At 64.1% G+C, this 57,671-nt stretch carries 41 protein-coding genes (2 of these 41 cut by a window edge); 11 read left to right on the top strand and 30 right to left on the bottom strand.

Annotated elements, in window-relative coordinates; all coding sequences use genetic code 11:
- On the bottom strand, nucleotides 1-312 hold the 5' portion of the coding sequence (locus tag EGJ22_RS05935) for a PaaI family thioesterase (protein ID WP_029887684.1). The gene continues 165 nt to the left of window position 1, outside the view; 312 of the gene's 477 nt are visible here — the first part of the coding sequence; its start codon is at nucleotides 310-312; its stop codon lies beyond the left edge, outside the window.
- A 152-nt stretch (nucleotides 313-464) separates the two neighbouring features.
- On the opposite strand from EGJ22_RS05935, the gene EGJ22_RS05930 reads away from it, so the two are divergent.
- Complete coding sequence (locus EGJ22_RS05930) at nucleotides 465-728, top strand: hypothetical protein (RefSeq protein ID WP_009684700.1); 264 nt, start codon at nucleotides 465-467, stop codon at nucleotides 726-728.
- Nucleotides 729-794: 66 nt separating this feature from the next.
- Here EGJ22_RS05930 and EGJ22_RS05925 read toward each other — a convergent pair whose 3' ends face one another.
- From EGJ22_RS05925 to sdhC, 11 genes are all read right to left on the bottom strand, one after another.
- Nucleotides 795-1,544 (bottom strand): DUF599 domain-containing protein, encoded by a 750-nt coding sequence (locus EGJ22_RS05925; protein WP_009684701.1) that lies wholly within the window; start codon nucleotides 1,542-1,544, stop codon nucleotides 795-797.
- Nucleotides 1,545-1,761: 217 nt separating this feature from the next.
- Complete coding sequence (brnQ, locus tag EGJ22_RS05920; protein WP_029887683.1) at nucleotides 1,762-3,075, bottom strand: branched-chain amino acid transport system II carrier protein; 1,314 nt, start codon at nucleotides 3,073-3,075, stop codon at nucleotides 1,762-1,764.
- Between the two features lie 421 nt (nucleotides 3,076-3,496).
- Complete coding sequence (gene sucD / locus EGJ22_RS05915; protein ID WP_003254203.1) at nucleotides 3,497-4,381, bottom strand: succinate--CoA ligase subunit alpha; 885 nt, start codon at nucleotides 4,379-4,381, stop codon at nucleotides 3,497-3,499.
- On the bottom strand, nucleotides 4,381-5,547 hold the full coding sequence (gene sucC, locus EGJ22_RS05910; RefSeq protein WP_003254205.1) for an ADP-forming succinate--CoA ligase subunit beta: 1,167 nt from the start codon (nucleotides 5,545-5,547) through the stop codon (nucleotides 4,381-4,383). Before sucC ends, sucD begins: the two co-directional genes overlap by 1 nt.
- Before the next feature lie 172 nt (nucleotides 5,548-5,719).
- Entirely contained in the window at nucleotides 5,720-7,156 is a 1,437-nt protein-coding gene (gene lpdA, locus EGJ22_RS05905; RefSeq protein ID WP_029886711.1) for a dihydrolipoyl dehydrogenase, read from the bottom strand.
- Between the two features lie 96 nt (nucleotides 7,157-7,252).
- The gene (gene odhB / locus EGJ22_RS05900) at nucleotides 7,253-8,476 is read right to left on the bottom strand and encodes a 2-oxoglutarate dehydrogenase complex dihydrolipoyllysine-residue succinyltransferase (RefSeq protein WP_029886712.1); all 1,224 of its coding nucleotides are present in this window, start codon (nucleotides 8,474-8,476) and stop codon (nucleotides 7,253-7,255) included.
- 42 nt (nucleotides 8,477-8,518) lie between these two features.
- The gene (locus tag EGJ22_RS05895) at nucleotides 8,519-11,350 is read right to left on the bottom strand and encodes a 2-oxoglutarate dehydrogenase E1 component (RefSeq protein WP_029886713.1); all 2,832 of its coding nucleotides are present in this window, start codon (nucleotides 11,348-11,350) and stop codon (nucleotides 8,519-8,521) included.
- Nucleotides 11,351-11,596: 246 nt separating this feature from the next.
- On the bottom strand, nucleotides 11,597-12,301 hold the full coding sequence (locus EGJ22_RS05890; protein ID WP_009684708.1) for a succinate dehydrogenase iron-sulfur subunit: 705 nt from the start codon (nucleotides 12,299-12,301) through the stop codon (nucleotides 11,597-11,599).
- A gap of 11 nt (nucleotides 12,302-12,312) precedes the next feature.
- Nucleotides 12,313-14,085, bottom strand: coding sequence for a succinate dehydrogenase flavoprotein subunit (gene sdhA / locus EGJ22_RS05885; RefSeq protein ID WP_009684709.1), 1,773 nt, complete (start codon nucleotides 14,083-14,085; stop codon nucleotides 12,313-12,315).
- 3 nt (nucleotides 14,086-14,088) lie between these two features.
- Nucleotides 14,089-14,457 (bottom strand): succinate dehydrogenase, hydrophobic membrane anchor protein, encoded by a 369-nt coding sequence (sdhD, locus tag EGJ22_RS05880; protein ID WP_008091903.1) that lies wholly within the window; start codon nucleotides 14,455-14,457, stop codon nucleotides 14,089-14,091.
- A complete protein-coding gene (gene sdhC, locus EGJ22_RS05875; RefSeq protein ID WP_008091902.1) occupies nucleotides 14,451-14,837 on the bottom strand; it encodes a succinate dehydrogenase, cytochrome b556 subunit in 387 nt (128 codons plus the stop codon). Before sdhC ends, sdhD begins: the two co-directional genes overlap by 7 nt.
- A 352-nt stretch (nucleotides 14,838-15,189) precedes the next feature.
- Between sdhC and gltA the strand changes: the two genes are divergently transcribed.
- On the top strand, nucleotides 15,190-16,479 hold the full coding sequence (gene gltA / locus EGJ22_RS05870) for a citrate synthase (protein ID WP_029886714.1): 1,290 nt from the start codon (nucleotides 15,190-15,192) through the stop codon (nucleotides 16,477-16,479).
- A 124-nt stretch (nucleotides 16,480-16,603) separates the two neighbouring features.
- On the opposite strand, the gene EGJ22_RS05865 is transcribed toward gltA, so the two are convergent.
- The 13 genes from EGJ22_RS05865 to EGJ22_RS05805 all read right to left on the bottom strand — a co-directional run bounded on the left by EGJ22_RS05865 (nucleotide 16,604) and on the right by EGJ22_RS05805 (nucleotide 29,924).
- The gene (locus tag EGJ22_RS05865; RefSeq protein ID WP_064314297.1) at nucleotides 16,604-18,064 is read right to left on the bottom strand and encodes an efflux transporter outer membrane subunit; all 1,461 of its coding nucleotides are present in this window, start codon (nucleotides 18,062-18,064) and stop codon (nucleotides 16,604-16,606) included.
- Between the two features lie 11 nt (nucleotides 18,065-18,075).
- The gene (locus EGJ22_RS05860) at nucleotides 18,076-20,208 is read right to left on the bottom strand and encodes a glycosyltransferase family 2 protein (RefSeq protein WP_104148346.1); all 2,133 of its coding nucleotides are present in this window, start codon (nucleotides 20,206-20,208) and stop codon (nucleotides 18,076-18,078) included.
- A 1-nt stretch (nucleotide 20,209) separates the two neighbouring features.
- The gene (locus tag EGJ22_RS05855) at nucleotides 20,210-21,451 is read right to left on the bottom strand and encodes a hypothetical protein (RefSeq protein ID WP_029886534.1); all 1,242 of its coding nucleotides are present in this window, start codon (nucleotides 21,449-21,451) and stop codon (nucleotides 20,210-20,212) included.
- On the bottom strand, nucleotides 21,448-22,551 hold the full coding sequence (locus EGJ22_RS05850; protein ID WP_256671753.1) for an HlyD family efflux transporter periplasmic adaptor subunit: 1,104 nt from the start codon (nucleotides 22,549-22,551) through the stop codon (nucleotides 21,448-21,450). Before EGJ22_RS05850 ends, EGJ22_RS05855 begins: the two co-directional genes overlap by 4 nt.
- 419 nt (nucleotides 22,552-22,970) lie before the next feature.
- On the bottom strand, nucleotides 22,971-23,576 hold the full coding sequence (locus EGJ22_RS05845) for an START domain-containing protein (protein WP_009684717.1): 606 nt from the start codon (nucleotides 23,574-23,576) through the stop codon (nucleotides 22,971-22,973).
- A 33-nt stretch (nucleotides 23,577-23,609) separates the two neighbouring features.
- Nucleotides 23,610-23,864, bottom strand: a complete 255-nt coding sequence (locus EGJ22_RS05840; protein ID WP_029886531.1) for a YkgJ family cysteine cluster protein — start codon at nucleotides 23,862-23,864, stop codon at nucleotides 23,610-23,612.
- A 132-nt stretch (nucleotides 23,865-23,996) separates the two neighbouring features.
- A complete protein-coding gene (locus EGJ22_RS05835; RefSeq protein ID WP_029886530.1) occupies nucleotides 23,997-24,452 on the bottom strand; it encodes a hypothetical protein in 456 nt (151 codons plus the stop codon).
- Between the two features lie 64 nt (nucleotides 24,453-24,516).
- Nucleotides 24,517-25,959 carry a PLP-dependent aminotransferase family protein gene (locus EGJ22_RS05830; RefSeq protein ID WP_009684720.1) on the bottom strand — a complete coding sequence of 481 codons (1,443 nt, stop codon included), beginning with the start codon at nucleotides 25,957-25,959 and terminating at the stop codon, nucleotides 24,517-24,519.
- A gap of 196 nt (nucleotides 25,960-26,155) precedes the next feature.
- Nucleotides 26,156-26,968 (bottom strand): OmpA family protein, encoded by an 813-nt coding sequence (locus EGJ22_RS05825; protein WP_029886529.1) that lies wholly within the window; start codon nucleotides 26,966-26,968, stop codon nucleotides 26,156-26,158.
- Nucleotides 26,965-27,318 carry a DUF4398 domain-containing protein gene (locus EGJ22_RS05820; RefSeq protein ID WP_029886528.1) on the bottom strand — a complete coding sequence of 118 codons (354 nt, stop codon included), beginning with the start codon at nucleotides 27,316-27,318 and terminating at the stop codon, nucleotides 26,965-26,967. Before EGJ22_RS05820 ends, EGJ22_RS05825 begins: the two co-directional genes overlap by 4 nt.
- Before the next feature lie 9 nt (nucleotides 27,319-27,327).
- Complete coding sequence (locus tag EGJ22_RS05815) at nucleotides 27,328-28,149, bottom strand: ABC transporter substrate-binding protein (protein WP_029886527.1); 822 nt, start codon at nucleotides 28,147-28,149, stop codon at nucleotides 27,328-27,330.
- Nucleotides 28,150-28,244: 95 nt separating this feature from the next.
- A complete protein-coding gene (locus tag EGJ22_RS05810; protein WP_009684724.1) occupies nucleotides 28,245-29,174 on the bottom strand; it encodes an electron transfer flavoprotein subunit alpha/FixB family protein in 930 nt (309 codons plus the stop codon).
- Entirely contained in the window at nucleotides 29,175-29,924 is a 750-nt protein-coding gene (locus EGJ22_RS05805) for an electron transfer flavoprotein subunit beta/FixA family protein (protein WP_029886526.1), read from the bottom strand.
- Nucleotides 29,925-30,456: 532 nt separating this feature from the next.
- Here EGJ22_RS05805 and EGJ22_RS05800 point away from each other — a divergent pair.
- A complete protein-coding gene (locus EGJ22_RS05800) occupies nucleotides 30,457-32,139 on the top strand; it encodes an electron transfer flavoprotein-ubiquinone oxidoreductase (protein WP_080709229.1) in 1,683 nt (560 codons plus the stop codon).
- Between the two features lie 58 nt (nucleotides 32,140-32,197).
- Here EGJ22_RS05800 and EGJ22_RS05795 read toward each other — a convergent pair whose 3' ends face one another.
- Together EGJ22_RS05795 and EGJ22_RS05790 are read right to left on the bottom strand one after the other, a co-directional pair.
- Entirely contained in the window at nucleotides 32,198-33,523 is a 1,326-nt protein-coding gene (locus EGJ22_RS05795) for an MFS transporter (RefSeq protein ID WP_009684727.1), read from the bottom strand.
- A gap of 58 nt (nucleotides 33,524-33,581) precedes the next feature.
- Nucleotides 33,582-34,061: a response regulator gene (locus tag EGJ22_RS05790; RefSeq protein WP_029886525.1), complete on the bottom strand. Its 480-nt coding sequence runs from the start codon at nucleotides 34,059-34,061 to the stop codon at nucleotides 33,582-33,584.
- 296 nt (nucleotides 34,062-34,357) lie between these two features.
- Between EGJ22_RS05790 and azu the strand changes: the two genes are divergently transcribed.
- From azu to EGJ22_RS05770, 4 genes are all read left to right on the top strand, one after another.
- Nucleotides 34,358-34,807 carry an azurin gene (gene azu, locus EGJ22_RS05785; protein ID WP_029886524.1) on the top strand — a complete coding sequence of 150 codons (450 nt, stop codon included), beginning with the start codon at nucleotides 34,358-34,360 and terminating at the stop codon, nucleotides 34,805-34,807.
- A gap of 135 nt (nucleotides 34,808-34,942) precedes the next feature.
- On the top strand, nucleotides 34,943-36,145 hold the full coding sequence (locus tag EGJ22_RS05780; protein WP_050492216.1) for an efflux RND transporter periplasmic adaptor subunit: 1,203 nt from the start codon (nucleotides 34,943-34,945) through the stop codon (nucleotides 36,143-36,145).
- A 2-nt stretch (nucleotides 36,146-36,147) separates the two neighbouring features.
- The gene (locus EGJ22_RS05775) at nucleotides 36,148-38,115 is read left to right on the top strand and encodes a MacB family efflux pump subunit (protein WP_029886522.1); all 1,968 of its coding nucleotides are present in this window, start codon (nucleotides 36,148-36,150) and stop codon (nucleotides 38,113-38,115) included.
- Nucleotides 38,116-38,119: 4 nt separating this feature from the next.
- Nucleotides 38,120-39,523: an efflux transporter outer membrane subunit gene (locus tag EGJ22_RS05770; RefSeq protein WP_029886521.1), complete on the top strand. Its 1,404-nt coding sequence runs from the start codon at nucleotides 38,120-38,122 to the stop codon at nucleotides 39,521-39,523.
- A 29-nt stretch (nucleotides 39,524-39,552) separates the two neighbouring features.
- On the opposite strand, the gene EGJ22_RS05765 is transcribed toward EGJ22_RS05770, so the two are convergent.
- On the bottom strand, nucleotides 39,553-41,160 hold the full coding sequence (locus tag EGJ22_RS05765; RefSeq protein ID WP_029886520.1) for a hypothetical protein: 1,608 nt from the start codon (nucleotides 41,158-41,160) through the stop codon (nucleotides 39,553-39,555).
- 147 nt (nucleotides 41,161-41,307) lie between these two features.
- Between EGJ22_RS05765 and EGJ22_RS05760 the strand changes: the two genes are divergently transcribed.
- Genes EGJ22_RS05760 through EGJ22_RS05745 form a run of 4 tightly spaced genes read left to right on the top strand, consistent with a single transcriptional unit; the run spans nucleotide 41,308 to nucleotide 46,394 of the window.
- Entirely contained in the window at nucleotides 41,308-42,684 is a 1,377-nt protein-coding gene (locus EGJ22_RS05760; protein WP_029886519.1) for a dipeptidase, read from the top strand.
- Nucleotides 42,681-43,559 carry a formylglycine-generating enzyme family protein gene (locus EGJ22_RS05755; RefSeq protein ID WP_009684738.1) on the top strand — a complete coding sequence of 293 codons (879 nt, stop codon included), beginning with the start codon at nucleotides 42,681-42,683 and terminating at the stop codon, nucleotides 43,557-43,559. Before EGJ22_RS05760 ends, EGJ22_RS05755 begins: the two co-directional genes overlap by 4 nt.
- Before the next feature lie 16 nt (nucleotides 43,560-43,575).
- Nucleotides 43,576-44,685: a pyridoxal phosphate-dependent aminotransferase gene (locus tag EGJ22_RS05750; protein ID WP_029886518.1), complete on the top strand. Its 1,110-nt coding sequence runs from the start codon at nucleotides 43,576-43,578 to the stop codon at nucleotides 44,683-44,685.
- 59 nt (nucleotides 44,686-44,744) lie between these two features.
- Entirely contained in the window at nucleotides 44,745-46,394 is a 1,650-nt protein-coding gene (locus EGJ22_RS05745; protein WP_029886517.1) for a cyclic peptide export ABC transporter, read from the top strand.
- 47 nt (nucleotides 46,395-46,441) lie between these two features.
- Here the strand turns inward: EGJ22_RS05745 and EGJ22_RS05740 are convergent, their stop codons facing one another.
- Nucleotides 46,442-47,401, bottom strand: a complete 960-nt coding sequence (locus EGJ22_RS05740; RefSeq protein WP_029886516.1) for an alpha/beta hydrolase — start codon at nucleotides 47,399-47,401, stop codon at nucleotides 46,442-46,444.
- Between the two features lie 140 nt (nucleotides 47,402-47,541).
- A protein-coding gene (locus EGJ22_RS05735; RefSeq protein WP_125920154.1) for a non-ribosomal peptide synthetase crosses the window boundary here: on the bottom strand, nucleotides 47,542-57,671 show its 3' portion. 1,687 nt of this gene lie beyond the right edge of the window; only the last 10,130 of its 11,817 coding nucleotides appear in the window; the start codon falls outside the window, past its right edge; the stop codon is at nucleotides 47,542-47,544.

The following is a 57,671-nucleotide window of genomic DNA, read 5'->3' as shown; positions in this document are numbered from 1 at the left end:
GGCATGCCCATGGATGTCCTTGCCCGGTACCGACGGGTGCATGTAGTCGATGCGCAGATCCAGGGTCGGGCATACCTCGAAGTGCGGCAGTACGCATAGCGTGGCCATGCCGCAGGTGGTGTCCATCAGCGTTGTCAGCGCCCCACCGTGTACGGCACCGGTTTGCGGGTTGCCGACAATGGCCGGCGACCAGGGCAGGACCAGCGTCATGCCAGTTTCATCAGCCTGTGCCACACGCATCTGCAACAACTGGCAGTGTTTCAATGCCGAAAGAAAACGCTCGGCCATGGACATCAAGGTCGCATCACTCATAGGCTGTTACCACGTCCCTTCCAAACGGCATAGGTGGGTTCAAAAGTCCATGTAGAACGGGGCGTTATATATCTGAAACCTTCGTTGAACTTATTCCAAGTGGCTGCACTCGAAGGAACAAGTCACTTATCACACCAAGGAGAAACACCCCCATGCGTAAACCATTTGCTTTTGCTCTGATGCTGGCTGCTGCCATGGGCCTGGCTGCTTGCGATAAAGCGAGCGAAGACAAAGCCCAAGATGCGCAGGAACATGCCGAGCAAGCCCAGGAAAAGATGGGCGAAGCTCAGGATAAAATGAACGACGCCGCCAAGGAAAACGCCGAAGCTGCCAAAGATCAGGCTGAAGCCGAGCAAAAGGCTGCCGAAGAAGCCGCCCCGGCTACTCCGGCGCCGGCAGAACCTGCCAAGCAGTAATCAGCCCGATAAAAAAAACCCGACGTTGTCGGGTTTTTTTTTGCGTTGAATTCACGGTTAATCGTTTCAGTTCACTGCTACACCACCCTCTTTCAATGGCTCGCTGCTGACACTATCCGTGGGGGTAAAGACCATCACCTCCAGCACATCGGAATGGAACTCCCGCCGGTACAAGATCAATACAACACCCACACTCATGCCCATGAACAACCACGGGCTGATGAACCAGCTCAACATGGCCATGCCGAAGTAATAGGAACGTAAACCAAGGTTGAACTGGTTGGCCGCCAGCGACAACACCCGTGCTGCCCGCGAGGCGAACGCCTTGCGCTCCAGTTCGTTGACCTGCCGTTCGCCAATCATCGGTGCCGAGCCAACCAGTACGGCAGCAAAGTTGTATTGGCGCATGCACCAGCTGAAGGTGAAGAAGGCATACACGAAGACCATGGCCAGGCACAACAACTTGATCTCCGACATGCCCTGTGAAGTCTGCTGCACCAGCGGCAGGTCGGCCAGCAGCGACAGCGCCCTGTCGGAGGCCCCCAGCACGGTGAGGATACCGGCCAGGATGATCAAGGTGCTGGAGGCGAAGAACGACGCGTTGCGCTCCAGGTTGCCGATCACGCTGGCATCGGCAATACGGTTATCGCGCAGCAACATGCGCCGCATCCAGTCTTCACGGTACAGGTGCAGCACGCTGGCCAGGCACGCGGTGTCGCGCCCTTTCCAGATCGCATACCGGGTATAGCCACCCCAGCACAGGGCGAACCAGGCGACGGCCAGCAGGTTGTTGAGGTTGCTTTGGATGAAATTCATGCAGGATTCCCGAAAAGGCCAGGTGCCTCAAGGATAGGGACCGGGTTTCGACGCTGGCAAGCGGCAAAAGGCACACATTCCTGCTGAAATTCGTACTGCCGGTTTGGGCCAGAAAAAAGCCCCGCATCGTTGCCGATACGGGGCTCTGCAGCTTGCACCTTGGGCGGGCACCCTTCGGCTTGTGGCCGGTGCCGCCCCCAAGGCTTGGCCCGGCGCGTCAGGCCAGCGCTTCGCGCGGCTTGCCCAGCATGCGGTCGCAGGCGACGGCGCCCATCAGGGTCACCACCGATGGCACCAGCCAGGCCATGCCGGCATCGCTCAACGGCAGGTGCGCCATGAAGTCCGGGAGCATGTGGGCAAGGCTGCTGCCCTTGATCGCATCGACCATGCCGAACACCAGCGACACCAGCATGACCGGCGCCAGGATACGGGTCGGCGAATGCCACAGCTCTTTCACGAAACTCAGGCCGACTACCACGATGCAGGGCGGGTAGATGGCGGTAAGTACCGGGATCGAGAACATGATCAACTTGGTCAGGCCAAGGTTGGAAATCAACAGCGAGAAGCCAGCCAGGATCACCACCAGGGCGCGGTACGACAGCGGCAGGATCTGGCTGAAGTACTCGGCGCATGCGCAGGTCAGGCCCACCGCAGTCACCAGGCAGGCCAGCGCGATCAGCACCGCAAGGAAGCCGCTGCCCAACGAACCGAAGGTGTGCTGTACGTAGGCATGCAGAACGGCCGCGCCATTGGTGGCATCCGCCGCGATATCGTGGCTGGTGGCGCCCAGACGGAACAGGCTGATGTAGACCAGGGCCAGGCCGACACCGGCGATCAGGCCGGCGATGATGGCATAACGGGTAATCAGCTTCGGCGACTCGACACCGCGCGAGCGGATGGCGTTGACGATGACGATACCGAACACCAGGGCCCCCAGGGTATCCATGGTCAGGTAGCCATCGGAGAAGCCTTTGGAGAAGGCCGCGGCCGCATAAGCCGGCTGCGCGTCACCCATGCCCCCTGCCGGCAGGGCAAAGGCGGCAATGCCCAGTACGGCCAGGGCGATGATCTTCAGCGGCGCCAGGAAGCGGCCCACGGTATCGAGCAACTTGCCGGGGTACATCGACACGGCCAGCACCACAGCGAAATACACCAGGCTGTAGATGAACAGCGCCAGCGGGCTTTCCCCGGTCAGCGGAGCAACACCCACTTCGAACGAAACGGTCGCCGTACGCGGGGTAGCGAACAGCGGGCCGACCGACAGGTAGCAGACAGCCGCCAGCAAGCCGCCGAAGAATTTGCCGATCGGGCTGCTCAGGGCATCCATGCCACCACCGACCTTGGCCAGGGCGACCACGGTGATAACCGGCAGGCCTACGGCCGTGACCAGGAAGCCCAGCGCCGCCATCCACACATGGGGGCCGGACTGCAGGCCGACGATAGGCGGGAAGATGATGTTGCCTGCACCCACAAAAAGCGCAAACGTCATAAAGCCAAGCGCCAGGATATCCTGGCCTTTGAGAACTTTCATTTTAAGGTAGTACCACACTGCTGAAATCGGGATTCGAGAGGGGATTTCCCTTTGGATGAGGGGAAATGCTGCCCGGCTTGATAGGCCAGACCCGTTTAGCGTGTCGTTCCCTTTTGGGGTACGGGCACAGAGTGAGCGCGTAATGTAACCGTTTTGTCAGTCAAACGCACTGGAACAGTGCTGCTTGTCCGATGTGCGTACATGTTTGTCGTCTGTGTGACCGAAGACAGAAGGAATTATCCTCGGTTTAAACGCTGCGTCTGTGTGAAAATTCCTATCAAACCCATCGAAAAATCTACAGTGCCTGATCTGGCCTCTTCGCAGGCTTGCCCGCGAAGAGTTCGGCACAGGAATACAGAACCCCACAAACGACAAAGGCCACCCGAAGGTGGCCTCTGTGCGCGTGGGGGGTGTAGCGGTATTACTTCTTGGCTTCCCAACCGGTCAGCTCGGCCAGGGCCTTGCCGATGTCGGCCAGGGAACGCACGGTTTTCACACCCGCGTCCTGCAGGGCTGCAAACTTCTCGTCTGCAGTGCCTTTGCCGCCAGAAATGATGGCGCCAGCGTGGCCCATGCGCTTGCCCGCAGGTGCGGTAACACCAGCGATGTAGGAAACGACAGGCTTGGTCACGTGGGCCTTGATGTAGGCCGCTGCTTCTTCTTCAGCCGAACCGCCGATCTCGCCGATCATGACGATCGCTTCGGTCTTCGGGTCTTCCTGGAACAGCTTCAGGATATCGATGAAGTTGGAGCCCGGGATCGGGTCACCACCGATACCGACACAGGTCGACTGGCCGAAGCCGGCGTCGGTGGTCTGCTTCACAGCTTCGTAGGTCAGGGTGCCGGAGCGCGACACGATACCGACCTTGCCTGGCAGGTGGATGTGGCCTGGCATGATGCCGATCTTGCACTCGCCCGGGGTGATGACACCTGGGCAGTTAGGGCCGATCAGGGTCACGCCCAGCTCGTCGCACTTGACCTTGGCATCCAGCATGTCCAGGGTCGGAATGCCTTCGGTGATGCAGACGATCAGCTTGATGCCGCCGAAGGCTGCTTCCAGGATCGAGTCCTTGCAGAAAGGAGCCGGTACGTAGATGACCGAAGCATCAGCGCCGGTAGCTTCCACGGCTTCCTTGACGGTGTTGAACACCGGCAGGCCCAGGTGGGTGGTGCCACCCTTGCCTGGGGTTACGCCGCCGACCATCTTGGTGCCGTAGGCGATGGCCTGTTCGGAGTGGAAAGTACCCTGCGAGCCGGTGAAGCCCTGGCAGATGACTTTGGTGTCTTTATTGATCAGGACGCTCATTACTTGCCCTCCGCAGCTTTGACAACTTGTTGAGCAGCGTCGGTCAGGCTGGTTGCCGCAATGATGTTCAAACCGCTTTCTGCCAGTACTTTAGCGCCCAGTTCGGCGTTGTTGCCTTCAAGGCGAACGACGACCGGAACCTTGACGCCGACTTCTTTCACTGCACCGATGATGCCTTCGGCAATCATGTCGCAGCGAACGATGCCGCCGAAGATGTTGACCAGAACGGCCGCGACATTGCTGTCGGACAGAATGATCTTGAACGCTTCGGTAACGCGCTCTTTGGTAGCACCGCCGCCAACGTCGAGGAAGTTGGCCGGCTTGCCGCCGTGCAGGTTGACGATGTCCATGGTACCCATGGCCAGGCCGGCACCGTTGACCATGCAGCCGATGTTGCCTTCGAGGGCAACGTAGTTCAGTTCGAACTTGGCAGCGTGGGCTTCACGGGCGTCGTCCTGCGACGGGTCGTGGAAGGTTTTCAGCTTAGGCTGACGGTACATGGCGTTGGCGTCGATGTTGATCTTGGCATCGAGGCAGTGCAGGTCGCCATCGGCCTTGATCACCAGCGGGTTCACTTCCAGCAGTGCCAGGTCGTGATCCTTGAACAGCTTGGCCAGGCCTACGAAGATCTTGGCGAACTGTTGAACTTGCTTGCCTTCCAGGCCCAGCTGGAATGCCAGCTCGCGACCCTGGAACGGCTGTGCGCCGACCAGTGGGTCGATGGTGGCCTTGAGGATTTTCTCAGGCGTTTCGTGAGCGACTTTCTCGATGTCCACGCCACCTTCGGTGGAGGCCATGAACACGATGCGGCGGCTCGAACGATCGACTACAGCGCCCAGGTACAGCTCTTTGGCGATGTCAGTGCAGGATTCGACCAGAATCTTGGAGACGGGTTGACCGTTGGCATCGGTCTGGTAGGTAACCAGATTCTTGCCCAACCACTGTGCAGCGAACGCCTTGGCGTCTTCCTTGCTGCGAACCAGCTTGACGCCGCCCGCTTTACCGCGACCACCCGCGTGAACCTGGGCTTTGACTACCCACTCGTTCCCGCCGATCTTGTCGCAGGCTTCTGCAGCTTGCTCAGGGGTATCGACTGCGAAACCCTTGGAAACTGGCAGGCCGTACTCAGCGAACAGCTGCTTACCCTGATACTCGTGAAGATTCATGCTTTTTACCGTCTTCGTTAGGTACTGCGCTTCGGCGCTGCGCCATTACTGGCGCCGCGCCACCTGTGACCGTTGACCCCGGGTTATCCCATGTGATCCGGTCCGGCGGACGTTCCGCGGTGAGTCATGCACGCAAGACTCACGACGGGCTGCCCGCCGTGGTTTCTTATGATTAACGCTTCTTACGGTTGGACACGTGAATGGCGCCGCCATTCACAGCCAGCGCTGCTTCATGCAGCGCTTCGGACAGGGTTGGATGGCTGAAGACCATCATGCCCAGGTCCTCGGCACTGGTGCCGAATTCCATTGCGATTGCGCCCTGCTGCACCAGTTCGGCAGCCGATGGGCCAATCACGTGTACACCCAGCACGCGGTCGGTCTTGGCGTCGGCGATGACCTTGACGAAACCACCGGTGTCGTTGGCCGCCATCGCACGGCCGCTGGCCGCGAACGGGAAGGTGCCTACGTTAACCTCAACACCCTCGGCCTTCAAGGATTGTTCGGTCTTGCCGACCCACGCGATTTCCGGGTGGGTGTAGATCACCGAAGGGATCAGGTCGTAGTTCATCTGGGCCTTGTGGCCCTTGATGCGCTCAACCACCATGATGCCCTCTTCCGAGGCCTTGTGCGCCAGCATCAGGCCACGCACCACGTCACCGATGGCATAGACGCCCGGCACGCTGGTCGCGCAGTGGTCGTCGACGTAGATGTAGCCGCGCTCGTCGATGGTCACGCCGCTGTCGGAAGCCAGCAGGTCGGTGGTCACCGGACGGCGGCCGACCGCAACGATCAGCTTGTCGAAGGTGATCTTCTGCTCGCCTTCGGCGTTGGTGTAGGTAACTTCGACTTCGTCGCCGTTGACTTTCGAGCCGGTGACGCGCGCGCCCAGCTTGATGTCCAGGCCTTGTTTGGTCAGGGTCTTCTGGGCTTCTTTCGACACGGCAGTGTCGGCAGCCATCAGGAAGGTGTCCAGGGCTTCCAGCACGGTGACTTCAGCACCCAGGCGAGCCCATACCGAGCCCAGCTCCAGGCCGATGACGCCAGCACCGATCACGCCCAGGCGCTTGGGTACGGCCTGGAATTCCAGGGCGCCGGTGGAGTCGACGATGACGTTCTGGTCGACAGGCGCTGGCGGAATGTCGATGGGGCGCGAGCCGGAGGCCAGGATCACGTTCTCGGCTTCGATCACTTCGGTGGTGCCGTCAGCCTTGGTGACTTCGACCTTTTTGCCCGCCAGCAGCTTGCCGTGGCCCTGGATCGAAGTAACACCGTTGGCCTTGAACAGGGTGGCCACGCCACCGGTCAGGTTCTTGACGATGCCAGCCTTGCGGCCAACCATCGCGGCAACGTCCATCTTCACTTCACCAGTGGAGATGCCATGCACGTTGAAGCTTTCTTTGGCTTCCTTGTACTTCCAGGAGCTGTCCAGCAGGGCCTTGGAAGGAATGCAACCGACGTTCAGGCAGGTGCCGCCCAGGGCCAGCTTGCCCTCGGCGTCGGTGTACTTCTCGATACAGGCAGTCTTCAGACCGAGTTGTGCGGCCTTGATGGCAGCGACATAACCGCCAGGACCTGCACCGATTACCACTACGTCGAATTTCTGGGTCATAAAAGATTCCTTTTGAGCTTCAAGCAGCAAGCTGCAAGCTGCGAGACAGACAGGCTTCGACTTGAAGCTTGCCGCTCGCAGCTTACAGCCGCGCGATTAGATGTCCAGCAGCAGGCGAGACGGATCTTCCAGCAGGTTCTTGATGGTGACCAGGAAGGTTACCGCTTCCTTGCCATCGATCAGGCGGTGATCGTAGGACAGCGCCAGGTACATCATCGGGCGAATCACCACTTGGCCATTAACGGCCATCGGGCGCTGGATGATGTTGTGCATGCCGAGGATCGCGGCCTGCGGCGGGTTGACGATCGGGGTCGACATCATCGAACCGAAAGTACCGCCGTTGGTGATGGTGAAGGTGCCACCGGTCATCTCTTCGATCGACAGCTTGCCGTCACGGGCCTTCTTGCCGAAGGTGGCGATGCCGTTTTCGATTTCGGCCAGGCTCATCGATTCGGCGTTACGCAGTACCGGTACCACCAGGCCACGGTCGCTGGACACCGCGACGCCGACGTCGGCATAGCCGTGGTAGACGATGTCGTTGCCGTCGATCGAGGCGTTGACCGCCGGGAAGCGCTTCAGCGCCTCGGTGGCAGCCTTGACGAAGAACGACATGAAGCCCAGGCGCACGCCGTTGTGGGTCTTCTCGAACAGGTCCTTGTACTTCGAACGCAGGGCCATGACTTCGGTCATGTCCACTTCGTTGAAGGTGGTCAGCATGGCCATGCTCGACTGGGCTTCTACCAGGCGCTCGGCGATCTTGGCACGCAGGCGGGTCATCGGTACGCGCTTCTCGGTGCGGTCGCCAGCAGCGGTGACCACCGGGGCAGCAGCAGCGGCAGCAGGCTTGGCAGCCGGCGCAGCGGCAGGTGCCGACTTCTTGTTGGCAACCGCTGCAACCACGTCTTCCTTGGTGACGCGACCACCTTTGCCGGTACCGGCAACGCTGGCCAGGTCGATGCCGTTTTCTTCGGCCAGCTTGCGCGCAGCCGGGGCGGCGACCGGGTCGTCTTCGCCAGCATCGGCAGCTGCCGCAGCGGGTGCAGCGGCAGGTGCAGCGGCGGCGGCAGGTGCGGCAGCAGCGCCACCTTCAACGATCGAACCCAGCACCTCGTCGGACAGGACGGTGTCGCCCTCGCCCTTGAGGATGTCGCCCAGCACGCCGTCAGCGGTAGCCAGCACTTCCAGGACGACCTTGTCGGTCTCGATGTCGACGATCAGCTCGTCACGCTTGACGGCTTCGCCCGGCTTCTTGTGCCAGGTGGCAACGGTGCCATCGGCAACCGATTCCGGGAAGGTTGGGGCTTTGATCTCGATAGCCATTATCTGTATTTCCTTAAATTCGGTTTCAGGTGCGCGAAGGCGTTAGACAGTGAAGGCGTCTTGCAGCAGTTTTTCCTGCTGTTCGGCGTGCTTCGAAGCGTAACCACAAGCTGGCGCGGCGGAAGCGTCGCGGCCGGCGTATTCCAGGACCAGCGCCTTGTTGTGGCGGCCCAGGATACGGCGCATGTGGTGCTGGCTGCTGTACCAGGCACCCTGGTTCATCGGCTCTTCCTGACACCACACGGCATGCTTGAGGTTGGTGTACGGCGCCAGGATTTCGACCAGGTCGTCCTCCGGGAACGGATACAGCTGCTCGATACGCACGATGGCGATGTCTTCGCGGCCCTCGGCACGGCGTTTCTCCAGCAGGTCGTAGTAGACCTTGCCGCCGCACAGGACCAGGCGTTCGACCTTGGCCGGATCGAGGTTGTCGATTTCCGGGATCACGGTCTGGAACGAGCCTTCTGCCAGGTCTTCCAGGGTCGAAACGGCCAGTTTGTGACGCAGCAGCGACTTCGGTGTCAGCACGATCAGCGGCTTGCGCAGCGGGCGAATGACCTGACGACGCAGCAGGTGGTAGATCTGCGCCGGCGTGGTTGGCACGCAGACCTGGATGTTGTGCTCGGCACACAGCTGCAGGTAACGCTCCAGGCGCGCGGAGGAGTGCTCCGGGCCCTGCCCTTCATAGCCGTGCGGCAGCAGCATGGTCAGGCCACACAGGCGACCCCACTTGTGCTCGCCGCTGGTGATGAACTGGTCGATGACCACTTGCGCACCGTTGGCGAAGTCGCCGAACTGGGCTTCCCAGATCACCAGCGCGTTCGGCGTGGTGGTCGAGTAGCCATATTCGAAAGCCAGCACGGCTTCTTCCGACAGGAAGGAGTCGTACAGCTCGAACATCGGCTGGCCCGGGAACAGGTTCTTCAGCGGTACGTAGGTGCCGGCATCCTTCTGGTTGTGCAGCACTGCATGGCGGTGCGAGAAGGTGCCACGGCCGATGTCCTGGCCGGTCATGCGGATCGGGTGACCTTCGAACTGCAGGGTGGCGTAGGCCATGGTTTCTGCATAACCCCAGTTGATCGGCAAGCCACCGGCCTGCATCTTCTGGCGGTCTTCGTAGATCTTCGCCACCTGGCGCTGGACGACGAAGCCTTCCGGGATTTCCAGCAGCTTGGCCGACAGGTCCTGCAAGGTCTTGAGGTCGAAGCGGGTGTCGTGACGCGCAGTCCAGGCATGGCCCAGGTAGGGGCGCCAGTCGACGAACAGCTCGCGGTTCGGCTCCTTGACCAGGCTTTTCACCACGTGCAGGCCGTTGTCCAGCGCGTTGCGGTACTCGTCGATCTTCGCCTGGGCACGCTCGGCATCGATACGGCCAGCCTGGATCAGCGACTCGGCGTACAGCTCGCGGGTGGTACGCTGCTTGGTGATCTGCTGGTACATCAGCGGCTGGGTGCCGCTCGGCTCGTCGGCCTCGTTGTGGCCGCGACGGCGGTAGCAGACCAGGTCGATGACCACGTCACGCTTGAACTGCATGCGGTAGTCGATGGCCAGCTGGGTGACGAACAGCACTGCTTCCGGGTCATCGCCGTTCACGTGCAGGATCGGCGCCTGGATCATCTTGGCCACGTCGGTGGCGTACTCGGTTGAGCGCGCGTCCAGCGGGTTGCTGATGGTGAAACCAACCTGGTTGTTGATCACGATGTGCACGGTGCCGCCGGTCTTGAAACCGCGGGTCTGCGACATCTGGAAGGTTTCCATGACCACACCCTGGCCGGCGAATGCAGCGTCGCCGTGGATCGAGATCGGCAGCACCTTGTCGCCAACGGTGTCGTTGCGGCGGTCCTGACGGGCGCGCACCGAACCCTCGACCACCGGCGAAACGATTTCCAGGTGGGACGGGTTGAACGCCATGGCCAGGTGTACTTCGCCACCGGAGGTCATCACGTTCGAGGAGAAGCCCTGGTGATATTTCACGTCACCGGAGCCCAGCTCGTTCATCTTCTTGCCTTCGAACTCGTCGAACAGCTCGCGCGGGCTCTTGCCGAAGGTGTTCACCAGCACGTTCAGACGGCCACGGTGGGCCATGCCGATGACGACTTCCTTGGTGCCGTAGGAGCCGGAACGCTGGATCATTTCGTCCAGCATCGGGATCAGGCTCTCGCCACCTTCCAGGCCGAAGCGCTTGGTGCCTGGGTACTTGGTGCCCAGGTATTTTTCCAGGCCTTCACCGGCGGTAACGCGCTCGAGCAGGTGGGCCTGCACGTCAGCGGAGTATTCCGGACGGCCGCGCACGCTTTCCAGGCGCTGCTGGAACCAGCTGCGCTGCTCGGAATCGACGATGTGGGTGAACTCGGCGCCAATGGTGCGACAATATGTCTTCTGGAGTGCATCCAGGATGTCGCGTAGGCTCGCCTCCTCTTTGCCGATGAACAGGTCGCCGGCACGGAAGGTCGTATCAAGATCGGCATTGGTCAAGCCGTAGTGATTGATCGACAGGTCTACGGGCGCAGGGCGCTGCCACAACCCCAACGGGTCGAGCTTGGCAGCCTGATGGCCGCGCATACGATAGGCCTGGATCAGTCGCAGAACTTCAACCTGCTTCTTCTCGTGTTCACTGCTCACGCTCCCGGCAGATACCGGTTGGGCGCGGCGCTGGTTCTTTGCCAGCAGTACGAAATGGTCGCGGATTGTCGAGTGCGATACATCAGTAGCGGTGCTGCCGTCGGCTGGCAACTTCTGGAAGTAAGTGCGCCACTCTTCTGGCACAGCGTTAGGGTCGTGCAGGTAGAGCTCGTAGAGCTCTTCCACATATGCAGCGTTACCACCTGAAAGGTGGGCGCTATCCCACATGCGCTGCATCACGCTTTCTTGCATGCTTGGTCACCCTCGATTAGGGGACTGATCGGCGAGAGCCGAAGCAAACCTGGAAAAGTCCGAAAACAGCGACTGAACCACGCCACCTGGATCCTGCTGATTTTCCGGGTACCAGCCCGGAAAGCCCCTGCTGGTCTCATATCTTCATAGGTAATGAGCGCGGGCTTTTTGGGCCCTTGCTCGGGTTTTACCTCAGTGCGGGCTCACCGCCCGCACCTCGGCTTACTGCAGGTACAACACTGTGTATCAGGTGCCGCTTTGCAGCAGCATGTTACGTACGTGGCCGATTGCCTTGGTCGGGTTCAGACCTTTCGGGCAAACGTTCACGCAGTTCATGATCCCGCGGCAGCGGAATACGCTGAACGGGTCATCCAGGGACGCCAGGCGCTCCTGAGTCTTGGTGTCGCGGCTGTCGGCCAGGAAACGGTAGGCCTGCAGCAGCGCGGCCGGGCCCAGGAACTTGTCCGGGTTCCACCAGAACGACGGGCAGGAAGTCGAGCAGCAAGCGCACAGGATGCACTCGTACAGGCCGTCCAGCTTTTCGCGGTCTTCCGGGGACTGCAGGCGCTCGATGGCCGGGGCCGGCGTGTCATTCTGCAGGAACGGCTTCACCTTCTCGTACTGCTTGTAGAAGATGCTCATGTCGACCACCAGGTCACGAATGACCGGCAGGCCTGGCAGAGGGCGCAGAACCAGCTTGTTGCCCTTGACCACCGCCGACAGCGGGGTGATGCAGGCCAGGCCGTTCTTGCCGTTCATGTTCATGCCGTCGGAACCGCACACGCCTTCACGGCAGGAACGACGGTACGAGAAACCTTCGTCCTTTTCCTTGATCAGGGCCAGTACATCCAGCACCATCAAGTCCTTGCCGCCGGTATCGACGTCGAACGACTCCATTTTTGGCGCCGAATCGGTATCCGGGTTGTAACGATAAACTTCGACTTTCAACATAGCAGCCACCCTTAGTAAGTCCGGACTTTTGGTTCGAAGGCTGGAACAGTCTTCGGCGCAAAGTTGACGCCACGCTTGGCAACGCGCTTCTCACCCGGGTAGTACAGGGTGTGGCACAGCCAGTTTTCGTCGTCACGGTCTTCGAAGTCTTCACGGGCGTGAGCGCCACGGGACTCTTTACGGGCTTCGGCCGCGATGGCGGTAGCTTCGGCGACTTCCAGCAGGTTCTGCAGCTCCAGCGCTTCGATACGCGCGGTGTTGAAGGCCTGGGACTTGTCGTTGATCTTGACGTTGGCGATGCGCTCACGCAGGCCGGCCAGTTGCTCGATACCCTTCTGCATGTATTCGCCGGTACGGAACACACCGAAGTAGTTCTGCATGCAGCTCTGCAGCTCGCGCTTCAGGCTGGCTACGTCTTCACCGGAAGTACGCTCGTTGAGCTTGTTCAGGCGGTTCAGGGCAACATCGATATCGGTGTCGCTGGCGTCGAGGTGCTCGATACCGTCGCTCAGTGCCTTCTCCAGGTGCAGGCCGGCAGCACGGCCGAATACCACCAGGTCGAGCAGCGAGTTGCCGCCCAGGCGGTTGGCACCGTGTACCGATACGCACGCAACTTCACCTACGGCGAACAGGCCAGGAATGATGTGATCCTTGCCTTCTTCGTCCATGGTGATGGCCTGGCCATGAATGTTGGTGGCAACACCACCCATCATGTAGTGGCAGGTCGGAACCACCGGCACCGGCGCGACAACCGGGTCGACGTGAGCGAAGGTCTTCGACAGTTCGCAGATACCTGGCAGGCGGCTGTGCAGCACTTCTTCGCCCAGGTGGTCCAGCTTCAGCAGCACGTGGTCCTTGTTCGGGCCCACGCCGTTGCCGGCGATGATTTCCTTGACCATGGAACGGGCGACCACGTCGCGGCCGGCCAGGTCTTTGGCGTTCGGCGCGTAACGCTCCATGAAGCGCTCGCCGTGGGCGTTGATCAGGTAGCCACCCTCACCACGGCAACCTTCGGTGACCAGTACACCGGCGCCGGCGATGCCGGTCGGGTGGAACTGCCACATTTCGATGTCCTGCACCGGAACGCCTGCACGCAGGGCCATGCCGATACCGTCACCGGTGTTGATCAGGGCGTTGGTGGTGGAGGCGTAGATACGACCGGCACCGCCAGTGGCCAACACGGTAGCCTTGGACTTGATGTACATGGTTTCGCCGGTTTCGATGCAGATCGCGATCACACCAACGAAAGCGCCTTCCTTGTTTTTCACCAGGTCAACGGCGTAGTACTCGTTGAGGAAGGTGGTGCCGGCCTTCAGGTTACCCTGGTACAGGGTGTGCAGCAGCGCATGACCGGTACGGTCGGACGCCGCGCAGGTACGGGCGGCCTGGCCACCTTTACCGAAGTCCTTGGACTGGCCACCGAACGGGCGCTGGTAGATACGGCCGGTTTCGGTACGCGAGAACGGCAGGCCCATGTGGTCCAGCTCGAACACGGCAGCCGGGCCTTCCTGACACATGTATTCGATAGCGTCCTGGTCACCGATGTAGTCGGAACCCTTGACGGTATCGTACATGTGCCAGCGCCAGTCGTCGTTCGGGTCGGCCGAAGCGATGGCGCAGGTGATGCCACCCTGGGCGGATACAGTGTGCGAACGGGTCGGGAAGACCTTGGTGACTACGGCAGTCTTGTGGCCGCCTTGAGCCAGTTGCAGCGCAGCACGCATGCCGGCGCCGCCGCCACCGATGATGATGGCGTCGAAAGAAATGGTTGGAATGCTAGCCATGAATCAGATACCCCAGAGAATCTGCACACCCCAGACGAAGTAAGCGAACATCGCAACGCCGCATACCGCCTGGAACAGGAAACGAATCGCAGTTGCCGACTTGCCGAACGACATAGGCGTCAGGTAGTCGGTAGCAATGGTCCACATGCCGACCCAGGCGTGAGCGCCGAGGGCAACGAGGGCCAGCAAGCTGAAGATTCGCATCGCGTTGTTGGAGAACAGACCATGCCACTGGGTGTAGTCGATGCCTGGGTGGGCGACCACGTAGCCGATCAGGAAGATGAAATAAGCCGCGAGAACGACCGCAGATACGCGCTGCGCCATCCAGTCATAGAGGCCCGAACGCGACAGGTTCGTGACATTGGTTACCATACCCAAACTCCCACCAGAACGATCAGCACCACGGAGATGACGATCACGATTTTCGAGCCCAGCTTGCCGCCTTCCAGCGTCTCGCCGATGCCCATGTCCATGATCAGGTGACGAACACCTGCCACGAGGTGATAAAGCAGGGCAGACAACAGCCCCCAGGTCACGAACTTAGCCAGCGGGCTGGTCAGACACGCCTTCACCTCGCCGAAGCCTTCCTCGGAACCCAGCGATTTGCCCAGTGCATAAAGCATGATGGCAAGGCCGATGAACAGGATGACGCCGGAGATACGGTGCAGGATGGACGTGTACGCAGTGACAGGGAGCTTGATGGTCCTTAGGTCTAGGTTTACAGGTCGTTGGCTTTTCACGGCTTTTTTCACACTGAAGAGCCCCTAGCGAATCAGGGCAAAGTTGTTGGTAAGTGTACTGGTCAGGTACCCACCACCCAGGGAACGGCGACCCCCAGCAGTTCGGGCTTGCAAGCCCCTGGCGGTCGGGTGCCGAGTATAGACAGTTAGGCTGCTTATGACAACGTGACGGGGTAGCCCAAATAGCGCATTGCCTTTAATGAACAAATGGCGTAAATGGGCGAGAATTTCGGGAAAAATCAGGCTTGAATGCCTGATTCAACAAGCCTTTAGGCAAATTGACATCTGAATTTATCCCTCTATAGTGGTGCGGGCCCTGCGTGGGGGGTCTGTCTGATGATTTCAAGCATTAATAGGAGGCCACATGGCTGACAAAAAAGCGCAGTTGGTCATCGAGGGCGCTGCCCCCGTCGAGCTGCCCATTTTAACCGGCACCGTTGGTCCTGATGTAATCGACGTCCGCGGGTTAGGGGCCACTGGTCACTTCACCTTCGACCCTGGCTTCATGGCGACCGCCTCGTGCGAGTCGAAGATCACCTACATTGACGGCGACAAAGGGATCCTGCTGCACCGCGGCTACCCGATCGAACAGCTCGCCGAGCAATCCGACTACCTCGAAACCTGCTACCTGCTGCTCAACGGCGAACTGCCGAATGCCGAGCAGAAGGCGCAGTTCGTCAGCACCGTGAAAAACCACACCATGGTTCACGAGCAGCTGAAGTCGTTCTTCAACGGTTTCCGCCGCGACGCCCACCCGATGGCGGTCATGTGCGGTGTGGTCGGCGCCCTGTCGGCGTTCTACCACGACTCCCTGGACATCAATAACCCGCAACACCGCGAAATCTCCGCGGTGCGCCTGGTCGCGAAGATGCCGACCCTGGCGGCGATGGTTTACAAGTACTCCATGGGCCAGCCGATGATGTACCCGCGCAACGACCTGTCGTACGCGGAAAACTTCCTGCACATGATGTTCAACACCCCGTGCGAGATCAAACCGATCAGCCCGGTACTGGCCAAGGCAATGGACCGGATCTTCATCCTCCATGCCGACCATGAGCAGAACGCCTCCACCTCCACCGTTCGCCTGGCCGGCTCGTCGGGTGCCAACCCGTTCGCCTGTATCGCCGCGGGCATCGCTGCCCTGTGGGGTCCGGCGCACGGCGGTGCGAACGAAGCCGTACTGACCATGCTCGATGAAATCGGCGATGTCTCGAACATCGACACCTTCATCGCCAAGGCCAAGGACAAGAACGACCCGTTCAAGCTGATGGGCTTCGGTCACCGCGTCTACAAGAACCGTGACCCGCGCGCCACCGTGATGAAACAGACCTGCGATGAAGTACTGCGCGAGCTGGGCATCAAGAACGACCCGCAGCTGGAACTGGCCATGCGCCTGGAAGAGATCGCACTGACCGATCCGTACTTCATCGAGCGCTCGCTGTACCCGAACGTCGACTTCTACTCGGGGATCATCCTCAAGGCGATCGGCATTCCAACCAGCATGTTCACCGTGATCTTCGCCCTGGCACGTACCGTGGGCTGGATTTCGCACTGGAAGGAAATGCTCTCCAGCCCGTACAAGATCGGCCGTCCGCGCCAGCTGTACACCGGCGAGCAGAAGCGCGACATCGTTGCCCTCGGCGACCGCAAGTAAGGCTTGATCGGGTAACGCTTCAGCCCCCCGGCCAGCCCTTGGGCCGCGCGCACGCCTGGTGTCGCGCGGCCCAAGGGCTGGCTCATGCCCTACCCCGGCGATACGCATCAGCCACCCAGGCCAACTAGGGTGCGACTTGCGCAGCACTGCCCACGATTGCCGTCGGCCCTGGTGACCAGCCACCCCCGAGCGCCTTGAACAGGTTCACCTGGTTGATCTCGCGCGCCAGCTCCAGCTCCAGCCAACGTTGCTGCGCACCGAACAGCGAGCGCTGGGCGTCCATGGTCGAGAAGTAGCTGTCCAGACCCGCCTCGAAACGCAGCCGCGACTGCCGGTAGGCTTGCTCATAGTCCTCGACCAGCTGCCGCTGGGCCGCGACCTGCGGCAGCATCTCCTGCCGCGCATTCAACGCATTGGCCGCTTCACGGAAGGCGTTGAGCACGGTCTGCTCGTAAGCAGCTACACGCTGGTCGTATTGGGCCCAAGTGGCATCCACCCCTGCCCTGCGCTGGCCGGCATCGAGCAATGTCAGCGAACCGAGCGCCGCCAGGTTCCAGAACTGAGCCGGGCTTGTCAGCAGCCGCGAAAAGTCCCCACTCAGGCTACCCAGCGCGCCTGTCAACGAAAAGCTGGGGAAATAGGCGGCCCGCGCACTGCCGATTTCTGCATTGGCAGCGCGCAGCTGAGCCTGCACCGCCCGGATATCGGGCCGCCGCTCAAGCAGGCTTGAGGGCACCCCGGCGGGTACATCGGCTGTCGCCATCTGCGCCCCAAGCTGGCCCTCCGGCAACAGCCCGGCCGGTACCGTTTGCCCTACCAGCACCCGCAAAGCATTGAGGTTCTGCGCCACTTGCATCCGGTAGGTACTGACTTGCACGGCAGCAGTGTTGGTGATGGCATCGGCTTGGTGGACATCGATGCGTGCGGTCGAACCCAGGTTGAAACTGGAACGCAGCATTTGCCCGTAATGCTGCTGGGATTCGAATGTGCGCTCTGCCAGCCCAAGCAAGCTCTGATTGGCCTTGAGCGTCAGCCAGGTCCCGGCCACTTCGCCGATCAAGGCCATGCGTGCAGCCTGGTAATCGGCCAGCGTGGCATGAAAGCGCGCCTCGGCCGCATGGGCCTGGCTTCGTGCCCGGCCGAAGAAGTCCAGCTCATAGGCCGTGAACCCCACGGTGGCCTGGAAGGTGTTGGCCACACTGCCGGCGCTGGAGCCGCCCCCGGGGGTTTGCTCCAGCGCCGGCAACTTTGCGCGCCCGGCATAGGTGTCGACGCCCAGGCTGGGGTACAGCGCTGCCGCGGCGCCCTGATAGCCTGCCCTGGCCTGCGCCACGCTGGCTGCGGCTTGCTGCAAGTCACGGTTGTCGACAAGGGCCAACTCGATCAACCGGCGCAAGCGGCTGTCACTGACGAACGCTCGCCAATCCGGGTCGAAAGCGTTTCGCGGATCACAGCAGCCCGCCTCGACGCTATCCGGCCAGCCGGTATCCATGGGGGACGCCGGTGTCTCGTAGGCAGGCTCAAGCGAACAGCCGGCCAAAGACAGTTGAGCGGCCAACATCACACACTGCAGGGGTCTAGTCATGGGCCCTTCCCTCACCAAACGCTGTTCATCAAGGCACGCAGTTGAGCCAGCACGCCGAGAAGGCCGCTGGAAGCCTGCAGGGCAGCCGGCTGGGCGCTGCGGCGCTTCACAGCCACCCGCGCGCTGGCGATGGGCGCCTGCCGCGGCCGGCGCACCAGCCGCAGGCGCCAGTCGCCTTCGCCCAGCAGCGCCCGGCGCAGCAGGGTGAAGAACGCAGTGGCGGGTTGCGCCGTGCTGGCCACATTGGGATTGGCCTGGCTGAACAACCTGGTGATCAGCGCGCGCCGCTGCGCCTCATGCACCGCCACGAAGCGCAGCCCCAGCCGTTGGCTGCCATCCCGGCGTACCACCTCTGCCCCCAGCCAGCCCACCTTGTCCACCCATACCTGGCCACGCCTGCCGCACGGCACCTCGCCGGCCATGGCGCCTTCGAACGCCGCCCCGCTGATCGAGATATCGACCAGTTGCCCACCCAGCGTACCGGTGCCCAGGCGCAGCTGGGTGGGCCGAGCAAACGGAAAGCGCTCCTCGCCGTGCAGCCGCGGCCGATCAACGCAGGCCACCAGTGTCGCCAGGTTGTACAGCAGCACCAGCACCGTCCAGCTCAGGTTGAACACCATATTGCCGTCCAGTCGGCTGGCAGTGCTGATCGCCGTGATTGCGCCGACCTGCGCCAACACACTCAAGGCCAGGAAAAACCCGAACAGCTTCCAGTGCACCTGGGTCTGGGAGCGGTCCAGGCCTTTGGCCGTCACCTTGAAAGGCCGCCCGAACGGGCGAATCGCAGCACTGATCAGGGTCGCGGTCACCGCCAATGCGCAAACGATCTGCGTCACCTCGGTGAAGATCGGCAGTGAACGCCGCCCGGTCACCCAGGTGCTGTAACCCCAATAGGCGATCAGCGCCGGCATGCCAAAGGCCAGAAACGCTGCCGGCGTTGCATAGAAACCGGCAATGCCGAAATACCAATACAGCACCGGCGACACCAGCATCATCAGGATGAAGGGCTTGGAGCACCAATGCAGCAGGCCGTGCAGGTAATGCAGGCGATCGTTCAGGCCATAGCCGCGACCGAACAGCGGCCCCTGGCGCAGCAAGGCCACCTGGATCGTCCCCAGGCACCAGCGGCCGCGCTGGTTGATATACTCGGTCAGGCCCTCGGCAGACAGCCCGATGGACAAACGCTCGTTCAGCCAGCGGGTGATGTAGCCCATCTGCATCAGGCGGTAGGACGTGTAGATGTCCTCACAGACCGACCCCGTGGGAAAACCACCCATGCGCTCGACCAGATCACGCCGCACCACGAACGACGTGCCCACGCAGAACGCTGCATTCCAGGCATCCTTGGCAGGCTGGAACACATCGAAGAATACCCGTTGCTCATCCACCCAGCTGTTTGCCGACCCCAGGTTATGCTGGATAGGGTCCGGGTTGTAGTAGAACTGCGGGGTCTGCACCAACCCGACCTCAGGGTCCTGGAACAGCCCCAAGGTGCGCAGCAGAATCGGCCGCTGCGGGGCGAAGTCTGCATCCAGCACCAGTATGTACGGCGCGTTGGTACTGGCTGCCGACTGGCGCAGGCCGTTGTTCAGGTTGCCCGCCTTGGCGTGCAGGTTGTCATCGCGCCGCGTGTAACGCACCCCCATGCTCGCGCAGTAGTCGCGCAGCCAGTCCCGCCGCGTGTCATCCAGCACCCACAGGGTGAAGTTGGGGTAGTCAATGGCCTGCGCGGCAATGATGGTCTTCTCCAGAACCTCGAGCCCTTCGTTGTAGGTGCAGATGAACACATCGACCGCCGGCGCCTCGGCCCCCATCGCGCGCAAGCGCTGCTCGCCAGCGTCCGCGGCGTGGCGGTGATCGCTGCGCCGGCACATCACCACGATCGAAAACAAGGTATAGGCAATGCCCAACAACTCGAAGAACAGGAAGCCATAAGCCCATACCGTGGCGAACCCCGCGCGGCTGTCAGGCAAGGTGTCGGCGAAGCGCCAGGCCACGTACCTGACCAGCAGTGCCGCGGTCAGCGCGCCGAACAGCAGGCGCGCCAGCCATTGCTCGCGGTGGGCCATGCAACTCAGCAGGACCACGATGGCCAGCGTCCACAGGTTGATTTGCAGCAGTTGTGTCGAGTCCAGTGCTTGCATGTCAGTGGGCCTTGTAATCGCCAGTGAAAGGGTTGACGCCGGTGGCAGCGATCGCCGCCCATGCCGTGGCGCCCAAATGGGGCAGGTGGAAGTACAGGAAATCGTCATGGGTCGAGTCCGGCCCCACGCTCAGCCCCGTACTGACCTGTGCCTCCGGGGTGGCGTACAGCCAGCCATCGCCAGCGTGTTGCGCCAGCAACAACGGCCACAATGGCTGCGCCAGGGGCGCCAGGCCGCGAAGGCTGGCAACGGCCGCCACCTGCGCCGTGCCTTCGGTCCAGATACCGTCAGGGTCCTGCTTGAAGCCATAGCCCTGAGCGAAACCATGGGCCCGCTCCACGAACGTCAGTGCCTGCAGCCACTGCTGCGGTGCGTCGGCAATGGCAATCAGCGGCCAGATCTGCGCATCCAGGCCCGACTGCTGCGTCTGCGGTGTTCGGCCATCGGGCAAGGTACCGATCAGGAACCGGCCTTGGCCGGCATCCCAGTGGGCCTCGACGAAGCCGCGGGCGATGCGCGCCTGCCGGCCAGCTTCGCTATCGTTGTCCAGCCGCGCCAACGAGGCCCAGGCTGCCGCCAGATCGACGTTATGCTCAGTGGACTTCCAGGTTTGCACCTGCGGGGCAGCGGCGAACCCGTAAATGCCCCCGTTGAAGCCTGCCGGTGGCCCCTTGTCGAAGGTGGTGCGCCGGGCCCAGTCGAGCACCTTTCTGCTCGCCTGCAAATAACGCGCTTCACCGCTGTGCCGATAAGCCTCCAGCAACGCCAGCGCTGCCCACGCCTGATTACCGGTCGCACTGCCCACCTGGTACGCATCCTGGCTCCATGCAGCACGCTCATCGCTCCAGTAGCCCGGCAGCCGCACAGGCGCGGCCTGCAGCGGGCCAGCGGCGTAGGCATTGCGCACCCGGCCATCGCGGTACTCAGGGTCGTGATCGATGGCATAGGCCAAAGCGTCGGCAATTTGTCGGGCAGCTGGCGCATTGCCGCAGGCAAACAAGGCGATGCTGGCCAACGCGTTGTCGTAGGTGAATGCCACGCCTTGCAGCACGCCAGGCACGGCAGGCCGCCCCGGTTGCTGCGGATAGCTGGCGAGCAGCAACGGCCCTTGGCCTTGAGCCGCCACCGCCTGCCCGATGCCTGCGCAGGTCATGTGCTGCAGGCGGGCCCGAGGCTCCAGGGCCATGGCCTGGCTGCCCAGCACCAGCCCGAGCACACCGGCAAAAGGCACCCAGCCGTTCATCGCGATACCGTCGCGGTCACCCAGTTGCCAGGGTTGCAGGTCAACAGGCGTTCATCGGCCGGCAAGTTGCTGTCGAACGTACCTACCACATAGACCGAGTTCTGCTCGGCATAAGGAAACGGCACACTGTAATTGCTGCTTTGTACATCGGTCGGGCTGGACAGTAACTGCACGACTTTGGCTTTCAGCGGTTGCGCGACACCGCGGATAGATACTTGCAGTTCGCTATCCCGGTCGATCCGGCTGGCCATTCGCTCCGGGAATACCGCAATAACATAACTTTGACTGCAATTGGTAGCGCGCAATAGCGTTGCACCCGCCCGTACTTGCGTGCCTTGCGGGGCGATCAACTCTTGCACGGTGCCGGATGCATACGCCACCACATTATAAGCCGCCATCATCTGCACCCGGTTTTGCTCACTTTCTATCAACTGGTCGAGGTGGGAAAGTTCCTCTTCGAGGGTTACCCGGTTGCGCTCCAGATTATCCAGGCTAAGTTTCAGCGTGGTCATCTGCGACTTGAGGTCGAACATGCGCAATTGCTCGGGGTCCAGGTACACCTGGTCCTTGGCCGCGTTAAGATCACCATCGTTGATGTGCACCCGCGAGCGAATGGTCTCGGCATCGGCCTGCAACGAGGCCAGTTGCGCCCGGGAACTGGCCACGACGGCCTCGCTCACCGCGCCTTGGCGAAACAGCTCAAGGTTACGTGCCAGTGTTTCCCGGGCATCGGCAAGGCGTGCGCCAGCAGCCCCGCTCTCAGCCTTCAGGGCCTTCTGCGCGTAGCGCTTGCGCACCTCATAGGCATCCTGGTACTGCTGGCTGGTGATCTCCAGCGCGTTGTAGTACTTGCGGTCGTGTTCGGCCTGGCTGGCCATGGCCGCCAATTGCTGCTGCAAGGTGAGCCGGCGTGTCTGCAAGCCCAGCAGCGTTTCCTGTTCCGCCCGGGGGTTCTCGATGGTTGCGATATCCTGGCCCGTGGTGAACGTGGTGCCTGGCTGAATGTTCAAGGTACGCACCACGCCATCGATGGGCGTGGTCAGCAGAATGACCGGTGCGTTGAGAATGGCCCGGGTTGCCGACGACGACAATAACGGCATGAACAATGTCGAAAACAGCAACCAGCCCATGAAAGCCAATACACCGTACCCGGCGATCCGGGGCAATAACGAAAGTCGATTAGCATGCACGATGATATCTCCCACACACGCGGCGGATGAAAATCAATAGGCAAGTGCTCGCCCTTGCACAGACCGAGGACAAAACGGCCCGCAAGCGCAGAGGTACAAGTGGGTAAGGCGTAGGTCTTGAAGTTATAAAGCAGAAGAAAAACGCAGCACGTTTTTTATAGTTGGCGTGAGCACGAGAGGGGGCAGGAAATGGCTCACTGAGTTTGAATCTAAGCCCAAAAATTTATGCTGTCAAACTTCCAGAAACGCTCAAATAATGGCGTTCTTTTATTGACGCCGGTGCCACCTGTAGCGCCATCACCTGAAGGCGCTACAGGCAGTGCGAGGCCTCAGTTTTTCTCAGCCCGTTCACGCAGCTGTTTGAGGGTATTGAACGGCGAATCCACCACGAACTTGTTGGCGACCATCGCCGGCACGCTGCCACCCGGCTCAGTATGCACCTGGTAGGTCACTTCGGTGGTGTCGCCCTTGGGCACCAGCTTCCAGAACCCTTCGACTTTAGCCACCCGCACGAAGCCCTTCTCTTCCGGCAGGTAGGTCGGCTCTTCTTTCAGGTTGCGGGTGACGCTGCCATCAGCCTCCTTGACAGTGGTGATATGCAGCACCGAATCCCGCGGCGTCACCGGCCATGGCGTATTGAACTGGGTGTAGGTCCAGCTCTGGTTACCTTCATGCTTGAGCAGCTTCTGCGATTTGCATTCGTGGATCCATGCACATGCCCCGGCCGCGTCTTCCTGCAGTGCCTCGACCTTGGCCAGCGGCGCCTTGATCACGGTCACCCCGCGATAGGCCTTGTACTTGGAGCCAGCGACTTCGCTGAGGGACACCTTGATGCCCTCCTCGTCCTTGGCCACTTGCCAGTTTTCGGCCCAGGCCGCCGGCGAAAGCAGAACACCCACGCCACACAGCAGTGCAATACGCTTTAACGATCTCATCATGTTTATCCTTGTTGTCGAAGACCCAGCCTTTCACGCCGCCGTCATCTGCTCCCACCAGCCAAGAATCCTGATCGCTTCGTCACGGTCACTGCCACACACCTCGACATCTGCCTTGAACGCGCCACACACTGCTGGCCGCTCAGGCTTGCCGAACAGGTCGCAGAGGTTGGCCGCCGTCAGGTGCAGGCAGCGCTCGCCAGCTGGCTTGCCATTGGGCATGCGCGGCATGGCAGAGGTGATGGACGGGGCAATGCAGCAGGCACCGCAGCCCTCACGGCAGTTCATGGCGATTCACCAAACTCAGGACTCCCTGAAACAAGTAACGGGACGAACGCCCCTGGATAGTACCCGCCCAAACAGGTGTTTGAAATTGCTGGCACGATGAAAAATGACATGACCCGGCAGTCAGTTTGCCCCTTACTGCCGGTACTCGAAATCGATGGCCGCACCTTCCACTTCACGGCGGCTGTCATTGCGCAGTTGCAGCTGCATTTCATTGTTGATCAAGCGGCCATTGAGCTGGAACGGGCTGTCGTCGGCTTCCGGCTTGTCCCGGAACATAGGGGGCAGCAGCGGTTTGCGGCGCTGGATCGGCGAAGGTGTCCCTACGTTTGGCTCAAGGTTGTCGACCAGGTCGGTGGGCAGGCTCAAGTCCAACTTTGCTTTGGGCAAAGGCTTGGCAACTGCCTTGCTTCGCGGTTTTGCTTTCTTGGCAGGGGCTTTGCGGACTACCGGCTTCTGCGCAGGCTTGGCGGCGTTTTTTGTCTGTGCCTGCTGGGCCTGCGCCGGCTGCGCAGCGAAGGCCAGGCCCGCGGTGGCGCAGCACGGGGCCGCAAGGCACAGAATCAGAACAAAACGACGTAATGCATTCATGGCAAATGGACAGACCCGCTGTAAAGGCTCGTATGCTCCCTGTTCCGCGGGCTGCTGGCAACCCTCACAAAAGTGTGAGCGCAGGCTCGCGGCACAGCTGCTGTGCCAGCAAGCCCAAGGTCATGACCGCCCGCTCGGCCTCCTTGTTCCACGGAATACCGCAGTTGAGGCGGATGCAGTGGTTGAATTGTTCCGTGTTACTGAATATCAACCCCGGAGCAATACTGATGCCCTGCTCCAACGCACGCACATGCAGCTCTTGCGTATTCACCCGCCCAGGCAGGCTCACCCAGAGGATAAACCCCCCGGTAGGCCGGGTCATCTGCGTACCTTCGGGGAAGTGCTGCTGCACCGCCAGCTGGTAGGCACTGAGGTTCTTGCGGTACTCCTGGCGGATATAGCGCAGCTGCCGATCGTAGCCGCCATTTTCCAGGTACGCTGCCACACCCATCTGGGTCACGCTGCAGGCTGAATGGGTGGTGAAAGTTTGCAGGCGCTGTATCTCGTCCTGGTAACGCCCGGCGATCATCCAGCCAACCCTCACCCCGGGAGACAAGGTTTTGGAGAAGCTCGAACAGTAGATCACCCGGTCCAGCCGATCGAAGGCTTTCAGTGCCTTGCTCTTGCCCTGCTCGAACATCAACTCGCCATAGATGTCGTCCTCGATGATCTGGATATCGAAGTCCGACGCCAGGCGCAGCAGTTGCTTTTGCCGCTCTTCCGGCACCGTACCGCCCAGCGGGTTGCTCAGCCGCGCAGTCAACACCAAGGCCTTGATCGACCACTGGTTTGCCGCCAGTTGCAAGGCTTCGAGGCTGATCCCCGTGGACGGGTCGCTGGGGATCTCGATCACTTTCAAACCCAGCAGGTCCGCCAGTTGCAGCAAACCGTAATAGGTCGGCGACTCGGCGGCAATCAGGTCCCCGGGGCGGGTCAGCACCCGTAACGACATCTGCAGGGCATCGACACAGCCGTGGGTCACGATCACCTCACGCGGGTCGACGATCACACCGGCATCGCGCATGCGAATGGCAATTTGCCGGCGCAGCGGCTCGAACCCTGGGCTGAACATGTAGCTGAAGGCGCGCGGGCTGTGGAAGCGTGTCACTTTGGCGATTTGCTGGTGCAGCGCGCGCACTGGCAGATAATCCACATGGGGCACGGCAGCACCGAACGGGAACACACCGTCGCGGCGGGCCTCGGTCAATACCTGCTGGATGATGCTGGCACGTGTGACCAGGCCTGGGCGCTCGACCCTGGCGATATCCGGAGTCGGGGCGGTCAGGGCCGGGGTCTGGTGCACATAGTAGCCGGACTGCGGCCGCGCACGGATCAGGCCCTGGTCTTCGAGGTTGGCGTAGGCCTGCAGCACCGTGGCATGGCTGACGTTGAGCTGCGCGCTCATCTTGCGTACGGAGGGTACCCGCTCGCCTGGCTGGTAGACGCCGCGACGAATGTCATCGGCCAGTTGCTGGGCGATACGCTGGTACAGCAGCAGGTTGGTCATGGCGGGATCTCGACGCGCGGACGGGCTCGTTGTTCTTGTGCGACTCACTGACAGTAGAGGATACCGTAACAGTTAAGAAGTGTACCGGGACAGATGGTGGGCCCGCCACTGCATCTTCAGCGCCTGTGAGATCCAGCGCCGCGCGGGCGGCGCGCGATCTGATCGGCGCCGACCGCACCGAGCCGAACACTCACGCTCAACGCGCCGGCGCGAGCCTGCCCTTGTCGTCGGAAAACACAATCTCGACCCGACGGTTCTGCGCCCTACCCCGCTCCGAGGCATTGGCTTCGATCGGGTACTGGTCGCCGTAGCCTTCGACCTGCAGGCGCTTGTCGTCGACACCAAGGTCCACCAGCATGTCGGCAACGGACTGAGCCCGGTCGTGCGACAGCTTGAGGTTTTCTTCAGGCGTACCCGTGCTGTCGGTATAGCCCTCGATGCGTACCACCCGGTGTGGGTTGAGCTGCAGGAACTGCACCAGCTTGAGCACGGTTCGGCTGGCGGTGTTTTTCAGGTTGGCACTGCCGGTGTCGAACAGCACGTCACCCAAGGTCATTACCAGGCCGCGATCGGCTTGCTCCGAGGCCAGCGCGGCAATTTGCGCCTCGACCCATTTGCCTTGCTGCTGCACGCTGGCCAGCTTGGCCTCGCGCAAAGCCAGCTGCAAACGCTGGCGCTCCAGGTCCAGCTTGGCCTGGCGCTCCTGGTTCAGCGCCAGCTTGGCATGCTCACCGGCAATCTCGCTGTAACGCTGGCTGAGGTAAGCGTAATGGCGCACATCGGAGCCGGTGCCGATGTAGCTGGACAAGCGCTCGGCGCGCGCCAGCGACTCGCCTGCACGAATCACGTCACGCGGCGCGCTGCGCAGCACGTCGGAATCGTCCTTGACCTTCTGGAAGGCGGCGCTGGCTTGCTCAAGCGCCGCGCTGCTGCGCTGGCTGGCGCAACCCTGCAGGCCTGCCGCCAGGGCCAGCACTGCCAGTACGGCGAAGGGTGCCTGACGGTTCATGGCTGCACCTCCAGCTGCTTGCGCAGGCGCTGCACCCGCGACTGCAACAACTGCAACTGCTCTTCACTCTTCTGGTTCAGCACCTGGGCCTCGGCAAAACGCGCGTCCAGTTCCGCCTGCTCGGCGCGCATGCGCGCATCGCGGTAGTCTTCGGTCAGCATGTTGGTCCTGGCCCGCGCCAGCTTGTCTTCGGCCAGTTTCAGCGATTCGACCTGGTCGGTTGCACCGACGGCCCTGGCCTGCTCCAGCGCCTGTTCGGAAATACGCATCTGCTCGTTAGGGGCCGGGTCATTGGCGCAGCCCGCCAGGCCAAGCACGGCCAGGGCAAGGATCAGTGGTTGGGTTCTCACGCAATCTTCCTAGTGTTTGGGGGCGTCCGCCGGTACTTGCAGCTGCGCTTTCCAGCGCTCGACATTACGTTGCAGTACCGCTTCGGATGCACCGGAGATCGGCAATTCTGTCAGTTTTTTCGCCAATTGCCCACGCAACCAACTGTCATTGCACGCGGAATTGTGCGACAGCGCCAAGTACAAGCCTGGCCGGTCGACCGGCAAACCCCGCGCAATCAGGTCATTGCTCATGCCCAGGCTCTGGGCCATGGCCATACCGGCATAACGGCCAGCCAGCACGTAATCCACCTGGCCGAGCACCAGTTTCTGGAACGCTTGAGTAAGGTTCTGCGCAGGCACCAGCTTCAGTTGCGCCTTGGCGAACGCAGTAAAGGCCGGCGTCAGGCGCGCCCGCTCGGACAAACTACCCTGGTAGCGGGCCAGGTCGGCCGGACCATCGATGGTCAGTTGCGCATCGTGCCGCGTCCACACCAGGTACTCGTTCAACTGCAACGGGGGGTGGATATAGTCCAGCGCAGTCAGTTGCTCCACCTGCATCGGCGTGTCGATCAGCAGGTCCATGCGGCCGCTGCGAACCTCTTGCAGTGCCTGTTCGCGACGCCCGGCACTCAGCACCTCCACCTTCACCCCCAGCTCGCCAGCCACCTGACGCAGCAGGTCGACGTTGGCACCGATCAGGTGCTGCGGGTTTTTCGGGTCCTGCCACGAATAGGGCGGCGCATCAGGGCTGCCGGTTGCTACCAGGCGTTCGCACTTGCCTGCCGCCATGGCCGGTGGCGCAACCAAGACCGCCATGCATGCCAGCACCCTGCCTGCTTTACGCAGCACCATTGCTCACTCCTTGTATCGCGATTGACCCGTAACCGGCCATAAAAAAACCCGGCCCCTGTAACGGGGCCGGGTTCTTTATAAGTGAAGCAGGCGGATCAGACCAGCTTTTCCAGCTCTGGCACCGCTTCGAACAGGTCCGCGACCAGCCCGTAGTCAGCCACCTGGAAGATCGGCGCTTCTTCGTCCTTGTTGATCGCAACGATCACCTTGGAGTCCTTCATGCCGGCCAGGTGCTGGATCGCACCGGAAATGCCCACGGCGATGTACAGCTGCGGCGCGACGATCTTGCCGGTCTGGCCGACCTGCATGTCGTTGGGCACGAAGCCGGCGTCGACGGCGGCGCGCGAGGCACCCACGGCAGCACCGAGCTTGTCGGCCAGGCTATACAGGTGGCTGAAGTTGTCACCGTTACCCATGCCACGGCCGCCGGAAACGACGATTTTGGCGGCAGTCAACTCTGGGCGGTCGGACTTGGCCAACTCTTCGCCAACGAACGCCGAGATACCAGCATCGTGCGCGGCACCGACCGCCTCGATGGCAGCCGAACCGCCTTCGGCGGCCACGGCGTCAAAGCCGGTGGTACGCACGGTGATCACCTTGATGGCCGCGCTCGATTGCACGGTGGCAATGGCGTTACCGGCGTAGATCGGGCGCTTGAAGGTGTCGGCGGACTCGACCGAGATGATCTCGGAGATCTGGTCGACGTCCAGCAGCGCAGCAACCCGCGGCAAAACGTTCTTGCCATTGGTGGTGGCCGGGGCCAGCACGTGGCTGTAACCCTTGGCCAGCTCGACGATCAGCGGCGCCACGTTCTCTGGCAGCACGTGGGCATAAGCTGCGTTATCGGCAACCAGGACCTTGGCCACGCCAGCGATCTTGGCAGCGGCTTCGGCAACGCCGCCAATGTTCTGGCCAGCGACCAGTACATGCACATCGCCACCGATCTTGGCGGCAGCGGCAACGGTGTTCAGGGTGGCCGGGGCTACGGCACCGTTTTCGTATTCAGCGACAACCAGGATAGTCATTTAGATTACCTTCGCTTCGTTCTTCAGCTTCTCGACCAGTTCGGCCACCGACTTGACCTTGATACCCGCGCTGCGGGCAGCCGGGGCTTCAACTTTCACGGTTTTGTTGGTGGAGGCGAGGGAAACGCCCAGCGCGTCTGGCGCAAGGGTTTCCAGCGGCTTTTTCTTGGCCTTCATGATGTTCGGCAGCGACGCGTAGCGTGGCTCGTTCAGGCGCAGGTCGGTGGTGACGATCGCAGGCAGGTTCAGGGCAACCGTCTGCAGGCCACCGTCGATTTCACGGGTGACATTCAGCTTGTCGCCGGCCACTTCCACCTTGGAGGCGAAGGTGCCCTGGGCGTAGCCGGTCAGCGCAGCCAGCATCTGGCCGGTCTGGTTGTTGTCGCTGTCGATGGCTTGTTTGCCGAGGATGATCAGCTGTGGCTGCTCCTTGTCGACAACCGCCTTGAGCGCCTTGGCCACGGCCAGGGAGTTCAGTTCATCAGCGGCTTCGACCAGGATGGCGCGGTCGGCGCCAAGGGCCAGGGCGGTGCGCAGTTGTTCCTGGGCAGTGGTCGGGCCGACCGAAACGACCACGATCTCGCTGGCAACGCCCTTCTCTTTCAGGCGTACGGCTTCTTCCACGGCGATTTCGCAGAAGGGGTTCATGGACATCTTGACGTTAGCAAGGTCGACGCCGGAGTTGTCCGCTTTGACGCGAACCTTGACGTTGTAGTCGACCACTCGTTTGACAGCTACAAGAACCTTCATGGATTCCTCGTTACTCTCCGGTGAATAGATAGTCGCCTGGGGCAAAGCCCTGCGATGCGCGTGGGTACAAGGGCACCTCTAAAAACGTACCGGGAAGCGGCATCTGCACAGTGACCGAACAGTCTTGTTCGGACCATTGCGACAAATACTCACGGGTCATTTCCTGTCGTGGCGTGTAAACTCCACTACAAACCGGCCTAAGCCCGCAAAACCCTGCTCCACACCTGGTCTTTAGAGGTGTACCTGCGCCCGGCTGCAAGCCTACGGCGAACGTAAAACCGCTCGTATCTTGACCGTAACACCCAATCCGGTCAATACGGCAAATCGGTCACCCTCCAGCCGCACTCCTGTGATTTTACTGGCCTGCGGCAAATTCAAACAAACGTTTGTATTGGACCCGCCAAGTGGTGTAGATATAATGCGCGGCCAAGACAAAACGGTGTAGTCCGTCAGTTGCGCAGCTACAGTTTCGCTCCCGTGACGAGCCACTGCGCGCATGCACCCATAAGACCCAGCAACAGCACGAGCCTTGATGAGTAGGAGAGAACCTGTGGAACGCGAATACATGGAATTCGACGTGGTCATCGTCGGCGCCGGCCCGGCGGGCCTGTCCGCCGCCTGCCGCCTGAAGCAGAAGGCCGCCGAAACCGGTAGCGAAATCAGCGTCTGCGTGGTGGAAAAAGGCTCCGAAGTCGGTGCTCACATCCTCTCCGGTGCGGTGTTCGAGCCCCGCGCGCTGAACGAGCTGTTCCCCGACTGGAAGGCACTGGGCGCGCCACTGAACACCGAAGTGAAGCGCGACGATATCTACGTGCTCAAAGACGCCGGCAGCTCGACCAAAGTGCCCGACCTGTTCGTGCCCAAAACCATGCACAACCAGGGCAACTACATCATTTCGCTGGGCAACCTGTGCCGCTGGCTGGCCCAGCAGGCCGAGAACCTGGGCGTGGAAATCTACCCCGGCTTCGCCGCCCAGGAAGCCTTGTTCGATGAAAACGGCGTGGTCCGCGGCATTGTCACCGGCGACCTGGGTGTCGACCGCGAAGGCAAGCCAAAGGACGGCCTGTACACCCCCGGCATGGAACTGCGCGCCAAGTACACCCTGTTCGCCGAAGGCTGCCGTGGCCATATCGGCAAGCAGCTGATCAAGCGCTTCAACCTCGATAGCGAAGCCGACGTGCAGCACTACGGCATCGGCCTGAAGGAAATCTGGGAAATCGACCCGGCCAAGCACGAGCAAGGCCTGGTGGTGCATACCGCTGGCTGGCCGCTGGATGTGATGGCCAAGGACAACACCGGTGGCTCGTTCCTTTACCACCTGGAAAACAACCAGGTGGTGGTCGGCCTGATCGTCGACCTGTCCTACGCCAACCCGTACCTGTCGCCCTTCGACGAATTCCAGCGCCTGAAGCACCACCCGGTGATGAGCCAATACCTCGAAGGTGGCAAGCGTATCAGCTACGGCGCCCGCGCCATCTGCAAGGGCGGCCTGAACTCCCTGCCGAAGATGGTCTTCAACGGCGGCGCGCTGATCGGGTGCGACCTCGGCACCCTGAACTTCTCGAAGATCAAGGGCAGCCATACCGCGATGAAGTCCGGCATGCTGGCCGCCGAAGCAGTGGCTGACGCCCTGGCTGCCGGGCGTGAAGGTGGCGACCTGCTCGACGGCTACGTCAGCGCGTTCAAGGCCAGCTGGCTGTACGAAGAGCTGTTCGCCAGCCGCAACTTCGGCCCGGCACTGCACAAGTTCGGCCCGCTGCTGGGGGGAGCTTTCAACTATGTCGACCAGAACTGGTTTGGCGGCAAGCTGCCGTTTACCCTGCACGACACCAAGCCGGACTACGCCTGCCTGAAGCTGGCGGCCGACTCGCAGAAAATCGACTACCCGAAACCGGACGGCAAGCTCAGCTTCGACAAGCTCAGCTCGGTGTTCCTCTCCAGCACCAACCATGAAGAGGAACAACCCTGCCACCTGAAGCTGACCGACCCGAGCATCCCGATCGCCAGCAACCTGCCGCTGTACGACGAGCCCGCCCAGCGTTATTGCCCGGCCGGCGTGTACGAAGTGGTCACCCAGGAAGACGGCAACAAGCGCTTCCAGATCAACGCGCAGAACTGCGTGCACTGCAAGACCTGCGACATCAAGGACCCGGCCCAGAACATCACCTGGGTCACCCCTGAAGGCGCTGGCGGGCCGAACTACCCGAACATGTAAGCCCGCCCCTGCAGCAAGAAAAAGCCCCCTGGCCTCGCGGCCCGGGGGCTTTTTTCGTTCATTTGTCGACGCACATGATCGGCATCGGCTCCGCCGCGAACGCGGAAGGTTGCCGGCGGCCAAAGTAGCGGGCAGTGAGCAGCCCCACCGCGCCCATGACCAGACAGAAGCCAACGCACACCCATGGGCTCCACGGCATCAAGGCTATCAACGCCAGGGGGGTGGTGCTGGCCCACAAGGCGTAGGCCACGTTGTAGGTGAAGGAAATACCCGATACCCGGATCTGTGCCGGAAACAGCCCGACCATGACCGACGGCACCACACCCACCACCCCACAGCAGAGCCCGGCCAACGCGTAAGCCAGCCACGTCATGCCCCACTGCCCCACCAGGCTCGCATACAACGCAGCGATGCCCAGCGGCAGCAACGCGCTGTAGATCATCAACGCCCGCCAGGCGCCCAGGCGGTCGACCAGCAGGCCGGCAAGCACACAACCGATGTTGAGAAAGACGATGCCTACGCTGCTCAGCGCGAACGTGTGCGCGGCAGACATGCCGAAGCGCTGCTGCATGACCGTCGGCGTAATCACCACCAGCACTACCACCGCCGAGGTCAGCACGCAGGTCAGCAGCGCAGCCGGAATCAACGCCCCACGATGCGCGCCCAGCACCTGGCGCAACGGGAACTTCACCGGCTGCTCCTTGCGCTCGCGCAGGGCCAGAAATACCGGCGTTTCACTCAGCCAACGGCGCAACCACACCCCGATCACGCCAAACACGCCCCCGAGCAGGAACGGGTAACGCCAGGCGTAGTCGAGAATTTCCTCGGCGCTGAAAGCCTGGGCCAACAGTGTCGCGGTCAGTGCCCCCAGCAAATAGCCAAAGGTCAACCCGGCCTGCAGGAAGCCCAGGGCATACCCCCGCCGCCCCGGCGGTGCGTGTTCGGCAACGAATGTCCAGGCACTGGGTACCTCGCCGCCGACCGCAGCCCCCTGCAATATGCGCAACGCCAGCAAGATCAGCGGCGCGGCGTAACCAATCTCGGCATAGGTCGGCATTACCCCGATCAGCAGGCACGGCAGCGCCATCATCAAAATGCTCAGGCTGAACACCCGCTTGCGGCCCAGGTGGTCGGCGAAGTGAGCCATGACGATGCCGCCCAGCGGCCGCGCCAGGTAACCGGTGACGAAAATCCCGAAGCTTTGCAGCAGGCGCAACCACTCCGGCATTTCCGGCGGGAAGAACAGCTGGCTGAGGGTCAGCGCGAAGAACACGAAAATGATGAAATCGTAGATTTCCAGCGCGCCGCCCAGCGCCGCCAGGCCCAGGGTCCGGTGGTCGCCGCGGCTGAACCGGGGCGGGCGAGCGGTATCGATGGCAGTCATGGCAGGGTCCGCAAGATCGGCAAAGCGCAAGAGGATAGCAAATACCCGCCGGCCGCCCCTAACGGCTGAACACCGTTTGGCCGAAGTTGCGGTGCCTGCGGGTATGTGCGGTGTTGCCCGACAGGCCCGGCGGCAGTGCCAGGGTGCCGATCAGCAGTGGGCTGTCGATGAGCGCCATGAAGGTCTGCAAGGCCTCGTTGTCCGGCACCTGGGGCAGGCTCACGTTGACCGCCTGGCGTTCGCTCGGCGGCACGCTGGGGACCTTGAGGTGCGGGGTGTGGTACAGCAGGGCATGCTGGATCTGCGTGCTGACCCCACAGAAACGCGCCAGGTCGACGCCGGCATGGCTGGCCAGTTCGATATTGCCCAGCAGCAGGTTGAACGGCTGCAACGCACTCTGCACCAGACGCTGCAGCTCTTCAAAGCTCTCCACCGGGGCGATCCGGTAATAGCCCAGGCCATTAAGCAGCCGTTCCAACTGCAGGCGCTGGTACGGGTGCTCGTCGGCGATCAGGATGCGCAGCGACTTGTTGATCATGTTGTGGCCCGGGCAAGGGTAGAGATAAAGGGCACGCTCCCTGACCATACTGCGCCAGCAACAGGCGTCCACCAGGGCTGCACTTGGAGGGGTCTTTCTAGATAGTTGTCGGGAACCGGCGAGAAATCAAGTGGCCAGCTCGCAGAATTTTCACGCGCAAAGCGCAATCGCTCCCAACAACTTGGTGGCAAGGCAGCACCCAGGTTAAATCCGGCGACTTCGCATTCGTCTTTGGGTCAACCCTTGGACGCCGGTATTCAAGGCCGGCGTCGTCCGTACCTCGATGGAGATAGACCATGTTTCGCACTGCCGTAGCCCTGGCTGCACTGACGCTGTCAGGCTTTGTTTGCGCCGACGAGCAATGCTCGGTGACCATCCAAGGCACCGACCAGATGACCTACGACCTCAAGACCATCCACGTGCCGGCCAGCTGCAAACAGTTCACCGTTACCCTGAAGCACCCCGGCAACCTGCCCAGGAACGTAATGGGGCACAACTGGGTGCTGACCCGCAAAGATGACCTCAAGGGCGTGGCCGACGACGGTGCCAAGGCCGGTGAGGGCAATGACTACATCCAGCCGGGTGATGCCCGGGTGCTGGCGCACACCAAGCTGATCGGCGGCAACGAGCAAGCGTCTGTCACGCTGGATACCAAGGGACTGAAACCGGGTGACGACTATGTGTACTTCTGCTCCTATCCCTTCCACGCCACGGTCATGAAGGGCACCCTGAGCTTTGGCGGCTGAACCCCGTTGACCAGGCCGGAGCAGCACCGTAGCGGGCTGCGCCCGGCCCCTTGGCCCCGCCCCGCGCAGGGTCCTAAATTTCGCCCCACCACCCTCGTCTAACCGGCAGCCTTCCCTCACTGGCCGGACTTTCGCATGAGTTACTTTCGCAAGAGTTACCTTCGCCTGACCCGCCGCGCTGCAATCGTCATGCTCTGCCTCATTCCCCTGGCTGCAGCGGCGGCCTGGCAGCTGCTGCCCAATGACGCCGAGCAGCGCCCCTTCGTGCGCGTCGCGCGCGGCAACATCGAATCCAGCGTCACCGCCTTGGGCACCCTGCAGCCTCGCCAGTATGTGGACGTCGGCGCCCAGGCCTCCGGGCAGATCCGCACCCTGCACGTGGAAGTGGGCGACACGGTCAAACAGGGCCAACTGCTGGTCGAAATCGACCCCTCCACCCAGCAGGCGCAACTGGACGCCGAGCGCTACGCCATCCAGACCCTCGAAGCCCAGGTCAAGGAACAGCAGGCCGAACACCTGTTGGCCAGGCAGCAACTGCAACGCCAGCAGCGCATGGCCGCCGATGGCGCCACCCGCGACGAAGACGTGCAAACCGCCCAGGCCAAGGTGCTGACCACCCAGGCGCGCATCCACAGGTACCAGGCGCAGATCCTCCAGGCCCGGGCCAGCCTGCGCAGCGCCGAGGCTCAACTGGGCTACACGCGCATCTACGCCCCCATGAGCGGCACCGTGGTGGCGGTCGACGCCCGTGCAGGCCAGACGCTCAACGCCCAGCAGCGCACGCCGTTGATCCTGCGCATCGCACGGCTGTCGCCGATGACCGTCTGGGCCGAGGTGTCGGAAGCCGACATCGGCCAGGTCAAGCCAGGTATGCAAGCCTACTTCACCACCCTCAGTGGCGGTGGCCGGCGCTGGACCAGCACCGTGCGGCAGATCCTGCCGATCCCGCCCAAGCCTCTGGACCAGCTCAGCCAGGGCGGTGGCAGCCCAGCACCGGCCGGGGCCAGCAGCGGCACCGGCAGCGGCGCCGGGCGCGTGGTGCTGTACACCGTGCTGCTGGACGTCGACAACGCCGACAATGCGCTGATGGCCGACATGACCGCCCAGGTCTTCTTCGTCGCCGGCAGTGCCCAGAACGTGCTCACCGCCCCGGTCGCCGCCCTGGCAGGCAAGCCAGACCAACCCGACCAGCGCAGTGCCCAGGTACTCGCCGACAACGGCCAGGTCCAGCAACGCGCCGTGCGCATCGGGCTCAGCGATCGCCTGCGGGTTCAGATCCTCGATGGCCTGAAGGAAGGCGACCGCCTGCTGATCGGCCCAACCGGCAACGGAAGTTGAGCATGCCTACACCGCTGATCCAGCTGAGCGGCATCCGCAAGGCCTATGGCGGCGGCGACAGCCCCACCGTGGAGGTGCTGCGCGGCATCGACCTGAGCATCCATGCCGGGGAATTCATCGCCATCATCGGCACCTCGGGGTCCGGCAAGTCGACCCTGATGAACATTCTCGGCTGCCTGGACCGGCCCAGCGCCGGCCAGTACCGCTTCGCTGGCCAGGACGTGGCCGAGCTCGATGACGACCAACTGGCCTGGTTGCGCCGTGAAGCCTTCGGCTTCGTGTTCCAGGGCTACCACCTCATCCCCTCGGCCTCGGCCCAGGAAAACGTCGAAATGCCGGCCATCTACGCCGGCACCCCCGCCGCCGCGCGCGCCGCACGCGCCCAGGTGTTGCTGCGGCGCCTGGGGCTGGGCGAACGCACCGGCAACCGCCCGCGGCAATTGTCCGGTGGCCAGCAGCAGCGAGTGTCGATTGCCCGTGCGCTGATGAACGGCGGGCACATCATCCTCGCCGACGAGCCCACCGGTGCGCTGGACAGCCACAGCGGCACGGAGGTCATGGCCCTGCTCGACGAGCTGGCGCAGCAAGGCCACGTGATGATCCTGATCACTCACGATCGCAACGTCGCTGCCCGCGCACAGCGCATCATCGAGGTGCGCGACGGCGCGGTGGTCAGTGACAGCGCCGTCGGCCAGTCGCCCCCTGCAGCCAAACCCGGTGCCCTGCAGGCCGACGCCCTGCGCCAGCGCCTGGCCCACGCCAACCAGGCGCGCAGCCCCTGGCTCGGCGAAACCCGCGACGCCCTGGTGGCCGCCTGGCGGATGATGTGGACCAACCGCACGCGCACCGCCTTGACCCTGCTGGGCATCATCATCGGCGTGGCCTCGGTGGTGGTAATGCTGGCCGTGGGCGAAGGTAGCAAGCGCCAGGTGATGGCGCAGATCGGCGCCTTCGGCTCCAACATCATGTTCATGAACGGCGCCCCGGCCACCCCGCGCGCGCCACCAGGCCATATCCGCCTGAGCGACGTGCAGGCCCTGGCCGAGCTGCCCCAGGTCAAGTCGATCATGGCCGCGACCAGCTTGCAGGCCCAGGTACGCTACGGCAACGGCGAAATGACCTCGACCATCGGCGGCTACAGCCCGGCGTTTCCATCGATCCTCAACTGGCCGGTGGCCGAGGGCAGCTTTTTCGACGAAACCGACATGGCCACGGGTGCTGCCGTCGCGGTCATCGGCTCCGAAGTCAAAAAGAAGCTCTTCGCCGACGGCCAGGACCCGATCGGCCGTTACATCCTGGTGGAGAACGTCCCCTTCCAGGTCATCGGTGTGCTGGCCAGCAAAGGTTCCAGCGGCGCCAACCAGCGCAACGACCTGCGCATCGCCATTCCCTATTCGGCTGCGCGCATCCGCCTGTCCGGCGTCGAGTACCCCGAATATGTGATCATCGCCGCCACCGACAGCACCCTGGTGCATGAGGCGGAACAGGCGATCCGCAGCTTGATGACCAGCCTGCACGGTGGCATCCAGGACTTCGAGATCGACAACAGCGCCGCCCTTATCCAGGCCGAAGCACAGACCCGCAACGGCCTGTCGCTGATGCTTGGGGCCATCGCCGCCATCTCGCTGCTGGTGGGCGGTATCGGGGTGATGAACGTGATGCTGATGACCGTGCGCGAGCGCACCCGCGAGATCGGCATCCGCGTGGCCACCGGGGCCCGCCAGCGCGACATCCTGCGCCAGTTCCTCACCGAAGCCGTGGTGCTGTCGCTGGTCGGTGGCGTCACCGGCGTGGCCCTGGCCCTGCTGATCGGAGCAGGCCTGAACCTGGCCAAGGTGGCCGTGGCGTTTTCCGCCCTGGCCATGTTCGGTGCCTTTGCCTGCTCGGTCGCCACCGGTGTGATCTTTGGCTTCATGCCAGCCCGCAAGGCCGCCGGGCTCGACCCGGTGGCCGCCCTGTCCAGTGAATGAACCCATGACCAAAGCCCCGTTTGCCTTGATCCCCCTGCTGGCGCTACTCGGCGCCTGCAGCCAGACCACCCCGGTGGACAACGCGGTTGCCCCACCGCCCGGCTGGCAAAGCCCGGCCGTGCCCCAGGCGCAGGCCGTGGACATCGAGCGCTGGTGGGCGAGCTTCAACAGCCCGCAGCTGGCGCGCCTGATCGACCAGAGCCGGCAAGGCAGCCACGACCTCAAGGCGGCCATGGCCAGGGTGCGCCAGGCCGGCGCCGATGTGCGCATCGCCGGCGGCACGCTGCTGCCGCGGCTCGATGCCAGCGCCAACGCCTATCGCCAGCGCCTGCTCAAGGGCCAGGGCTACAGCGAACTGGACGCTTCCAGCAGGGAGCGCACCTACCATTACTTCAACACGGCACTCACGGCCAGCTATGAAGTGGACTTCTGGGGGCGCAACGCGGCCACGCGCGACAGCGCCGGCCACAGCCTGCAGGCCAGCGAACTGGACCGCGACACCCTTGAACTGAGCCTGGCCGGCCAGGTGGCGGACACCTACCTGGCAGCCCTGGCGGCGCAGGAGCAGACCCGTATCGCCACGTTGAACCTGGGCAATGCGCAGAAAATCCTCGACGTGGTCCGCACCCGCTACCAGGCCGGCTCCGCCACCGCGCTGGAGCTGGCCCAGCAGCAGAGCCTGGTGGCCGGCCAGCAGCGCCAGTTGCCGCTGTACCGGCAGCAGGCCCGCGACGCGCTGATCACCCTGGCCACCTTGCTCGGCGAGCCGGTGCAGAACCTACAGTTGGAGGCACTGCCCTTCGAGCAGCTGCAAGGCCCCGCCATCGATGCCGGCATCCCCAGCCAATTGCTCACGCGCCGCCCCGACATCGCCGCAGCCGAAGCGCGCCTGGCCGCGGCCCAGGCCGACGTGCGCGTGGCCCGCGCGGCCCTGTTCCCCACGCTGACCCTGAGCGCCAGCCTAGCCACCGGCGACCGTCAGGCCGCCGACCTGTTGCGCAACCCGGTGCTCAACCTGGGCGCGGGCCTGACCGCACCGATCTTCAACAACGGCCAATTGCGCGCCGAGCGCGACAAGGCCTTGGCGCGTGAGGAAGAACTGCTGGAAACGTACCGCGGGGTGCTGGTCATCAGCTTCGGCGAAGTGGAGAAGGCGCTCAACAGTGTCGACGGCCTGGACCGCCAGGCCCGCTGGCAACAGCAAGCGCTGCAACAGGCGCAGCGCGCTTTCGACCTGGCCGAAAGCCGCTACCGCGCCGGGGCAGAAGACCTGCTCAGCGTGCTGCAGGCGCAAAGCAGCCTGTTCGACGCCCAGGCCGAGCGCGTGCAGCTGCGCAGGGACCGCCTGCAAGCCAGCGTGGCCCTGTACAAGGCCCTGGGCGGCGGCTGGGCGACACAGCAACGGTGAGGCTCGGGGGGTGGCCGCGCCAGCCGCGGCTACAGCCCATCCTTGCGCGGCCCCGGCGCCAGGTACCGGGCGAACCACGGCCGGCTTGGCGGCACACGCTTCATCAGCCGCTCGGCCTCCTGGTCCGGGCTGAAGATCACTTGCAGCGCCAGTTTCATGGTCTCGATGTCCAGCTGGCTGCCACCACCATTGCCTTTGCCCCAGGCACCGCAGCCTTCGCTGGACGGCCCCAGCCACGGCTCGGCCACGCGTACCCAGCGCCCCGGCGCGAACCAGGGAATGCCGTTGACGGTCAAGCGCCGCACTTCCCCTGGGTGTGCCTGTTCATGGGCCAGGAACCAGTCCTCGAGGCGGTCGTCGAGCCAGCCATGGAAGGCCCAGAACACCGGGTTCACATGGGACGAGAACGGATCGCCGAGAAAATCGTTGCTCGCCCCGAACCAGCGCTCGGAAAAGTCATGGTTGCGCCGCGCATAGGCCATCGGCCAGCCGGTGTTCGGGTCCTGGGCCATGGCCGCCCAGCGCATGTGCAGCCAGTCGTGGATGCCCAGTTCGATGCGCGAGCCCAGCTCCCCCAGGCACAGCGTGCTGAGGTACTCGGGGTCGTGCAGTTGCGCTTCCCACAGCTGGAAGTTGGCGTACAGGCCTTCGCGGCTCTTGATGTAGTACAGCCACTGGTTGAAGTGGTCATCGTCGTCGGCCTGCCAGCAAGGCGGCACGCTGTAGCCGGTGACGTTGTTCATGTAGTCGGCGAACGCCTGCCGGTTCTCGCCCACGAAGGGGCGCGGCGCCGGCAGGCACGGCCACGAACGCAGGTCCTGCACCTGGCGCACGCCATGCAGCATGTGCCGGTGCATGAACAGGAAGTCCTCGCCCGAACCGTTGAGGTGGCGGTCATGGCCACGGGCATTGCGCTCCTTGCCCAGCGGCCCGGCCTGCCAGCCCAGGCCACGCACGGCCTGGCGCCGGGATTCGTCAATGCGGTGCCAGCGGTCACGGGTGGCATGCCAGAGCTGGTGAAAGTAGCGCCAGCCCGGCGAAATCAGTTGCTCGTGCAGCGCCGGAACGAAGGCCAGCCGCTCACGCGCCGGCACGAAAGGCCGACGACGGGCGACGAAGCGGCCCTGGGGCCCGGAAAACCCCGCCTGGACACCGGCCAGGCGTACCTGGCCGCTGAGGGTGGCACCGCCACCGCCTTGGCTCCAGTCCCCCCAGATCTCATCGAGCACCGCTTCGCAGTCGTAACCCTGGCCGCTTGTCGAGATCAGCTTGAGGCGCAGGTGCGGCAGGCGCTCGGCGGCCAGCGGCGCATACACCTGCATGCCGTCGGCATAGGGCGGCAGGCCCAGGTAGCCGCGCACGGCCCGGGCCCCCTGCCCCACGTCCAGCAGCAGTTCCAGCGGCCGCGCCAGCTCGGGCAGCGCCGCATCGCCCGCCACCAGGTGCCACTCCCAGATACCCGTCAGGCGCTCGCCCAGCAGCGCATTAGGCACATCGTCCACCGGCACCGCCGGTTCGTCGGAGGCCAGCTCCGCCTCCTGGGCTTCGTCCCATTTCTGCCAGGCGAAATAACCCGTGGGCAGCACTGCGCCGGCGGCCACAAGCCCTGCCAGCATTCCTCGGCGTGACACCTTCATCCACTGTACTCATGACGTGACTACTCCAGCGAAAACGAATGGTCACAAAGGCGATTTAGGCGTTTGGTAAATTCTTCCGCCATCGACTCGTATCACCCAACAAGTTCGAACGGCATGGGGCCGTCGTCCAGGCGGGTCGAAATGGCAATGACGAAACACCTCCTTTTCTCGCGCAAGTGGCCGTGGTTGCTGGCCCTGGTCCTGCTGCTGGCCGCTGCGGGCAGCGGCGCCTGGTGGTACTGGGTGTACCTGCCGGCACACCCCTACAGCCGCGCCATCATGCAGCGCGCCAACGCCCTGCAGGAACGCATCCTGGCGCTGGACGGGCACCTGGACGTTCCCCTGAGCTATGGCACCGATGGCCGTGAGGCCAACCGCGACGGCCCAACCCAGTTCGACCTGGTCAAGGCCGGCAAGGCACGCCTGCGCGGCGCCTCGATCGCCATCTGGTCCTGGCCCGAGTTCTGGAGCGGGCCGAACTGGCCGCACCGCCCCACTGCCGGCTTCCAGGCCGCCATGGCCAACGAGCTGGAGGTGCGCTACAAGATCATCACCGGCATCGCCCGCGACTTCCCCAACCAGGCCGGCATCGCCTACACCCCGGCAGACTTCCGCCGCCTGGCCGACGAGGGCAAGTTCGCCATCGTCATCAGCATGCTCAACGCCGCCCCGCTGGGCGACGACGTCGACAAGCTCGACCTGTGGGCCGCGCGCGGCGTGCGGGTGTTCGGCCCCGGCTACGTGGGCAACAACAGCTGGGTGGACTCGGCACGCCCGCTGCCCTTCCTGGGCGATTCGACCGACCCGCTGGGCGGCCTGTCACCGTTGGGCCGCCGCGCCGTGGCCAAGCTCAACGACCTGGGCGTGGTGATCGACGTGTCGCAGATGTCCAGCCAGGCCCTGACCCAGGTCACCCAGCTCAGCCACGCCCCGGTGATCGCCTCGCACACGGGTGTGCAGGGCATGATGGACATCCGCCGCAACCTCAGCGACGCCGACCTGGCCCACATCAAGGCCACCGGCGGCCTGGTCAACATCGTCGCCTACTCCAAGTACCTCAAGCCGTTCTCGCGCGAAACCATCGCCCGGATGAACGCCCTGCGCGAACGCTACGGTCTGCCCGACGTGCAGAACCAGACGCAGATGGGCACCACCACGGACCCGGTGTTTTCGATCTGGCCAGAGAAGAAGTTCGGCGAATTCCTCACCCCCTTCTACGACATCCTCGGCCAGGAACCCGAGGCCACCCTGGCCGAGTACGTCGATTCCATCGACTACGCGGTGAAGAAGATCGGCATCGACCACGTCGGCATCAGCTCGGACTTCAACGACGGCGGCGGCGTGATCGGTTACCAGAACGTCGGCGAAAGCCGCAACGTCACCGCCGAGCTGATCCAGCGCGGCTATTCCGACGAAGACATCGCCAAGCTCTGGGGCGGCAACTTCCTGCGTGTGTGGGACACCGTCCAGAGGGCCGCCAAGCCGGCCAACACGCCTGTCACTCAACTACAAGGATACCCATGAAACGCCTTGACCTGCTGCTCGCCCTAGGATGCCTTTCGCTGTCGGCGCATGCGCTGGCCGCCGACCCGACCGAACCCGGCAAAGTCTTCACCGACTGCAAAAAGAACTGCCCGGAAATGGTCGTGCTGCCCGCCGGCAGCTTCGTCATGGGTACCCCCGATGACGAAGTCGGCAAGCAGGACGACGAAAATCCCCTGCACACGGTGACCTTCGCCCGCCCCTTCGCGGTCAGCCGCTTCACCATCACCGCCGCGCAGTGGCAAGCCTATGCCAAGGCCACCAAGACCGTGCTGCCCGATGGTGACCTGCGCCCCGGCCGCCTGTGCCAGAACGGCAAGCCCCGCTATGCCCAGGGCCCGCGCCAACCGGCCGTGTGCATGACCTGGTTCGAGGCCCGCGACTACATCGCCTGGCTGGCCAAGACCACCGGCAAGCCCTACCGCATGCTCAGCGAAGCGGAACGCGAATACGCCGCCCGTGCCGGCTCCACGGGCTCGTTCCCTTTCCCGTTCGACAAGGAAGGCGAGTACACCATCAGCAAGCACGCCAACGTCTACGGCCCGGCCGACGGCTTCTCGTTCACCTCGCCGGTCGGCAGCTTCCCGCCCAACGCCTTCGGCATGTACGACATGCACGGCAACGTCTACGAATGGCTGGAAGACTGCTGGCACACCGACTATGTCGGCGCACCCACCGATGGCAGCGCCTGGACCACCGGCGGCAACTGCGGGCATCGGCAGATCCGCGGCAACGACTACAGCGAGCCGGCGATCTTCTCGCGCTCCGGCAACCGCAACGAACGCGAACCTCAGGTGCGCGGTGACTGGCTGGGCTTTCGCGTAGCCCGCGACCTGGACGTTGACCACCAGGACTGACCCGAGGAGCAACCCCATGAGTGCTTTGAGCCGACGACGCTTCGTCACCACCGCTGCGCTGGCCAGTGCCGCCCCCGCCTTGCCTGCCTGGGCCGCGCAACTGCCTGCCGGCCCCGTGCCGGACCCGGTCTTTGGCGACGACATCGTGCGCCTGGACTACAACGAAAGCCCGTACGGCCCGAGCCCTTTGGCGGTCAAGGCCCTGGAACAGGGCGGCCGCCAGAGCGGGCGTTACTATTACGAACAACAGGTCCGCCTGATCGAACTGTTCGCCCGGCAGAACGGCATCCCCGAGGATCACGTGGCGGTGTTCTGCGGCTCGCGCCCCCCCCTGCAATACGCGCTGGCCCAATACGCAGGCCCGCGCAGCGTGGTCGCCGCCGCGCCGACCTACGACTCGGTGGCGGCCGGCGCCAGCAGCGTCGGCGCCGCCGTGCACGAGGTGCCCCTCGATGCCCGCCACGCCCACGATGCACGCGCCATGCTGGCCGCCGACCGCAATGCCGGCGTGATCTACCTGTGCAACCCCAACAACCCCACGGGCACCCTGACCCCACGCGCCGACATCGAGCAGGTGGTCACGCACAAGCCCGCCGGCTGCCTGGCAATCATCGACGAGGCCTATATCCACTTCAGCGATGCCCCGCCCTGCCTGGACCTGGCCGTGCAGCACGACGACGTGATGGTCCTGCGCACCTTCTCAAAGCTGTATGGCATGGCCGGCGCACGCCTGGGCCTGGCCATCGCCAGGCCTGCCGTGCTGACCGCGCTGCAGCGCTTCAACGGGCGCAATTTCATTTCCCTGGCAGCCTCCCTGGGCGGCATCGCCAGCCTGGAGCAGGCAGACCTGGTCAGCGAACGCAAACGCACCAACCAGCAGATCCTGCACAGCACCACCGAGCACCTGCGCGCCGCCGGCTACCGCTGCACGGACGCCCAGGCGAACTGCTTCATGGTGCAGCTCGGGCGCCCTGCGCAACCGGTCATCGAAGCCCTGGCCCGGCGCAAGGTCCGGGTCGGGCGAGTGTTCCAGGCATGGCCAGACTGGATGCGCGTGACCGTGGGTACACCGCAGCAGATGCAGGCGTTTCTGGCGGCCTTCGAGCAGGTCATGACCGCGGCCTGACGCCTGATCCGGCACTTATGCACGCTAACCAGCGTTTGATGCGTCACAAGGAGTACACCATGTCACCGCAACCTAAAAGCGCGCTACGGGAGTTGTTCACCCTGCTGCGCCCGTTCAAATACACCGTACTGGGTTCCGTGCTGCTGGGCGTGGTCGGTGGCTTGAGCATCACCGTCCTGCTGGCGACCATCAACCGCGCGCTGCATGCCCAGGGCGGCCTGGGCCAGGGGGTGGTGTGGCTATTTGCCGGGCTGTGCCTGGTAGCGCTGGCCAGCTCGATCTTCTCCGACCTTGGCACCAACCGCGTCGGCCAGTCGATCATCGCCTCGCTGCGCAAGGAACTGGGCGAGAAGGTGCTGTCTGCGCCCATCGAGCAGATCGAGCGTTACCGCAGTCACCGCCTGATACCGGTACTGACCCATGACGTGGACACCATCAGCGACTTCGCCTTCGCCTTCGCCCCCCTGGCCATATCCATGACCGTTACCCTGGGCTGCCTGGGCTACCTCGCCTTGCTGTCATGGCCGATGTTCCTGCTGATGCTGGTGGCCATCGCCCTGGGCACAGGCGCCCAGTACCTGGCCCGGGCCAAAGGCATGAAAGGCTTCCTGGCCGCGCGCGATGCCGAGGACGAGCTGCAGAAGCACTACCACGCGATCGCCGCCGGCGCCAAGGAGCTGCGCATCCACCGGCCACGCCGCCAGCGCATGTTCAGCAGCCACATCCAGGGCACCGCCGACCGCATCCGCGACACCCAGATCCGCTCGATCAACACCTTCGTCGTGGCCAAGAGCTTCGGCTCCATGCTGTTCTTCGCGGTGATCGGCGTGGCGCTGGTGCTGCAGTCGCTGTGGCCGGCCGCGGACGCCTCGGTGATGAGTGGCTTCGTGCTGGTGCTGTTGTACATGAAGGGCCCGCTGGAGCACCTGGTCGGCACCCTGCCGATCGTCAGCCGGGCACAGATCGCCTTCCGCCGCATCGCCGAGCTGTCCGAGCAGTTTTCCTCGCCCGAGCCGCACCTGCTGCTGCAGGACCGCAAGAGCCAGATGACCGGCCTCGCCACCCTGGAACTGCGCGACGTGCGCTACGCATTCCCACCGGTTGAAGGCAGCGCACCGTTCGCCCTGGGCCCGGTGAACCTGGAAATCAAACAGGGCGACATCGTCTTTATCGTCGGTGAGAACGGCTGCGGCAAGACCACCCTGATCAAGCTGCTGCTGGGGCTGTATGCGCCGCAGCAAGGGGAGATCCGCGTCGACGGCCAGGCCATCGACGCGCAGCACCGCGACGACTACCGTCAGCTGTTCACCACCATCTTCGCCGACTACTACCTGTTCGAAGACCCGGCCATGGGCCCACAGCAGGTCCCCGACAGCGCCCAGACCTACCTCAAGCGCCTGGAGATCGCGCACAAGGTGAGCGTGCGCGACGGCGTGTTCAGCACCACCGACCTGTCCACCGGGCAACGCAAGCGCCTGGCGCTGATCAATGCCTGGCTGGAGGAGCGCCCGGTGCTGGTGTTCGATGAATGGGCCGCAGACCAGGACCCGACGTTCCGCCGGGTGTTCTACACCGAGCTGCTGCCGGAGCTCAAGAAGCTGGGCAAGACCATCATCGTCATCAGCCACGACGACCGATACTTCGATGTCGCCGACCAGCTGGTGCGCATGCAAGCCGGCCAGGTGCTCTGCGAGCTGAACGTTGCCTGAGTGAACCAACGCACCGCCGGCAGCCCTGCGCTGCCGGCGGTCACGCTTCAGGCCTGCTGCCGCAACCAGTCGGCGGCAGCCTGGTACAGCCCCTCCACCCCGCCATTGAGGACCCCGGACATCCGCAGGAAGTCGTGGGTCAACCCCTCCTCCAGCCGCAACGTCACCGGCGTGCCGCCACGCTTTAGAAACTCGGCATAGGCCAGCCCTTCATCGCGCAACGGGTCGTACTGCGCCACGCTGACGTAAGCGGGGGCCAATGGCCGCCCATGGTCGGCCAGCAACGGCGACACCCGCCAGTCGTCACGCCTGCCCGCCTCGCCCAGGTAGTGCTGGTAGAACCAGCCCATCGTCTGGTGCTCCAGCAGGTACCCCTCGGCGTAGGCACGGCTTGATTCATAGGTCACCGAGGCATCGCAGACCGGGTAGAACAGCATCTGCGCCGCCAGGGCGAAACCGGCGTCAGGGCCTTGCGTGGCCGCGGTGTGTGCCAGCAAGGTAGCCAGGGTGGCGCCGGCGCTGTCCCCCGCCACCACCAGGCGCGACGCGTCCAGGCCCAGCGACGCTGCATTGGCCGCCAGCCAGCAGGCGCTGTCGAGGGCATCGTCCAGCGCCACCGGAAAGCGATGCTCAGGGGCCAGGCGGTAGGCCGGGGCCAGCACGGCATGCCCCGTAGCTTGCGCCAGGCGACGGCAGACCACGTCGTGGGAGTCGAGGCTGCCGACCACGTAACCGCCACCATGGAAGTACAGCATCACCGGGCCCTGGGCCTTGCAGGCCGGTGCGCGGTAGAGCCGGGCTGACAGCCGCGCGCCGTCGCGCGCGGGAATGTGCAGCGCGGTGACCGCGATATCCTGCGGCGGGGCCGGGTCCAGCAACAGGGCGCTCAGCTCGAATTCCGCGCGCGCCTGTTCGACGCTCTGCTCATGCATGGGCAGGCTTTTACCGGTAGCCCTGCCGAACTCCACCAGTTCCAGAAACGCTTCCAGATCGGGATGCAGCGACATCTTGGTTCTCCTTGAAAAGAACTTCATAGCGGTGAAAAACAAAACCCCCACGCAGCGACGCCGGGTGGGGGCACAGTCGGATCAATGGGCCCGCGCAGCCAAGGCAGCGCCCGGGGGCAGCTGCCCTGTGCGCGCCTCGGTCAGGCGGATACCTTGCGCGCCAGTGCGCCGCCCAGCCCCACCAGCAAGCTCGGGTGCCTGAGGATGCCGTAATGGTCGCTGTCCAGGGCAAACCGGGCCACCTCGACCGCCACGTGCCGTTCGAAGCCGGCCTGCGCCGCGCCAGGCACGGCCTGCGCCCACCAGAAACTCACCGGGCCTGCCAGTTTCGGCAAGGCCAGGGCCTGCAATGACAAGTCGCGCAGGCGCAACCCGACAATGAACCCCTCGGCCAGGTCCTCGGCATCGAAGCCGGTGTCGCTGACAATGCCGTTGGCGAAGTAGGCGGTGAGCTGTGGCAACGAAGGCAAGGCTGTCGCCTCGAAGTTCGAGGGCAGCGAACCCGCTGGCTGGGCGACGTTCATCACCTGGCAGAAGCCGGCCAGTTCCTCGCGCCAGTCGAAGGCCTCGGCTGACGCCTGCTGTGCAGGTTCCAGCGGGATGAAGCTGTCCACCAGCGAGACGTGCTCGACAACCTGCCCTTGCTGGCGCAGCTCGGCCGCCACCAGCACCGCCAGTACCCCACCCAGCGACCAACCGAGCAAACGGTACGGGCCGTCGGGCTGCTTCTGACGAATGTACTGGGCATAGTCGATGGCCATGCTCGCCAAAGATTCGTCCTGCCAGTCCGGGTCCAGCAGCATGCGGCACTGCACGCCGTAGACACTGCACTCGCCCTTCAGGTGGCGGGCCAGGGGTTCGTAGTCGAACACCGTGCCGTAGCCTGCATGCAGGCAGAACAGCGGTGGCACGTCGCTCACCGGGTCGTTGAGCAACAGCAGCGGGTCGAGTTCACCCGCCGCCGGCTCGCTGTAACCGGACAGCTCGGCAATCGTCGGCCGGCTCATCAGGTCGCGCAGCTTGAGCTCGAACCCTTCGCGCTGCAGGCTGCGCACCCGCGAGATCACCTTGAGGCTGCGCAGCGAGTCGCCGCCGCGTTCGAAGAAGTTGTCCGTCACCCCCACCCGTTCGACGCCCAGCACATCGGCCCAGATCTGCGCCAGCTGCTCCTCGAACAGGTTGCGCGGTGCCACATATAGCGCTTCAGGTTCACTGCAGTCCGGATCAGGCAGCGCCTTGCGGTCGACCTTGCCGTTCGGGTTGAGCGGCAGGGCATCCAGCAGCAGGATGCGGGCGGGCACCATGTAGTCGGGCAGTACCGCACGCAGCTGCTCGCGCAGCGCCTCGCCGATGTCCGGGCTGGCGGCGGTGCTGGTCACGTAGCCGACCAGGCGCTTGTCGGCACCCTCCCCTTGCACGCTCACCACCGCATCGCGCACGCTTTCGCAATCGCGCAGGCGCGCCTCGATTTCGCCAAGCTCGATACGGAAACCGCGGATCTTCACCTGTTGGTCCAGGCGGCCCAGGTAATCGTATATCCCATCGGCGCGTCGGCGCACCAAGTCACCACTGCGGTACAGCCGCCCGCCGGCCTGGAACGGGCTGGCCACGAAGCGCTCGGCGGTAAGCCCGGGGCGTTGGTGATAACCGCGGGCCAGGCCCTCGCCACCGATGTACAGCTCACCGGCCACGCCATCTGGCAGCAGGTTCAGCTGATCGTCCAGCACATACAGCTCACGGGCGCCCACGGCTTCGCCGATCGGCGCGATAGGGCCGCCGCAAGGCTGATCGCCCGCGACCCTCCACAGCAGCGGCGTTACCACGGTTTCGGTTGGGCCGTAGCCGTTGGTCAGGTAACGCGGCTGCAAGCTGGCCTTGACTTGCTCGAAGGTGGCCTGGGCCACCGCGTCGCCGCCGAAGCAGTAGGTGTGTACCGCAGGTGGCGCCACCGTTTCCAGGGCGGCCTGCTCGGCCAGTTGCTGCAGGTAGGCCGGCGGGAAGCAGGCAATGCTGATCGCCTGCTCGCGCAGGGTGCGCAGGGTCTGCTCGGCGGTCCACAGCTGGTTGTCACGCATCACCAGCCGCCCACCGGCCAGCAGCGTCGACAGCCAACGCTCCTGGGCACCGTCGAAGGCGAACGACATGAACAGCAGCTCGCGGGTGTCGCGGTCCATGCCGTAACGGGCGATGATCGCCTGGCAGTGCATGCTCAACGGGCCATGGCTCACCGCCACGCCCTTGGGCTGGCCGGTGGAGCCCGAGGTGTAGATCATGTAGGCCAGGTTGTGCGCCTGCACCGGTACTTGCAGCGCGCGGGCAGGCTGCGCCGCCAGGTCCAGTTCGTCCAGCGCCAGGCACTCGGAGCCGGGCGTCACCGGCAGGCTTGGCAACAGCGCAGAGTGGCTCAGGAGCAGGGCCATGCCCGAATCCTGAATGATCCATTCCAGGCGCTCGCGGGGGTAGTCGATGTCCAGCGGCACGTAGGCCGCACCGGCCTTGAGCACGGCATAGAACGCCACGATGCTCTGCACCGACCGTTCCAGGGCCACGCCCACCCGGCTCTCAGGCCCGATGCCCCGGGCCACCAGCACCTGCGCCAGCTGGTTGGCACGGCGCTCCAGGGCATCGAAGCTCAGCTGCTGCCCGCCACACACCACAGCGATGGCATCGCCCCGGCGCTGGGCCTGGGCCGCGATCAGCTCGGCGACCGACGTGCGCTGCGGCGTCACGGGCGCAACGTCTGGCGTTGCCGCGGCGCACATGGGCAGGTTGCCCAGGCAGGCCTCGGGGTTGGCCAGGATGGCGTCAAGCAGGGTTTCGAAGGAGGCGACGATGTTCGCCACCACCGGCTCGCTGAAGCGGCTGCGCAGGTAGAGGAACTCGATGCTCAAAGTGTTGCCCAGGTTCACCGCCAGGTCCATGGCGTAGTTGGTCACATCCCGCGACTGCACCTCGCCGAAGCTCAGGGGGCCACCCACGCCTTGCTGCAGGCGGTCGTCGATCGGGTAGTTCTCGAACACCACGATGCTGTCGAACAGCGGCAGGCCGCTGCGGCCGCTCCAGCGCTGGATATCGGCCAGCGAGGTGTGCTCGAAGTCACGGGCCTCCAGGTTGTAGGTCTGCAGCGCCTGCAACCACTGCGCCACCGGCTGGGTGGCGAGCGGGCGCTGGATGACCGGGATGGTGTTGATGAACAGGCCCAGCAGCTTGTCGGCACCGGCCACGTCGGCGGGCCGGCCGGCAACGGTTGCACCGAAGCACACCCGCGCCTGCCCGGTGTAGCGCTGCAACAGCAAAAGCCACACAGCCTGGATCAGGGTGTTGGGGGTGACCCGCTGGCGTTGGGCGAAGTCTTGCAGGCCCTGGGTGCGTGCCTGGTCCCACTTCAGGTACAGCGCGGCATGCCCGGGCAGCGGCGTTTCTGGCTGTGGCAGAACGCTGGCGAGCAAGGTCGCGGCACCCTCGCCGTCCAGTTTTTCCTCCCAGAAGCGCTGGGCGGCCTGCAAGTCCTGGCGCTGCAACCAGTCGATATAGTCGCGGTAGCGGCAGGCCTGGGGCTCGGGGGCGTGGCCGGCGTAACTGGCCAGCACGTCGGCGATCAGCCGCGAGGCGCTCCAACCGTCCATCAGCAGGTGGTGGCTGGTCCAGATCAGGTGGTGGCGATCCGCCAGGCGGATCAAGGTCAGGCGCATCAGCGGCGCCAGGGCCAGGTCGAAGCCGCGACGCCGATCCTCCAGCACCTGCTGCGCCAGGTCGTCCTCGCTCACCGCCCTGGTCGACCAGTCCAGCAGGCGGATGTCCAGCTGCGCCTGGCGCTGCACCAGTTGCACCGGCTCCGCCAGCGATGCGCCTTGGTGGAAGCTGGTGCGCAGTATCGGGTGATGGGCGACCACCTGTTGCCAGGCGGCGACGAAGCGCTCGGCCTCAAGCCCGGTGACAGGCACGCTGGTCTGGTTGATGTACAGGTCCGCCTGGTCGTCTTCGCTGGCGTGGAACAGCATGCCTTGCTGCATGGGCGACAGCGGGTAGATGTCCTCGATGTGCGCGGCCGGGACCGGCAGGTTGTCCAGTTGCGCCTGGTCGAGGCCCGACAGCGGCACGTCCGATGGCGTGATACCTGCCGCCTCGCCGCTGACGCAATGGGCGATCAGGGCCTTGAGCTCGGCGGCGTATTCATCCGCCAGGCGCTGCACCGACGCCGGCTTGAACATCTCGCGGCTGAAGCTCCAGCCCAAGCTCAGCTCGCCACCGTAGACCCGGCCATTGATCGACAGCCAGTTACCCAGCGGGGCTGCTTCGCTCAGGCTGGCACCGCTGCTTTCCACCGCCGGCGTCAGCAGCCCGGCGCCGGAGGCTTCGGCGAAGCTGCCGTCGAACTGCCCCAGGTAGTTGAACGTGATGCGCGGCACCGGCAAGGCGGCCAGCGCCTCACGGGCCGGCTGATCGGCCAGGTAGCGCAACGCACCAAAGCCGACCCCCTTGTCGGGGATTGCCCGCAGCTGTTCCTTGATGCGCTTGAGCGACTGCGCCAGCGACGGCGCCGGGCTGAGCTTGACCGGGAACAGGCTGGTGAACCAACCCACGGTACGGGTCAGGTCGACATTGTCGAACAGGTCTTCGCGGCCATGCCCCTCCAGCTGCACCAGCACGTGCTCCTGCTCGGTCCAGCGTGCTATCACCCGGGCCAGGGCGGTCAGCAGCAGGTCGTTGACCTGGGTGCGATAGGCCGCCGGCGCGTGTTGCAACAGGGCACGGGTGTCTTCGGCGCCCAGGCGGGTATGGGCGACTGCCTGGTGTACCCCTTGCAGCGAGCCTGACGGGTTGTCGCACGGCAGGTCGGCCTGCACATCGGTCAACAGGGCCTGCCAGTACGGCAACTGCTCGCGGCCGCTGCCCTGGGCGTAACCGCGCAGGCTTTCGGCCCAGGCACGGGTGGAGCTGGTCTTGGCCGGCAGGCTGACTGGCTGCCCTGCGCGCAATTGGCCATAGGCGTTCTGCAGGTCTTCCAGGAGGATGCGCCAGGACACCCCGTCTACTGCCAAGTGGTGAATCGCCAGCAACAGCCGTTGGTCGCCGTCGGGCAAGGTGGCGAATACTGCGCGCAGCAACGGCCCCTGGGCCAGGTCGAGGCTACGCTGGGCGCGCTCGCACACGGCCTCCAGGGCCGGAACATCGGCCACGGCCTGGTGCCAGAAGCACGAAGGCTGCTGCGCAACCTCCCGATACCGGCCCGCCCAACGGCCGTCATCGGCCTGGGCGAAGCTCAGGCGCAGGGCATCGTGGTGGGCGATCAGGGCCAGCAGCGCCTGTTCCAGCAATTGCCCGTCCAGCGCCTCGACCGGACGCAACAGCAACGCCTGGTTCCAGTGATGCCGCGCGGGAATCGGCTCATCGAAGAAGTAGTGGTGAATCGGCAGCAGCACGGCCTGGCCCGTGACCGGGCCCTGGTCGATCTGCACGTCGCCCGCTGCGCCCTGGGTGGCCACGGCGGCCAGCCCCTGCACGGTCTGGTGCTGGAACAACTGCTTGGGGGTGATGCGGATACCGGCCTGACGCGCCCGGCTGACCACCTGGATCGAGATGATCGAGTCGCCGCCCAGTTCGAAGAAGTTGTCTGCCAGGCCGACCTGGTCCAGTTTCAGCACATCGGCCCAGATCGCCGCGATCTGCTGTTGCAGGGGCGTTTCAGGGGCGACGAAGGTTTGCCGCACCTGGTTGGCATCGGGTGCCGGCAGTGCCTTGCGGTCGAGCTTGCCGTTGGCGGTGAGTGGCCAGGCGGCCAGGAACACCTGGTGCGCCGGGACCATGTGGTCCGGCAGGCTCGCCAGCAGATAGTCACGCAATTCGCCGCGCAAGGCATGCTGCGCAGCCAGGTCCAGCGCCTGCGCCTGATCGGCGATCAGGTAGGCCACCAGCTGCTTGCCGGCAGCGCCGTCGACGTCCAGCACCACCGCCTCCGCGACCCGAGGGTGAGCCTGCAGGCGTGCTTCGATTTCACCCAGCTCGATGCGGAAACCGCGGATCTTCACTTGGTGGTCGATACGGCCCACGTAGTCGATGCTGCCCTCGGCGCGGTAGCGTGCCAGGTCGCCGGTGCGGTACAGCCGGCCACCGCCCTGGGGGCTGGTGTCGAACGGGTCGGGGATGAAGCGTTCGGCCGTCAGCGCCGGGCGCTGGTGGTAGCCACGCGCGAGCCCTGCCTGCCCAATGTGCAGCTCGCCCTGGCTGCCGGCCACAGCCAGCTCCAGGTTGGCGTCCAGCAGGTACCAGGACAGGTCGGGGATGACCTCGCCGATGGGGCTGAGCCCTTCGCGGTGCACATCGGCCAGGCACAGCGGGCGGTAGCTGACGTGCACCGTGGTCTCGGTGATGCCGTACATGTTGACCAACTGCGGGCGCTGGTCGCCAAAACGCTCGAACCAGGGCCTGAGGCTGGCGACGTTCAGCGCCTCGCCGCCGAACACCACGTAGCGCAAGGCCAGGGCCGCCGGGTCCTGGTTCGGCTGGCAGGCGATGGCCACCAGCTCCTTGAACGCCGAGGGCGTCTGGTTGAGCACGGTGACCTGTTCGCGCACCAGCAGGGCGTGGAAGTCTTCCGGCGAGCGGGCCACGTCGCGCGGGACGATGACCGCCCGGGCGCCATGCAGCAGCGCGCCAAACACTTCCCACACGGAGAAGTCGAAGGCGTAGGAGTGGAAGACGCTCCAGACGTCCTCGGCAGTGAAGCCGAACCAGTCCTGGGTGGCCTGGAACAGGCGCATCACGTTGGCATGCGGCAGTAGCGTACCCTTGGGCCTTCCAGTGGAGCCCGAAGTATAGATCACATACGCCAGGTTCTGCGGCGAGGTCTGGTTGCCAAGGTCAGGCTGGTCATCGCCCGGTGCCGGCTCGTCCTGCTCCAGCACCAGGCTCTGCACACCGGGGGCCAGGGGCAATTGCGCCAGCAATTCGGGCTGGGTCAGCAACAGGGTGATGCCACTGTCCTCGATCATGTAGGCCAGGCGGTCCTGCGGGTATTCCGGGTCCAGCGGCACATAGGCGCCCCCGGCCTTGAGGATCCCCAGTAGCCCGACCACCATGTCCAGGCTGCGGGCCATGGCCAGGCCCACGCGCACGTCGGCGCCAACGCCAAGGTGGCGCAGCCGGCGCGCCAGGCGGTTGGCGCGCTGGTTGAGTTGCCGGTAGGTCAGGTGCCGACCTTCGCAGGTCACGGCCACGGCCTGCGGCGCACGCGCAGCTTGGGCCTCGATGGCCTGGTGCACGCACAGCTCGACCGGGTGCTGAACCGGTGCCGGGTTCCAGGCCTGGATCACCTGCTGGCGGCTGTAGGCATCGAGCAGCGGCAAGTCGGCGATGCGCGCTTCAGGTTGCTCGACGATGCCATGCAGCAGCACCCGCCAGTTGTCGGCCAGAGCCTGCACCGTCTGCCGGTCGAACAGCGCGGTGGCGTAGCTCAGCGAAGCGCCCAGGCCATCGGCGTGCTCGAAGGTGTTCAAGGTCAGGTCGAACTGCGCGCTGTGGCGCTCCCAGGACAGTCGCTGCAAGCTCAGGCCCGGCAGTTCGCGGGTCTCGCCACGCACCTGGGTCTGGTGGTTGAGCATCACTTGGAACAACGGGCTGTGGCTGAGGCTGCGTTCCGGCTGCAGGGCATCCACCAGTTGCTCGAACGGCAGGTCCTGATGGGCCTGCGCCGCCAGGGCGGTATCCCTGACCTGCCCCAGCAGCGCCTTGAACGACAGCTGCGGATCACAATCCGCGCGCAGCACCTGGGTGTTGACGAAGAAGCCGATCAGCCGCTCGATCTGCGCCCGGTTACGGTTGGCGATCGGCACGCCGACGCGAATGTCGCGCTGCCCGGTATAACGGTGCAGCAGCGCCTGGAAGCTGGCCAGCAGGACCATGAACAGGGTTGCATTGTGCTGCTTGGCCAATTGCTTGAGCGCCACGGCCAGCCCGTCGTCGAGGACGATGTCGTGGTTGGCCCCGGCCAGGCTCTGCACCGCCGGGCGCGGGCGGTCGGTGGGCAGTTCCAGCACCGGCTGGTCGCCGCCCAGCTGTTGCTGCCAGTAGGCCAGCTGGCGTTGCTGCTCACCCGCCTGCATCCACTGGCGCTGCCAGGCCGCGTAGTCGGCGTACTGTACCGCCAGCGCCGGCAAGGCCACGGGCTGGCCGCTGCACAGGCCGGCATAGTGCTGTTCGAGCTCTTCCACCAGGATCGGCATCGACCAGCCATCGGTGACGATGTGGTGCAGGGTGAGGACCAGCACGTGGTCGTCATCGGCCAGGCGCAGCAGTTTCACGCGCAGCAGCGGGCCTTGCGCCAGGTCGAAGGGGCGCTGTGTTTCCGCTTCGATCAGGCCCTGGAGCCAGGCTTGCAGCGCATCGCCGGCAGGCGCGGTGACGGGCTCGGCCTGGAGGCAGAACGCCTGGTGCGGATGAATCACCTGCACCGCCTGGCCATCCTCGACCCGGAAGGTGGTGCGCAAGGTTTCGTGACGCAGCGTCAGCGCCTCGAAACTGCGGCCCAGGGCGCTGACGTTCAGTTGCCCGCGCAGGCGCAGCGCCGCGGGGATGTTGTAGGCACTGCTGTCGGGGTCCAGTTGCCACAGGAACCACTGGCGATGCTGGGCGTAGGATAGGCTCAGCGGCTGGCTGCGGTCCACGGCTACGATGGGCGGCGCACCGTCGTCACTGCCCTGCCCGGCCAGCGCCGCGAAATCGGCCAGCACCGGCGTCTCGAACAAGGCGCGCAACGGCAGGTCGAGGCCCAGGGCCTGGCGCAGGCGCGAGATCACCTGGGTCGCCAGCAGCGAATGCCCACCCAGCTCGAAGAAATTGTCGTGTCGCCCCACACGCTCGAGCTTCAGCACCTGAGCCCAGAGCCTGGCGATCTGTTGCTCATGGTCACCCTCGGGCGCCACGTAGCCGGCCCCGAAGCTGGCCTCTGGTTGGGGCAGTGCCTTGCGGTCGAGCTTGCCATTGACGGTCAGGGGCAGCGCCTGCAGGAACATCAGGTGCGCAGGCACCATGTGCTCCGGCAGCAGCCCGCGCAGGTAGTCGCGCAGCTGGCTGCGCAGGGTGTCCTGTTGCGCAGCGCTGACCGCGTGCTGGTCGCCGATCAGCAGGTAGGCGACCAGTTGCTTGCCACCCGGCCCGTCCCGGTCGAGCACCACCGCCTTGGCGATGGCGTGATGATCTTGCAGCCGGGCTTCGATCTCGCCCAGCTCGATGCGAAAACCGCGAATCTTCACCTGGTGATCGATGCGGCCCCGGTAGTCGATGATGCCATCGGTGCGATAACCGGCAAGATCGCCCGTACGGTACAGGCGCCCACCACCCGCGGGGCTGTCATCGAAGGGGTCGGGCACGAAGCGCTCGGCCGTCAGCCCCGGGCGCCCATGGTAACCACGGGCCAGGCCGGCACGGCCGACATGCAGTTCCCCCTGGCACCCCGGTGCGACCAGGTTGAAGTCGCGGTCCAGCAAGTACCAGGAGAGGTCCTCGATGACCGTGCCGATCGGGCTTGCGCCTTGCAACGCCAGGTCGGCGCGGCTCAGCGGGCGATAGGTGACATGCACCGTGGTCTCGGTGATGCCGTACATGTTGATCAGTTGTGGCTGGCGGTCGCCAAAACGCTCGAACCAGGGCTTGAGGCTGGCGACGTCCAGGGCCTCGCCGCCGAAAACCACGTAGCGCAGCGCCAGGGCCTGGTTGGCATTGGCCGCCGCGCAGGCGACCGGGATCAGCTGGCCGAACGCCGACGGTGTCTGGTTGAGCACGGTCACCCGTTCGCGCACCAGCAAGGCATGGAAGTCCGCGGCCGAGCGCGCCACCTCCCGCGCCACGATCACCGCGGTGGCGCCATGCAGCAAGGCACCGAACAGCTCCCACACGGAGAAGTCGAAGGCGTAGGAGTGGAACACGCTCCACACATCGTGCTCGTCAAACCGGAAATCCGCCTGGGTCGCCTGGAACAGCCGGGCCACGTTGCGGTGCGCCAGCAAGGTGCCCTTGGGCTTGCCGGTGGAGCCCGAGGTGTAGATGACGTACGCCAGGTTGTCGGGGTCGGTGGTATTGGCAGGGTTGCTGTCAGGGTAATCGTTCAGCAGCGCCGGCTGGTCGAGCTCGATGCAGCTCACGCCTTCGACCTCGGGCAACTGGCCACGCGACTGGCTGTGGGTCACCAGCAAAGCGATGGCACTGTCGGCCAGCATGTAGGCCAGCCGCTCGGCCGGGTACTCGGGGTCCATTGGCACGTAGGCGCCACCTG

It is taken from the genome of Pseudomonas sp. p99-361 (assembly GCF_003935475.1).
Taxonomy (GTDB): Bacteria; Pseudomonadota; Gammaproteobacteria; order Pseudomonadales; family Pseudomonadaceae; genus Aquipseudomonas; species Aquipseudomonas juntendi.
The sequence above is the reverse complement of the archived record's forward strand: the minus strand, read 5'-3'. Positions and strand labels throughout refer to the sequence as shown.

Excerpts from the sequence above, each read along its gene's own strand:
- EGJ22_RS05790 (WP_029886525.1), bottom strand. The coding sequence starts at position 34,061 with ATGATCAACAAGTCGCTGCGCATCCTGATCGCCGACGAGCACCCGTAC.
- azu (WP_029886524.1), top strand. The coding sequence starts at position 34,358 with ATGTTTCGCACTGCCGTAGCCCTGGCTGCACTGACGCTGTCAGGCTTT.
- EGJ22_RS05830 (WP_009684720.1), bottom strand. The coding sequence starts at position 25,959 with ATGACCAACCTGCTGCTGTACCAGCGTATCGCCCAGCAACTGGCCGAT.
- EGJ22_RS05755 (WP_009684738.1), top strand. The coding sequence starts at position 42,681 with ATGAAACGCCTTGACCTGCTGCTCGCCCTAGGATGCCTTTCGCTGTCG.
- EGJ22_RS05775 (WP_029886522.1), top strand. The coding sequence starts at position 36,148 with ATGCCTACACCGCTGATCCAGCTGAGCGGCATCCGCAAGGCCTATGGC.
- sdhD (WP_008091903.1), bottom strand. The coding sequence starts at position 14,457 with ATGGTAACCAATGTCACGAACCTGTCGCGTTCGGGCCTCTATGACTGG.
- EGJ22_RS05740 (WP_029886516.1), bottom strand. The coding sequence starts at position 47,401 with ATGTCGCTGCATCCCGATCTGGAAGCGTTTCTGGAACTGGTGGAGTTC.
- EGJ22_RS05750 (WP_029886518.1), top strand. The coding sequence starts at position 43,576 with ATGAGTGCTTTGAGCCGACGACGCTTCGTCACCACCGCTGCGCTGGCC.
- sucD (WP_003254203.1), bottom strand. The coding sequence starts at position 4,381 with ATGAGCGTCCTGATCAATAAAGACACCAAAGTCATCTGCCAGGGCTTC.
- EGJ22_RS05745 (WP_029886517.1), top strand. The coding sequence starts at position 44,745 with ATGTCACCGCAACCTAAAAGCGCGCTACGGGAGTTGTTCACCCTGCTG.
- gltA (WP_029886714.1), top strand. The coding sequence starts at position 15,190 with ATGGCTGACAAAAAAGCGCAGTTGGTCATCGAGGGCGCTGCCCCCGTC.
- EGJ22_RS05815 (WP_029886527.1), bottom strand. The coding sequence starts at position 28,149 with ATGGTGCTGCGTAAAGCAGGCAGGGTGCTGGCATGCATGGCGGTCTTG.
- EGJ22_RS05760 (WP_029886519.1), top strand. The coding sequence starts at position 41,308 with ATGACGAAACACCTCCTTTTCTCGCGCAAGTGGCCGTGGTTGCTGGCC.
- sdhA (WP_009684709.1), bottom strand. The coding sequence starts at position 14,085 with ATGGCTAGCATTCCAACCATTTCTTTCGACGCCATCATCATCGGTGGC.
- EGJ22_RS05925 (WP_009684701.1), bottom strand. The coding sequence starts at position 1,544 with ATGAATTTCATCCAAAGCAACCTCAACAACCTGCTGGCCGTCGCCTGG.
- EGJ22_RS05895 (WP_029886713.1), bottom strand. The coding sequence starts at position 11,350 with ATGCAAGAAAGCGTGATGCAGCGCATGTGGGATAGCGCCCACCTTTCA.
- EGJ22_RS05855 (WP_029886534.1), bottom strand. The coding sequence starts at position 21,451 with ATGAACGGCTGGGTGCCTTTTGCCGGTGTGCTCGGGCTGGTGCTGGGC.
- EGJ22_RS05765 (WP_029886520.1), bottom strand. The coding sequence starts at position 41,160 with ATGAAGGTGTCACGCCGAGGAATGCTGGCAGGGCTTGTGGCCGCCGGC.
- EGJ22_RS05800 (WP_080709229.1), top strand. The coding sequence starts at position 30,457 with ATGAGTAGGAGAGAACCTGTGGAACGCGAATACATGGAATTCGACGTG.
- EGJ22_RS05860 (WP_104148346.1), bottom strand. The coding sequence starts at position 20,208 with ATGCAAGCACTGGACTCGACACAACTGCTGCAAATCAACCTGTGGACG.
- EGJ22_RS05825 (WP_029886529.1), bottom strand. The coding sequence starts at position 26,968 with ATGAACCGTCAGGCACCCTTCGCCGTACTGGCAGTGCTGGCCCTGGCG.
- EGJ22_RS05805 (WP_029886526.1), bottom strand. The coding sequence starts at position 29,924 with ATGAAGGTTCTTGTAGCTGTCAAACGAGTGGTCGACTACAACGTCAAG.
- EGJ22_RS05780 (WP_050492216.1), top strand. The coding sequence starts at position 34,943 with ATGAGTTACTTTCGCAAGAGTTACCTTCGCCTGACCCGCCGCGCTGCA.
- lpdA (WP_029886711.1), bottom strand. The coding sequence starts at position 7,156 with ATGACCCAGAAATTCGACGTAGTGGTAATCGGTGCAGGTCCTGGCGGT.
- EGJ22_RS05810 (WP_009684724.1), bottom strand. The coding sequence starts at position 29,174 with ATGACTATCCTGGTTGTCGCTGAATACGAAAACGGTGCCGTAGCCCCG.
- EGJ22_RS05795 (WP_009684727.1), bottom strand. The coding sequence starts at position 33,523 with ATGACTGCCATCGATACCGCTCGCCCGCCCCGGTTCAGCCGCGGCGAC.
- EGJ22_RS05770 (WP_029886521.1), top strand. The coding sequence starts at position 38,120 with ATGACCAAAGCCCCGTTTGCCTTGATCCCCCTGCTGGCGCTACTCGGC.
- EGJ22_RS05890 (WP_009684708.1), bottom strand. The coding sequence starts at position 12,301 with ATGTTGAAAGTCGAAGTTTATCGTTACAACCCGGATACCGATTCGGCG.
- EGJ22_RS05850 (WP_256671753.1), bottom strand. The coding sequence starts at position 22,551 with ATGCCGTTATTGTCGTCGTCGGCAACCCGGGCCATTCTCAACGCACCG.
- EGJ22_RS05840 (WP_029886531.1), bottom strand. The coding sequence starts at position 23,864 with ATGAACTGCCGTGAGGGCTGCGGTGCCTGCTGCATTGCCCCGTCCATC.
- odhB (WP_029886712.1), bottom strand. The coding sequence starts at position 8,476 with ATGGCTATCGAGATCAAAGCCCCAACCTTCCCGGAATCGGTTGCCGAT.
- EGJ22_RS05835 (WP_029886530.1), bottom strand. The coding sequence starts at position 24,452 with ATGAATGCATTACGTCGTTTTGTTCTGATTCTGTGCCTTGCGGCCCCG.
- brnQ (WP_029887683.1), bottom strand. The coding sequence starts at position 3,075 with ATGAAAGTTCTCAAAGGCCAGGATATCCTGGCGCTTGGCTTTATGACG.
- EGJ22_RS05865 (WP_064314297.1), bottom strand. The coding sequence starts at position 18,064 with ATGACTAGACCCCTGCAGTGTGTGATGTTGGCCGCTCAACTGTCTTTG.
- EGJ22_RS05845 (WP_009684717.1), bottom strand. The coding sequence starts at position 23,576 with ATGAGATCGTTAAAGCGTATTGCACTGCTGTGTGGCGTGGGTGTTCTG.
- sucC (WP_003254205.1), bottom strand. The coding sequence starts at position 5,547 with ATGAATCTTCACGAGTATCAGGGTAAGCAGCTGTTCGCTGAGTACGGC.
- EGJ22_RS05930 (WP_009684700.1), top strand. The coding sequence starts at position 465 with ATGCGTAAACCATTTGCTTTTGCTCTGATGCTGGCTGCTGCCATGGGC.